Annotated in this window: 38 protein-coding genes (2 of these 38 only partly in view); 15 read left to right on the forward strand and 23 right to left on the reverse strand. The window is 56.4% G+C overall.

The annotated features are described in order from the left end of the window. The 7 genes from SD425_RS11250 to gntA form a co-directional block, all read right to left on the reverse strand. A protein-coding gene (locus tag SD425_RS11250) for a PAS domain-containing protein (protein ID WP_324678527.1) crosses the window boundary here: on the reverse strand, positions 1 to 2,160 show its 5' portion. 492 nt of this gene lie to the left of the window's left edge; the window shows 2,160 of its 2,652 coding nt (coding positions 1–2,160); its start codon is at positions 2,158 to 2,160; its stop codon lies off the left edge, out of view. Positions 2,161 to 2,367: 207 nt separating this feature from the next. Continuing rightward, on the reverse strand, positions 2,368 to 2,556 hold the full coding sequence (locus SD425_RS11255) for a hypothetical protein (protein WP_324678530.1): 189 nt from the start codon (positions 2,554 to 2,556) through the stop codon (positions 2,368 to 2,370). Positions 2,557 to 2,891: 335 nt separating this feature from the next. Further along, the gene (locus SD425_RS11260; RefSeq protein ID WP_324678532.1) at positions 2,892 to 3,491 is read right to left on the reverse strand and encodes a helix-turn-helix domain-containing protein; all 600 of its coding nucleotides are present in this window, start codon (positions 3,489 to 3,491) and stop codon (positions 2,892 to 2,894) included. Between the two features lie 143 nt (positions 3,492 to 3,634). After that, complete coding sequence (locus SD425_RS11265) at positions 3,635 to 4,561, reverse strand: NADP-dependent oxidoreductase (protein ID WP_324678534.1); 927 nt, start codon at positions 4,559 to 4,561, stop codon at positions 3,635 to 3,637. Between the two features lie 45 nt (positions 4,562 to 4,606). Further along, the gene (locus SD425_RS11270) at positions 4,607 to 5,602 is read right to left on the reverse strand and encodes an aldo/keto reductase (protein ID WP_324678537.1); all 996 of its coding nucleotides are present in this window, start codon (positions 5,600 to 5,602) and stop codon (positions 4,607 to 4,609) included. Between the two features lie 980 nt (positions 5,603 to 6,582). Beyond that, positions 6,583 to 7,173: an urea carboxylase-associated family protein gene (locus tag SD425_RS11275; protein ID WP_324678539.1), complete on the reverse strand. Its 591-nt coding sequence runs from the start codon at positions 7,171 to 7,173 to the stop codon at positions 6,583 to 6,585. Then, positions 7,142 to 7,834 carry a guanitoxin biosynthesis heme-dependent pre-guanitoxin N-hydroxylase GntA gene (gene gntA / locus SD425_RS11280; protein ID WP_324678541.1) on the reverse strand — a complete coding sequence of 231 codons (693 nt, stop codon included), beginning with the start codon at positions 7,832 to 7,834 and terminating at the stop codon, positions 7,142 to 7,144. Before gntA ends, SD425_RS11275 begins: the two co-directional genes overlap by 32 nt. 1,025 nt (positions 7,835 to 8,859) lie before the next feature. On the opposite strand from gntA, the gene SD425_RS11285 reads away from it, so the two are divergent. Beyond that, positions 8,860 to 13,404 carry an FG-GAP-like repeat-containing protein gene (locus tag SD425_RS11285; RefSeq protein ID WP_324678543.1) on the forward strand — a complete coding sequence of 1,515 codons (4,545 nt, stop codon included), beginning with the start codon at positions 8,860 to 8,862 and terminating at the stop codon, positions 13,402 to 13,404. A 106-nt stretch (positions 13,405 to 13,510) separates the two neighbouring features. Then, positions 13,511 to 14,152, forward strand: a complete 642-nt coding sequence (locus SD425_RS11290; protein WP_324678546.1) for an Ig-like domain-containing protein — start codon at positions 13,511 to 13,513, stop codon at positions 14,150 to 14,152. Here SD425_RS11290 and SD425_RS11295 read toward each other — a convergent pair. After that, the gene (locus tag SD425_RS11295) at positions 14,060 to 19,573 is read right to left on the reverse strand and encodes an FG-GAP-like repeat-containing protein (RefSeq protein WP_324679525.1); all 5,514 of its coding nucleotides are present in this window, start codon (positions 19,571 to 19,573) and stop codon (positions 14,060 to 14,062) included. The two genes, SD425_RS11290 and SD425_RS11295, sit on opposite strands and share 93 nt — an antisense overlap. A 526-nt stretch (positions 19,574 to 20,099) precedes the next feature. Beyond that, the gene (locus SD425_RS11300; protein ID WP_324678548.1) at positions 20,100 to 22,517 is read right to left on the reverse strand and encodes a TonB-dependent receptor; all 2,418 of its coding nucleotides are present in this window, start codon (positions 22,515 to 22,517) and stop codon (positions 20,100 to 20,102) included. 242 nt (positions 22,518 to 22,759) lie between these two features. Between SD425_RS11300 and SD425_RS11305 the strand changes: the two genes are divergently transcribed. Both SD425_RS11305 and SD425_RS11310 read left to right on the forward strand, forming a co-directional pair. Continuing rightward, positions 22,760 to 23,770 carry a sensor histidine kinase gene (locus SD425_RS11305; protein ID WP_324678550.1) on the forward strand — a complete coding sequence of 337 codons (1,011 nt, stop codon included), beginning with the start codon at positions 22,760 to 22,762 and terminating at the stop codon, positions 23,768 to 23,770. A 117-nt stretch (positions 23,771 to 23,887) separates the two neighbouring features. Continuing rightward, a complete protein-coding gene (locus SD425_RS11310) occupies positions 23,888 to 24,625 on the forward strand; it encodes a LytTR family DNA-binding domain-containing protein (RefSeq protein ID WP_324678552.1) in 738 nt (245 codons plus the stop codon). Between the two features lie 387 nt (positions 24,626 to 25,012). Here the strand turns inward: SD425_RS11310 and SD425_RS11315 are convergent, their stop codons facing one another. Next, complete coding sequence (locus SD425_RS11315) at positions 25,013 to 25,594, reverse strand: MBL fold metallo-hydrolase (RefSeq protein ID WP_324679527.1); 582 nt, start codon at positions 25,592 to 25,594, stop codon at positions 25,013 to 25,015. 817 nt (positions 25,595 to 26,411) lie between these two features. Next, positions 26,412 to 26,951, reverse strand: a complete 540-nt coding sequence (locus tag SD425_RS11320) for a cupin domain-containing protein (RefSeq protein ID WP_324678554.1) — start codon at positions 26,949 to 26,951, stop codon at positions 26,412 to 26,414. A gap of 237 nt (positions 26,952 to 27,188) precedes the next feature. Here SD425_RS11320 and SD425_RS11325 point away from each other — a divergent pair, with 237 nt between their 5' ends. Next, complete coding sequence (locus SD425_RS11325; RefSeq protein ID WP_324678556.1) at positions 27,189 to 28,133, forward strand: helix-turn-helix domain-containing protein; 945 nt, start codon at positions 27,189 to 27,191, stop codon at positions 28,131 to 28,133. A gap of 226 nt (positions 28,134 to 28,359) precedes the next feature. On the opposite strand, the gene SD425_RS11330 is transcribed toward SD425_RS11325, so the two are convergent. The 6 genes from SD425_RS11330 to SD425_RS11355 all read right to left on the reverse strand — a co-directional run bounded on the left by SD425_RS11330 (position 28,360) and on the right by SD425_RS11355 (position 37,428). Further along, complete coding sequence (locus SD425_RS11330; protein WP_324678558.1) at positions 28,360 to 29,220, reverse strand: helix-turn-helix domain-containing protein; 861 nt, start codon at positions 29,218 to 29,220, stop codon at positions 28,360 to 28,362. 92 nt (positions 29,221 to 29,312) lie between these two features. After that, positions 29,313 to 30,218: an alpha/beta hydrolase gene (locus tag SD425_RS11335; protein WP_324678561.1), complete on the reverse strand. Its 906-nt coding sequence runs from the start codon at positions 30,216 to 30,218 to the stop codon at positions 29,313 to 29,315. A 149-nt stretch (positions 30,219 to 30,367) separates the two neighbouring features. Beyond that, positions 30,368 to 31,228 carry a hypothetical protein gene (locus SD425_RS11340; protein WP_324678563.1) on the reverse strand — a complete coding sequence of 287 codons (861 nt, stop codon included), beginning with the start codon at positions 31,226 to 31,228 and terminating at the stop codon, positions 30,368 to 30,370. Between the two features lie 302 nt (positions 31,229 to 31,530). Continuing rightward, the gene (locus SD425_RS11345) at positions 31,531 to 32,781 is read right to left on the reverse strand and encodes a condensation domain-containing protein (RefSeq protein WP_324678565.1); all 1,251 of its coding nucleotides are present in this window, start codon (positions 32,779 to 32,781) and stop codon (positions 31,531 to 31,533) included. 1,103 nt (positions 32,782 to 33,884) lie between these two features. Then, a complete protein-coding gene (locus tag SD425_RS11350) occupies positions 33,885 to 34,319 on the reverse strand; it encodes a nucleoside deaminase (protein ID WP_086596082.1) in 435 nt (144 codons plus the stop codon). A 97-nt stretch (positions 34,320 to 34,416) separates the two neighbouring features. Then, positions 34,417 to 37,428, reverse strand: coding sequence for a PD-(D/E)XK nuclease family protein (locus SD425_RS11355; protein ID WP_324678570.1), 3,012 nt, complete (start codon positions 37,426 to 37,428; stop codon positions 34,417 to 34,419). Positions 37,429 to 37,758: 330 nt separating this feature from the next. On the opposite strand from SD425_RS11355, the gene SD425_RS11360 reads away from it, so the two are divergent. From SD425_RS11360 to SD425_RS11375, 4 genes are all read left to right on the forward strand, one after another. Further along, entirely contained in the window at positions 37,759 to 38,370 is a 612-nt protein-coding gene (locus SD425_RS11360; RefSeq protein ID WP_324678572.1) for a TetR/AcrR family transcriptional regulator, read from the forward strand. 138 nt (positions 38,371 to 38,508) lie between these two features. After that, positions 38,509 to 39,825, forward strand: a complete 1,317-nt coding sequence (locus SD425_RS11365; protein ID WP_324678574.1) for a TolC family protein — start codon at positions 38,509 to 38,511, stop codon at positions 39,823 to 39,825. Positions 39,826 to 39,837: 12 nt separating this feature from the next. Beyond that, on the forward strand, positions 39,838 to 41,001 hold the full coding sequence (locus SD425_RS11370) for an efflux RND transporter periplasmic adaptor subunit (RefSeq protein ID WP_324678576.1): 1,164 nt from the start codon (positions 39,838 to 39,840) through the stop codon (positions 40,999 to 41,001). A 23-nt stretch (positions 41,002 to 41,024) separates the two neighbouring features. After that, positions 41,025 to 44,318, forward strand: coding sequence for a multidrug efflux RND transporter permease subunit (locus SD425_RS11375; protein ID WP_324678578.1), 3,294 nt, complete (start codon positions 41,025 to 41,027; stop codon positions 44,316 to 44,318). A gap of 124 nt (positions 44,319 to 44,442) precedes the next feature. Here SD425_RS11375 and SD425_RS11380 read toward each other — a convergent pair whose 3' ends face one another. Further along, positions 44,443 to 45,459 carry a zinc dependent phospholipase C family protein gene (locus SD425_RS11380; protein WP_324678581.1) on the reverse strand — a complete coding sequence of 339 codons (1,017 nt, stop codon included), beginning with the start codon at positions 45,457 to 45,459 and terminating at the stop codon, positions 44,443 to 44,445. Between the two features lie 123 nt (positions 45,460 to 45,582). Here SD425_RS11380 and SD425_RS11385 point away from each other — a divergent pair, with 123 nt between their 5' ends. Beyond that, positions 45,583 to 46,506 (forward strand): alpha/beta hydrolase, encoded by a 924-nt coding sequence (locus SD425_RS11385; RefSeq protein WP_324678583.1) that lies wholly within the window; start codon positions 45,583 to 45,585, stop codon positions 46,504 to 46,506. Here SD425_RS11385 and SD425_RS11390 read toward each other — a convergent pair. Then, positions 46,495 to 46,824, reverse strand: coding sequence for a hypothetical protein (locus SD425_RS11390; RefSeq protein ID WP_324678585.1), 330 nt, complete (start codon positions 46,822 to 46,824; stop codon positions 46,495 to 46,497). The genes SD425_RS11385 and SD425_RS11390 overlap by 12 nt on opposite strands. A gap of 15 nt (positions 46,825 to 46,839) precedes the next feature. After that, positions 46,840 to 47,367 (reverse strand): FUSC family protein, encoded by a 528-nt coding sequence (locus tag SD425_RS11395; RefSeq protein ID WP_324678587.1) that lies wholly within the window; start codon positions 47,365 to 47,367, stop codon positions 46,840 to 46,842. 438 nt (positions 47,368 to 47,805) lie between these two features. Between SD425_RS11395 and SD425_RS11400 the strand changes: the two genes are divergently transcribed. The 4 genes from SD425_RS11400 (at position 47,806) to SD425_RS11415 (ending at position 53,002) form a co-directional block, all read left to right on the forward strand. Continuing rightward, on the forward strand, positions 47,806 to 49,044 hold the full coding sequence (locus SD425_RS11400; RefSeq protein ID WP_324678590.1) for a PmoA family protein: 1,239 nt from the start codon (positions 47,806 to 47,808) through the stop codon (positions 49,042 to 49,044). 34 nt (positions 49,045 to 49,078) lie between these two features. Next, positions 49,079 to 50,473, forward strand: coding sequence for a Gfo/Idh/MocA family oxidoreductase (locus SD425_RS11405; RefSeq protein ID WP_324678592.1), 1,395 nt, complete (start codon positions 49,079 to 49,081; stop codon positions 50,471 to 50,473). A gap of 126 nt (positions 50,474 to 50,599) precedes the next feature. Beyond that, the gene (locus SD425_RS11410; protein WP_324678594.1) at positions 50,600 to 51,979 is read left to right on the forward strand and encodes a putative oxidoreductase C-terminal domain-containing protein; all 1,380 of its coding nucleotides are present in this window, start codon (positions 50,600 to 50,602) and stop codon (positions 51,977 to 51,979) included. Positions 51,980 to 52,198: 219 nt separating this feature from the next. After that, positions 52,199 to 53,002, forward strand: a complete 804-nt coding sequence (locus SD425_RS11415; RefSeq protein WP_324678596.1) for a cupin domain-containing protein — start codon at positions 52,199 to 52,201, stop codon at positions 53,000 to 53,002. Between the two features lie 54 nt (positions 53,003 to 53,056). On the opposite strand, the gene SD425_RS11420 is transcribed toward SD425_RS11415, so the two are convergent. Continuing rightward, on the reverse strand, positions 53,057 to 55,303 hold the full coding sequence (locus tag SD425_RS11420) for a xanthine dehydrogenase family protein molybdopterin-binding subunit (RefSeq protein ID WP_324678599.1): 2,247 nt from the start codon (positions 55,301 to 55,303) through the stop codon (positions 53,057 to 53,059). 67 nt (positions 55,304 to 55,370) lie between these two features. Beyond that, the gene (locus tag SD425_RS11425) at positions 55,371 to 55,841 is read right to left on the reverse strand and encodes a (2Fe-2S)-binding protein (protein ID WP_324678601.1); all 471 of its coding nucleotides are present in this window, start codon (positions 55,839 to 55,841) and stop codon (positions 55,371 to 55,373) included. 134 nt (positions 55,842 to 55,975) lie between these two features. Here SD425_RS11425 and SD425_RS11430 point away from each other — a divergent pair, with 134 nt between their 5' ends. Next, positions 55,976 to 56,488 (forward strand): vitamin K epoxide reductase family protein, encoded by a 513-nt coding sequence (locus SD425_RS11430; RefSeq protein WP_324678603.1) that lies wholly within the window; start codon positions 55,976 to 55,978, stop codon positions 56,486 to 56,488. A gap of 101 nt (positions 56,489 to 56,589) precedes the next feature. Here SD425_RS11430 and SD425_RS11435 read toward each other — a convergent pair whose 3' ends face one another. Continuing rightward, positions 56,590 to 57,671 carry the 3' portion of a TCR/Tet family MFS transporter gene (locus tag SD425_RS11435; RefSeq protein ID WP_324678606.1) on the reverse strand. The gene runs 172 nt beyond the window's last position, so 1,082 of the gene's 1,254 nt are visible here — the last part of the coding sequence; the start codon falls outside the window, past its right edge — the gene reads right to left on this strand; it ends in the stop codon at positions 56,590 to 56,592.

The following is a 57,671-nucleotide window of genomic DNA, read 5'->3' on the forward strand; positions in this document are numbered from 1 at the left end:
CGTGATCGTGCGCCGGAAGCGCTCGATAGACTCCTGCATGCGCGCCAGCAACGGAGCTACGTGCGCGTCGGTGAGCACGGCCGTGGGCAGCAACTCCGGCAAGAGCGTGAGTAGGCCCTCGATGTTGCTGATGGGCGACTTCAGGTCGTGCGAGGCCGTGTAGACGAAGTTGTCCAGGTCGGCATTGGTGCGCACCAAGCGGGTGTTGCTTTCGTGCAGCTCCTCGTTGGTGGCCGTCAGCTCCTCGTTGATGGCGGCCAGCTCTTCGTTGAGGTCCGCCAGTTGCTCGTTGAGGCCCTGCACCTGCTGGCGGGCGCGCACCTGGTCGGTGACTTCGACCCCCACGCCCGCCAGCCGCTCCACCTGGCCTTGGGCATCGCGTAAGGGTCGGATCGTTAAGCTGAAGTAGCACAGCTCTTCCCGGTGGGCGAACTGCACGGGTAAGTCTTGTACAAACACGTCCTCACCCTGCCAGGCTCTATTCAGTAGGGCGGGGGCACCCTGATCAACGAGTTCGGCCATGACCTCAAAATAGGGCCGGCCCAGCAGCTCGGCCGGCGAGCGGCCCAGCATCTGCGCCATCAGCGGGTTGACTAGTTCCACCACGTACGCCGGCCCCCGCGCCACCCAAATCGCCGTGGCCCCCTGCGCAAACACGGTTTCGACCAGGCGCTGCTGCTCCTCCCGCTGTTGGCGGGCCACGACCTGCTGCGTCACGTCGTAGCCGAAGCCCGATACGCCCACGATCCGGCCCTGTTCGCGGTAGGCCTGGTAGCTGAAGCTAAAGTAGATGGTGCGGGGCGGCTGGTCAGCGTCCTGCACGGTAAAGGGTAATTCATTGCCTATAAACGTTTCCCCCGTCTGATACACTCCGTCGAGCAAGGCCAGAAAGCCCTGCTCCTGCGCTTCGGGCAGGCACTCGCGCAAGGGGCGGCCGCGCAGCAGGCGGGTGCCCATGAGGTGCTCGCTGGTCGGGTTGGCGTACTCGACGCGGTGGTCCGGCTCGCGTAGCAGCAGCACCACGGCTGCGGTTTGCTCAAAGACCTGGTAGAGGTCTTCGCGCTGCTGCACTTGGCGCTGGGCGGCGGCCAGCAGCTCGGCTTGCAGCGCCGCGGCGGCCTGGTGACTGGCTTCCAACTCCTGCGTGCGCTGCTGCACCCGCGATTCTAGCGCCTCGTTGAGCTGGCGCAATTGCTGCTGGGCTTCGCTCAAGGCGGTGTTGGCGGTCTGGTATTGCTCGTTGCTGGCCCGTAGTTCTTTATTCATCGTGGCCAGTTCCTGGTTGAGCAGCTGCACCTGCTGGCGGGCGCGCACCTGGTCGGTGACTTCGACCCCTACGCACGCCAGCCGCTCCACCTGGCCCTGGGCATCGCGCAGGGGCTGGATGACGAAGCTGAAGTAGCTCAGTTCCCCTTCTGCTTGGTGGGTGAAGTGGGCGGGTAAGTCCTGGATAGAAACGACCTCGCCCTGCCACGCCCGGGCGTGTAGGGCAGGGCCGCCCTGGCTGACGAGTTCGGGCAGAGCTTCAAAATGGGGCCGGCCCAGCAGCTCGGCCGGCGAGTGGCCCAGAATCCGCGCCATCAGCGGGTTGACCAATTCAAATACGTACTCCGGCCCCTTCGCCACCCAAATAGCCGTGGGCGCCTCGGCAAACACCGTTTCGACCAGGCGCTGCTGCTCGTCGCGCTGCTGCTGGGCCTGCACGCGCTCGGTAACGTTGACGATGCTGTGCACGAGGCCAGTGACGGCGCCTTGCGCGTCGCGGATGGCCGTGTTGGTGGGGTCCCAGTAGCGCCCCATGAACTGGCCGGGGGCGGCCGGGTTAGGCACGTTGTAATGCTGCACGGCCATGTGGTGGGGCTCGCCCGTGGCCAGCACCTGCTGCAAGGAAGCCCGCAGGCTGGTGATAGTATCGCCCTCCGGCGTGCCGGGCGAGCCGGGAAACACCTCGAACAGGGTGCGCCCCAGCAGTTGCGTCCGCGTCAGGCCGAAAACCGCCAGGTAGGCGTCGCTGGCGGCGGCCACGTGCAGCGTGGGCGTGAGCAGCACGCACGCGACCGGCAGGCTGGCTACGACTCCGGGCAGGCTCCAGGCGCTGGGGAAGGCCAGCGGCGGCTGGGCGGAAGGGTCGGTGCTCGGGTCCGGTAGTGGGGAAGTCATAGCGGTACTGATAGCAATACAAGACGTAGAATCACTGCCGAAGATAGGCGCTTTTGGGGCAGGTTGCCAAGCTGGTCGCCGGGCTTGGCAGTGGCGTATGCCGGCTCCCAGCGTTGGGATAGGTAGGGCTAGGGGCGCGGGTCCGTTACTCCGCTGCCAGGAAAATTCTTCGTTTGCGGTCAGGTGCCAGACTTAGCGCAGCGGTGATCATTCGGCCGTCTTGCCACACTCGACTTCCCCGAGCTCCCCGAGCACGGCTTCTTCTGGCACGAAGGAGCGCGCCACCGGTTGCTGCGCGGCTAGACCGAAGCTACTACGGCCTTGCGGCTGGGTACGGACGCGCTCGTAGGCCTCGTACGGCACAAGAGGGGCCGTTGGGAAGAAGATCGTAGGCAAAGACACGTGGCTTGGACATCTTCTGATTCTCTCTTTACAAAATGTCCAAGCAGCCTCGCTAAGCCGGATCTCAGAAGCCTCTATTCAATACAAGATTAGTTCTCGGAATGTCCTCGAAGCGGAAGCTGCTGCCGTCTAACTAGCCTGTTTTGAGTCGGCTCCAAAACGATTCGGCGTGGGCGTTATCGTAGCAGTTGTCCGCCGATTCCTGCTCTGTACCGCCTCATGATACGCCACCAAGGCCTGAAAGGAAGTCACAGAGCATTAGCTACCTGGATCAGTTGCGGTCAGGCAGGTAGGGGCGCAGGAGATGCGCTAAGTAGCTAGTCCGCTAGCTAAGCCCTAAACTGGTGGTAGAGCGCGTCGAAGCTAGCTTTGATTTCCTGCTGCAACTCACCAGTCTGGTGCTGCAGCATATGGTTGATGGCGATGCCGTCGCCGAGAAAGATGAATAGCTTGGCCACCTGCGTATCCGGCAGTGAGGTTTGTATCTCGCCCGTCGCCCGTGCCTGCCGCACGACCGCCGACCACTCGGCCAGTTCCAATTCTTGCCGCCGCTCGTGCAGCGCCTGAAACGCGGGTAGGCGTTTGAGCGCGTCGAGTAATAGCAGGAAATGGCTGGCCCGTAATGTTCCTTCTTCCGCGGCCTCCACTAGGTGCTGGTTGAGGCGTTCGACGATACGCTGCAAGTGGTCGCCATAAAAGGCGTGCAGCGACTCGTGAGAATAGCGGCTGTAGTCCACCTGCATCTGCCCACTGTAGAAGCGCTCGATAACGGCCTCAAACAGTTGCTCTTTACTGCCGAAGTAATGGTAAAAAGCGCCCTTAGATAAGCCGCTCGCCTTCACCAGCCCGCTCATCGTGACTTCCCGATAGCTGTTCTGGGAGAACAGCTGAAGGGCCGTTTCTAAAATGTGTTCGCGGGCATCCTGCATAAAACCTTTGGTATGACAAAGGTAAGGAAACGCGCGAAAAGGATTGTCTAAGCTAAAATATTGAAAACTAAGACAGTACATCCTTCCCAATGAAGAGCTGTGCTGGCTTAGTGTTTCCTAGTTGTTTAACAACACCCAAACTTCTATGGACGAAGAACGATTTTGCCACGGGTGTGTCGCTGCTCAAGCGCGCGAAAGGCATCCCGAACCTGGTCTAGTGGGTAGGTAGCGGCAATGGGGATTTCTAGCTCCCCGGCCGCAATGAGCTGTACCAATTCCGCCATCACACTGGCCCTGGCGGCATGAAGGTTACCGTGAGCCTTAACGGGGAAAGCCGTAAGGGCGGCGAGGTCAATCGTCGTGTTCACCCGCGCTGGCTGCACACCTAGGTCATGTATCGCCAGCTGTACGTACCCAGTGCCGAAGAAATCGAGAAAGGCGTCAATACGCCCGCCAGGCGCCGCGGCTTTCAGCCGGTCAGCGAGGGTTGGCCCGTAATTGACTGGAATGGCCCCGTGGCCGGTTAGCCAGTCATTACCCGACGGTCCCGCAATGCCGAGAACAGTGGCGCCGGCCCGTTTTGCCAGCTGCACCGCAATGGTGCCGACCCCACCCGTCGCAGCGGAGATGGCGACCACATCCCTCGGTGCGAGCCCCACGGCCCGAACAGCGGCGTAGGCCGTGGCGCCGGCGGTAAACAGCGCGCCTGCCACATCCCAGGAAACAGTTGACGGCTTAGCGGTTAGATTGTCGGCTGGCGCGATGGCGAACTCCGCCTGACTCGCCCGGGCATTAAGTGCGCAGAAGCCCAGTACCTCGTCGCCAACCTGGAAGGACTCGACGCCCGCGCCCACTTCGGTTACTACGCCTGCCAAGTCGACCCCTTGCCCTGAGGGCAGCTTGCCGGGCATGCCCCCTCGGCGAACGACCGTTTCCCCCGGGTTAATACCGGCCGCCTTAACTTGGAGGAGGACTTCCCCGGCTTTGGGGGAAGGGCGGGGCACCGAACGCACTTGCAGCACATCGACGTCGCCGTAGTCATCAAACTGAACGGCCTTTATAGTAGGCATAGTATCTCCTGATGTTTTAAGTAAAACGATGGGTCGCAGTTGGGTTTAATTTGGAACGAGATGCTTGAATTGCGGCGGTTGACGGTCGCCTATAATCGCGCCGTCCGCAAACGTCTCTTCCAGTAGTCCTAGGTCTTCTTTACTTAGGCGCAGTTCCAGCGCCGCAAGGTTCTCGGGCAGCCGCGAGGGTCGACTCATACCGACGAGGGGCACGATATCCTCTCCACGCATGAGCACCCACGCGATGGCAAGCTGAGCGGGGGTGCAGTTCCGCGCAGCAGCTAGCTCCTTGAGCACCGACACGCGCTTCAGGTTGTGTACCAGATTAGCGCCTTGAAAGCGGGGAAATAGCTTTGCGCGCCGGTCATCGGGCGGCAGCGGCGCTGTCATGTCTCCCAGCAAGAGGCCTTGCGCCGCCACTCCATAGCCAACAATGCCAACCCCCAGCTCGCGGGCGGTCGGCAAGATGTCGCGCTCTATCATTCGCGTCGCCAGCGAATACTCTATTTCCAGTGCCGTGACTGGGTGTGTGGCATGCGCCCGCCGCAGCTGCTCGGCATTAGCTTCAGACAAACCTAGGAAGCGAACTTTGCCTTCCTGAATAAGGTCAGCGATAGCGCCGACCGTGTCTTCAATCGGGACATCAGGTGCGATGCGTGCCGGCTGGTAGATGTCGATTACCTCAACGCCCAACCGCTGTAACGAGTAAGCCGCGAAGTTTTTGATGGAGGCAGGGCGGCTATCGAAACCTAGAAATGCGCCGCTTGGCGACTTCTGCGCGCCAAATTTGACGCTGATAATGGCCTGGTCGCGCCGGCCCTTGAGGGCACGACCAACGAGCATTTCATTGTGTCCCATCCCATAAAAGTCGCCGGTATTAAGCAAGTTAATGCCGACATCAAGCGCTGCCTGTATGGTGGCGATGCCGTCCTGGTCACGGTCTGGTCCCAGGTGGGGCCCTACCGCGCCTGACATCTGCATGCAACCCAACCCGATAGCCGAAACGAGTGGCCCATTTATTCCGAGTCTGTGCCTTTTCATAGAGCTTTTATTAGAAAACTAAATTCAGATAATGACCTGCTTAGCAAGTAGAGTTTATCTGATTAAGGAATGACTGGTTACTTGATAATACTGCGGTTGAAGTACTGGTAGAAAGCGCCCTTAGATAAGCTGTCCGCCTCTACCAGTCCACTCATTATTACCTCTTTACAGCTATTCGGGAAGAACAGCCTGAGGACCATTTTTAAAATGCATGCGCGAGCATCCTGTACAATACCGACCGTTTGGTATGTCAAAGATAATTAAGAACTAGGTAGTAATTCAATACGCCCAGAGATTATTTAGCAAGCCACTGCTTAACCCAAGACCCACTATTATTGGCAAATTAGAAATAACAGGAGGCGGGAGACCGTATTTGCCTTGTATAAGCAGGTGCGCTACTTAAGGGAATATCATCAATCAATCCGCCGTCTACCAGAAGCTCCGTGCCGGTGACAAAGCTGGCCTCCTCTGGATCTTGGTACGCCGCTCGGTAGTGCTTGACCTAGCCGCTGTCGGCCTTGGTGTTGTACTTGCGGAAGGGCAGCGGCTTGTCGGCTGGAGAGCGATAATCGTCTGCGGCTACGTGGTATGTGAAACCGGTGGCTGGTGGTTTGTATGAACCAAAAACGGGAATCCAGGAGGTAAGGACCTAGTGTTCTAATAACGCATAGTTGAAGCCATCCGAGTAGCCCGTGTCGGTCACCAGATCGCGCAGTTGCAGCTAATTTGCCTGCATGCGTTGCTGTAGATATTCTACTAGACTGGGAGGCTGTCCCGCAAGTTGGTCAAGTCCGCTTGTATAGAGGCAATCTTGGAAAGGAGACAAAGTTGGTTCATACAACCACACGACTAAGCAAAAGGTCGGGTACTGCTCCTACAACTGTGTGTGCCCACAGAAATAGGTCCGCAACGGAGCTGTATCCGGCGCTGCCAAGCCGCTCGTGAGGGCAAGGATTGTATGCTGATGGTGTGCTGTAGAGCTACTCTAGAATCTGATAGCCAATGGGCTTGAAGGCATAGTTGTTGGACATCTCCGCCGAGCACGCCGTCATGCCGATCAGCAAGTCCGTTTTCGCTTCCAGTATTACGTAGTCGCCTGCTTTACTTTTTGGGGGCAGCACGGCTACTTTCCCGGTTTCCCCATCCACGGTCACGTGCATGAAGATATTGAAGCAGATCGGGATAGCATCGGGGCTGATACCGTATTCATGCAGAGCCTCGCATAGATTCCCGAAGCACCCCCGGTGCGGATGGGTATGGCCATAGATGATCCGGAACGTATCGGCACTGCAGGGCGTGAGCAGAAAATCGTGCCGGCCAACGGTGTCTTCCACCAGTTCAAACAGAATATTGCTGCGGTTGGAATAGAAGGGGTGCCCTTTGGTCAAGAAGATCGTCTCGGCGTAGTCAATAGTTCGTCCTGAGGAAAGGTACTCCGCTTTGTCAGCCAGATTGTAGCAGACAAAATCGGAGACCTGCTCGCCCTCGACGTCCACTACTTTTAGTTTTTGACCTTTGCGTAATACAAAGGCGGTGCCGCTACGCGGCGGAATGATGGTTAATTGCTCCATGTTCACTTAAAAAAGGACATTTCCAGGATTCGTCGTAGGCCTTGCCACTATACTGGTACGCTTCCGATGCGTTGCCGTAATCCTGTAACATTGGGTTGATGGAACCCGAATACGCCACGTCGCGGGTCCGAATCGTGTTACGGATATTATCGTAGCGACCGTTGGTGCGGATCTGTTCGAACTGGGCGTGAGGATTGAACACCAAGGTAGGGTAGGTAAACTGCCGAGCTAGTCGCGAACTACCAGGATGAAGGCCAATAACGAAAAAAGCTTCCTCTTTCAGACTAAAGCTGAAGTCGGGTGAGGCGGGGTCCGCAACTACCCGCTGGTCGTAGCCATAGCGCTGGGCATCTAAGTTGGAAAGCGCTTGCATACGCTGCCAGAAGAACTCTTCGAAAAGGGCCTCGTTGGGAGCCTCCGGGCCTTTAAAGATAATAGCCGCGCTATGATACAGCTTATCAGACTGCCGGTAGGAGTCTACAAAGCCATAGAGAAAGTCTAAAATGGCCGCATCATCCTTGGGGCAGGCGAGGTGATCTACAACCAGGCAGTGTAGCTGCTGAAAGGTGAGAGCGGTTTTGGCCGCAACACAGGGAAACTCCTTCTTATTTATAAAAGAAAGATACTCCTCAGTATATATATTGTTTTGAATGTCAGGCATGTGGGAATTATAGCGAGAACGGAGAGCCAGGAATAAGTAAATTATCTTGTTCAAGGAATACGCAAGAATTCGCTGATGTGTTGACGCGGTTGATTTGGCTCGTGTGGCGCTTTAGCGTGGAGCTTGTAGCTCAACGTGAGTCGGCAGCGAGTGGAAGCACTTACGCGTAAGTGCTTAGCTGAACAACATTTACTCGTCTGTTGCATAGAACGAGCCGCACTCAGTTGTTAGGGCAGCACTGTTCAGCTAGTATTAATTTTCAAGCAGCATTTGCACAAAATCATGCACACTAAAATGTATCCCAACAGCTCTTTGATGAGAGAAGGGGAAGAATGCATTCATGACAGAAGCTGAGGCTGTTATTCGGGCTGCATCCAGGCAGTAGCGTATGGAGTAGCCGATTAACACTTCGCCATATAGGTCAGGAACCCCTGTGTTCTGCTAGCAACATCTCTCTCTAGAGTTAGCCGCTATCTGAAGTGATCTAGCTAAGCCGGACAGAGTTGAGATGTCGTTTGAAGGTAGGTCTCGAAGTGGTTAGGGTAAGATAACTGCGCGAGGGATGCCGCCGTTCGGCGTTGTACTAGGCAATGTAGTAGCTGAGTGCTACGTGTGCTCCGATCAAGCTGGCCCAACTCCCATTATTGAGTAGTACGGCAAGGCGCCTAAGGGAAGAAGTATATATTAACTTATCAAGAATAAATAGACTTATGCAGAAACAAAAGTACATTGGCCCCGTCCTATTCTGCTGACTATCTGTATTAACTATGCTTCCTTGTGCCTGAATGATGACGTCTACTACTTGCTTTCTTGAATTCCCTCTCTTTGAACGCTGGGTTTCACCTATCCTTCGTAGTACTGCCTCTCGGTATCGCTTGCCAAGAAGGTAAGTAGTCCTTTCACTTCCCTTACCAGCGGGAGGATGCGTTATTGACCCCGATACCTATCACTACACAATAAGCCTCCCTGATTGCGCGCCTACGCCGAGCGAAGCTAGGCTCCACTGTGCTTACTTAACCCAGGTAATGTACTGCAGCCAACAAGTGGTGCGGCAGTTTGACATTCTGTTTTCTTCTATGCAAATGATTACTCTAGCTCGTGCTAGCTTAGTGCTAGCGAAAACGAACGCAACGATTGGTTGCAGATTGGCAGTCATCGGCGTTTTACTAGCCTATGCACCGGCTGTTGCCCAAACGCCCACCCCGACGCCGAGTAGTGGCTTCTTCAGTGGCGGCGGAGAAGTGAGCACTGGCAGATCGTCGCAGAGTATTGCCTTAGGCGATGTCGACAAGGATGGCGACCTAGACCTAGCTACTGCCGACTACGGCGGCAATACGGTGAGCATTCGGCTTAATGCGGGTGGTGGCAACTTCTTGGCGGGGCCTACGCTAAGCGGCGCAGATATGCCAACGGGCATTATCTTAGCCGACTTAGATGGCGACGGGGATCTTGATTTTGCGACGTCGAATAATACGCCGGTCGGGATAACAGTGGGACTAAACCAAGGGAACACCACCTTCACGACGCGCGTCAACCCGGTGAACAACGCACATACCTACAGTATTGCGGCGGGCGACCTAGATAAAGACGGCGACATCGATTTGGTGGTAGGCGGCGTCGAGAGTTTAACGGCGTACGTACTACGCAACAACGGACAGGGCAGCTTCACGAGAAGCGCGACCGTTGCGCTAAATACGCCTAGCTCCAACGGGAACGAAGTAGTAAGCCTAGGGGATGTTGACGGCGACGGCGACCTGGATCTTTTAGCCGTTAGCAGCGGCTCTACGGTAAGCATCAGCTTCAACATCGGGGCAGGTACTTTTGTCACAAGCGCGCAAGGCGTTCCGCTGACCGGTAGTCTTAGCAGTGTGACGCTCGGTGACGTAGATGGGGATGGTGACCAGGATTTGCTGGCGGCTAATGGCAACTCCACCAGCGGCAACTTGGTCAGTGTGCGGCTCAACAATGGCGCGGGTCGCTTCAGTGATGGACAGGATGTGGTAGTAGGCAGTATGCCGACGCGAGTAGCAGTAGGCGACGTAGACGGCGATGGCGACCTTGACTTTGTGTCGGCGAACAGCAGCAGCAATACAGCCACCGTGTGCCTGAACAATGGCAGTGGCGGCTTTTTCTATGCCAATAAACAGCAAGTAAGCGTTGGCAGCGTACCGTTGGACGTAGCCCTCGGTGACCTAGATGGCGACGGCGACCTAGATTTGGCAACAGCCAACGATGGCACTGCGAGCGTGCGCCTGAACCAGAACCAAGCCCTACCTAGACCCACCATCACGAGCCTATCGGCCACGACCAGTGCCGTGGGCAGCAGCCTGACTATCACTGGCATTGACTTCCTCAATGTTAAAGAGGTTTCCTTCAACGGGGTGGTCGTGCCTGCTGCCGAGCTAGTGCCTAATTCCTTGACGCAACTAACGGTAGCAGTACCTGTGGGTGCTACTACGGGGGCGGTTGTAGTAACGACCGCTGCTGGGGCGAGCAATGGAGTGCTCCTGACCATTAGCCCCTCTACGCAAGTGACGGCCGTGCTACCCACCCGCAATGCCCCGGCCGCCGTGCGCAACACGCCCGTGGCCATCACGTTTGATCAGCCCCTAAGTACGGCCGGCACGACCCTAGGCTCGTTGAAGGTGTTTAGCGAGCAAGAGGGAAAGAAAGCCGGCAACACAACCGTCAACGGCAACACGTTAACTTTCACACCTGCTACACCCTTTCAGCCGGGTATATTGGTTCAGGCCACCGTTAGTAACAGTGCACAGAGCACAACGGGCAGTGTGGTTCGCCCTCATGTCTTTCAGTTTACGACAGCCACTAGCCCCGCCTCCGGGGTGTTTGGCGGGGGCACAGACGTGAGCGTTACAGGTTCCGTTCAAGATATCTTGGCGGGGGATGTGGATGGCGATGGCGACATCGATATGGTTGCGGCCAATAATACGACTCCGGCCACCATGAGCGTGCGCCTCAACAACGGAACCGGTGGCTTTACGGCGGGGCAGGAGGTAAGTGTAGCATCTGCTTATAGAGGAACACTTGGCGACGTGGATGGCGACGGCGACCTAGATCTGCTCAGCGGAAGTATTCGGGGCACGGTGAGCGTGCGCCTCAACAATGGCAATGGCACCTTCAGCAACACAGGCCAGGCGGTTGCCATCAATGGTTATGGCTCCATTGTCGCGCTCGGCGACGTAGACGCAGATGGTGACCTAGACCTCCTAAGTGATGACGGGGTGCACTTCAACGATGGGACCGGCACGTTTAGTGGCCTAAGTAACAGCACCGGGAACCTCGGAGATGTCACGCTCGGTGACGTGGATAATGATGGTGACTTAGATATCGTTAGCACCAAAGGCGCCCAGGTTAGCACGGTGACCGTGCAGCTAAATAATGGCGTCGGTGGCTTTACGACAAGCCAAGTACTCGACCCCGGAATGAGTGGTGCCTTTCAGTCTGTTTTGGGCGACGTAGATAAAGATGGCGACCTGGATATAATAACCGCCGCTAGCTACAGCAATACGTTGAAATTGCGCCTCAACAATGGAAACGGCACGTTTGGCAATAGTCAGGAAGTGGCCGTGGGTAATAACCCAGTAGAGATAAAGCTCAGCGACCTAGACGGTGACGGCGACCTAGACCTGCTGGTGGCGAATAGCAACCGCGCGGTGAGCGTGCGTATAAATAATGGCGCTGGTGGCTTCAGCACCGGCCAGGACGTGTCCTTTACGGCGCCCTTATCGAGCCTAGCTGTTGGGGATGTGAACGGCGACGGTGCCCCCGATTTGCTCGCGGGTAATACTACTGCTTTTCTACAAGCCGGCAGGGTCAGTGTTCGACTAAATCAACCTACGACACTGCCGCTCACCGTGACCGCACTAACTCCCGTGCGCAACGGCGTCGCCGTGCCGCTCACCGGCCCCCTCAGCCTGAGCTTCAGCCAGTTGCTCAGCAACAGTGCTTCCACTCAAAACGCGCTGAAGGTATTCAGTGCCCAACGAGGAGGGAAGAAAGCTAGCACCGCCACGGTAACTGGTAATACGCTCAGCATAACTCCCTCAGCTCCATTCAAACCGGGTGAAACGGTTTTTGCCACGCTCACTACCGGCGTGCAAAACAGCAGCGGCCAGAACCTAGCGGCCGGGCAAGTATATCAGTTTACGGCCGCCACGAGCCAGGCTCCGGGCTATTTCTACGGTACCACGGATGTGGCGGCGGGCGCCAGCACGGCAGGCGTGGTCGTGGCCGGCGTGGTCCCCGGTGATGTCGATGGCGACGGGGACCTAGACCTAGTATCAACTACCGGCGTGCAGCTCAACAACGGAGCGGGTCGCTTTGTAGCGGGCGCCACGCTCAGTATCGCGGGCACGGCGCGGGCCCTAACCTTGGGCGACGTAGATGCCGACGGAGACCTAGACGTAGTGGTCGCCACCAACACGGGGGTAGGTATCGTGGAAGTTCGCCTGAACAATGGGCAAGGCAACTTTAGCGGCACCCAGCGGGTGAGCGTAGGCTCCGACCCCTCGGCCATAGCCCTAGCCGACGTGGACGCCGATGGTGACCTAGACCTGCTCACGGCTAACTACAGCAGCAACACGGTAAGTGTGCGTCTGAACAACGGTACGGGCCTCTTCAGTGGCAACTCGGAAGTGACGGTAGGCGCGCAGCCCGTGAGCCTAGCCCTTGGCGACGTCGATAATGACGGCGACCTAGACTTACTCACCCCAAGCTTCAGCGGCACCACCGTGAGCGTACGCCTGAACAGCGGCACGGGCACGTTCAGCGGCAATCAGGAGGTAGCGGTCGGTTTCAACCCTCACAGCGTGAGCATAGCCGACCTCGACGGCGACGGCGACTTAGACTTGGTGACGGCGAATTACAACAACTATGGCCCTACCATGACCAGCGCCTACAGCAGCTCCGTGGGTGTGCGACTGAACGATGGAGCAGGTTCCTTCTCGGGTACGCGCAACCTGCCAGTCCGCCGTGGGGCGGTGAGCGTGGTGCTGGCTGATGTAGAAGGGGAAGGCTACGCCGACATCATTGTGGCGAGTGAGAACGACTATGACACGGACAGTGGCACCGTGTCTGTAGTTCTCAACATCAGCCGGACGAACAGCTTCTACACGCGCCAAGAACTTGTGGTCGGCCGCGGCGTGGGCAGCGTCGCAGCAGGCGACCTCGACGGCGACGGTGACTTGGACATCATCAGTGGCAACGGAGCCGATGGTACGGCCAGTGTGCGGATCAACCGGCTGCCCTCGGAGGGAGGCGCGGCCGTACTCCGGACCGCTACAAGTGCTAGCCCTAGTGCACTGAGCCTCTATCCGAATCCTAGTACGGGGCGCTTTACCTTGAGCTATATGGCCACCCAGACGCAAGCCGCGACGCTCACACTTACTGACCGCCTTGGCCGCGTAGTGCAGCAGCAGCGCCTCACCTTGCAAGTAGGAGAGAATACGGTGCTCCTGGAGGCACCCGCCTCCGCTGCCGGGTTCTACCAGCTCACGCTGCGCACGACTGATGGCCGCGCACACCAACAGAAACTTGCCATCCAACCCTAGGCCTCTTTCGCTTGCTTCTGGGACAAAACTCCCAGCCCCTGTAAGGCTGTAGGCTTGTTCAAGAAGCGAGCGAAACGGCTGTCATCACTACCATACCCCGCTGTCTATGACGCTACTCGCTACGCTGCTCGATTCTCCTGCCCCAATTCCTATCCGTTTTCGGCACGCTATGGGTGCATTCCTGCTGCTGACAACGACCATCGGGCAGGCGCAGACGCCCACCGTCACAATCCTATCGTCCCCACGCAACGCCCGCTCGGCCCCGCGCACCAACGACGTGGGCGTGGGTTTCAGTCAGACCCTGAGTAACACAATTGCCACGCAACAAATCTTAAACGTCTTCAACCAACAGGCCGGCAGCAAGAAGGCGGGAAGAGCGACGGTGAGCGGCAACACGCTCAGCTTCAACCCAACAACGGACTTCAAGCCCGGTGAAACTGTGTCCGCTACGGTGACTTCGGCGGCGCAGAGCACAAGTGGCACGACGACGACCCAGCATGTTTTTCAGTTTACCACGGCAGTTAGCCCTAGTAGCTACTCTTTTGCCAAAAGAACTCCCAGAACCCCTCCGTCGCCGAGGCCTTTGGCAAACAACAAAAACGGTGGCCGAACTCGGCCACCGTTTTGCATTGGTAGGGTACGTAGAAGCGAAGGCTTAGCGGATAACCGTGAGGCGCAGGTTTTCTACTTTGCCGTTGCTAATCAAGCGGCAGATGTACACGCCGCTGGCGAGCTTCTCGGTCGATAGCGGCAGGTAGTATTCCGCTCCACTCACTACTTCCGCATTGTAGACGGTGGCAATGAGGTGACCTAGCTCGTCGTACAAGTACACCTGTGCTTTGCCGCCTTGCCGGGTGCGGAAGTGCACCGTGCCCCCTTCTGTCAGCGGGTTGGGGTATACTTCCAGCGTATTCCGCCCGGTCCGCTCGGAAACCGAACCTGGCGACGTAGCACTGGCGGTGGTTGCTACGACTGACTTAGCCGCTCCCGTCACGCGGCGTAGCGCCTCGGCCGGAATGACTTGCTTGGCCAGGCCAGGGCCTTGGTAGCTCGCCGAGAACACCTGCCCGCCGCCGTTCTGGAAGTAGGTCACCGTGAAAGCGTGCGTACCGGCTTGCAAGCCAATGGTACCGGACCGTTCCTGCGTATCGTGGGAGCCGTCGTTGTCGACGACGAGCGTTGAGCCGATGTAGAGCGTGGAGCCATCATCGGAACTGGTGTAGAAGGTATACTGCCCATCGGTGGGCACGGTCACGTAGCCCGTGTACTGGAAGGCGTAGCCGTAGTCGCGCTGACGGGCCTCTAGGTTGATCACCGGGCTGGAGCCGCTCTGCAGCGGGGTCAGGCCGGCGAAGTTGGGCAACACGTCCCAGAAGCCTTCATAGTACTGGTAGTCCAGGCCGGCAACCGTACCCGTGGGGTTCTCGGGTACGCGCAGATTGTTCGCCGTATTCACCGTCACCGTGACTTGGGTCTGGGCACTCGTGGCGCCTTGGTTGTCGGTGGCAACCAGGCCGAACACGTAGCTGCCGGCCACCAGATTGCTCATGGTAGGTTGCACCACGGTCGTATTGCTGAAGCTCGCCGTGCTGGGGCCGCTCACCTGGCTCCAGAGGTAGGCGGCAATGGTGCCGTCTGCATCGGTCGCGCTACCGCTGAGAACCACCGAGTTGGTGGGCAGCGTAAGGCTTCTGTTGGTCCCCGCGTTGGCCACCGGCGCTTGGTTGGCGGTACCCGCCACGCGCTTGTAGGCGGTGGCTGGGATAAGCTGTTTGCCTAGGCTAGGGCCGGCATAGCTCACCTGTAGGTTCTGGCCCCCATCGTTCTCGAAGAAGGCAATAGTCAGCGCGTGCGTACCGGCTTGTAAGCCGATCGTGCCCGACTGCTCCACGTCGCCGTGCAAGCCATCGTTGTCCACCACCAGCTGGGAGCCGATGGAGAGCTTGGAGCCGTCGTCAGACGTAGTGTAGAACGTGTACTGCCCGTCCGTAGGTACGGTCACGTAGCCCGTGTACTGGAAGGCGTAGCCATCGTCGCGCAAGGCGGGCGTGAGCACCGGGCTGGCGACGGTTCCAGTTTTCGCCGGCGTGAGCGCGCTGAAGGTAGGCAGCGTGTTCCAGTAGCCTTCGTAGTACTGGTAATCTAAGCCCGCTACGGCGTTGGCCGGGTTCTCGGGTACGCGCAGATTGCTAGCGGTTCCCGCCACACGCTTCAGCGCCGAAGCCGGAAGGAGCTGCTTGGCCAAGCTAGGTCCGGCGTAACTCACTTGCAGGTTCTGCCCGCCATAGCCTTGTAGGTACGAAACCGTGAAGGCGTGGGTACCAGCTTTCAGGCCGATGGTGCCGCTGAGCTCTCGGTCCCCGTGTGAGCCGTCGTTGTTGACCACCAGCGTGTTGCCGATGTACAGGAGCGAGCCGTCGTCGGAGTTGGAGTAGAACGTGTACTGCCCGTCAGCCGGCACGGTCACGTAGCCGGTGAACTGGAAGGAGAAGGCGTAGTCCCGCTGCTGCGCCGTCAGCTCGAAGGCGGTGGTGGTACCCGTTTTCAGCGGCGTGAGCGTGCTGTAGTCCGGCACCGCATCCCAGAAGCCTTCGTAGTATTTATAGTCCAGACCCGCGACCGTGTTGGCCGGGTTTTCGGGCGTGCGTAGGTCGCTGTTGTTGGCGGCATTGACCGTTACGGTCGTTTGCGCGGCAGCACTTGGTGCACCTAGGTTGTCGGTCACTACTAGGCTGAACACATAGGTGCCCGCGACCAGATTGCTCACGGTGGGTTGAGCCACGGTGGTGTTGCTGAACGTGGCCGTGTTGGGGCCGCTCACCTGCGTCCACGCATAGGTGGCAATGCTGCCATCGGCATCGGTGCCGCTGCCGTTCAGCGTCACGGCGTTGGTGGGTAGGGTGAGGCTCTGGTTGGCCCCTGCGTTAGCCACTGGTGCCTGGTTGGCCGTCGTCGACACCCGCTTATAGGCGGTGGCTGGGATGAGCTGCTTGCCTAGACTAGGGCCGGCGTAGCTCACGTTGAGCGTCTGCCCACCGTCGTTCTCGAAGAAGGCGATGGTAACAGCGTGCGTGCCAGCCTGTAAACCGATGGTGCCCGATTGCTCCACCTCGCCGTGCAGGCCATCGTTGTCCACCACCAGCTGAGAGCCGATAAAGAGCTTGGAACCGTCGTCGGAGCTGGTGTAGAACGTGTACTGCCCGTCGGTCGGCACCGTCACGTAGCCCGTGTACTGGAAGGCGTAGCCATCCTCTCGCTGCGCTTCGGACAGTGTCGGCGTGGCCACCATGCCCGTGCGGGCTGGGGTGAGAGTGCTATAGTCCGGTACGGCACTCCAAAAGCCTTCGTAGTACTGGTAGTTTAGACCCGCTACCGCATTGGCCGGGTTCTCGGGCGTACGCAGGGTGGAAGCGGCATTCTGGTTCAGGCGGATGCCGAACGTATTGGAGCCCGCTGGTCCATCGGGACCGAGCAAGTCGAGGTCCCCATCGCCATCTATATCACTCAGGATGGCACTGCGAACTGCGGCTACCGTTTGCGTGGTGCTGAACGAAGCAGCGCCGTTGTTCACCCATACAAGCGTTCCTGTCTCCGTGCTCGTTACAAAGTCCAGGTCCCCGTCGCCATCCACATCCCCGAGTGAAACGCTACCCAACTGCATGTTGGCCGCAAATTGCCGGGTGGTGAAGGTACCATTCCCGTTGTTCAGCCCTACCGCTACCTGGGTGCTGCCACCATTCGTACTAACGAAGTCAAGGTCGCCATCTTTATCCAGGTCTCCGAGTGCGACGTCTGTTGCGCCACCACCACTCCCCAGTGAAATAAGCTGGCCATTATCGAAGGTGCCGCTGCCGTTGTTGCTGTAAATCGTTACGGCATTGAGCGGAACGCTACCAGGGTTAGCGGAGGCATTGCCCATCACAAAATCCAAGTCGCCGTCGCCATCCACATCACCCACCGCCACGTTGTAGGTTCTATCAACGTTGGAGTTGATGTCTTGGCCACCACGAAAGTTGCCCGTGCCGTCGTTCAGCCGCACGCTCGCGTTGCCGGGGCGGAAACCATACGCTGTCGTAATCAGATCCAGGTCGCCATCTGCATCTACGTCGCCCACCGCAATATCGGTAACACCCGCAAGCACCGTGGCCGTTTGGTAGAGGCTGAACGAGCCGCTGCCATTGTTTAAGTAGACAAGCACGCTCGTACCCACCGTGGCATTGGGGGCAAGTAGATCGAGGTCGCTATCACCGTCCACGTCGGCCAGTATGACAGAGCTACCACCATTAATCTCTTGTCCGCCGGTGAAGGTGCCATTCCCGTTGTTTAGGCGGATACTGATGCTGCCTGAAGAAGAGTTCTGGACAGCTAGGTCGAGGTCACCGTCGCCGTCGAGGTCGCCCGTCGTTGAGCCAGTAGGATTGGTGCCGACCGTTACTTCCGAACCACCCGAAAAGGTGCCGGTGCTCGGTGCCGTAATTGTCGTGAACTGGAATACCTGCCCTTTGGCCAGGCTCTGCCCGTTGCTGCTTTGGAAAGCCGTCAGGATAGAGGCAAATATGGTTTCGCCCGCTTTGAAATCGGCCGTGGGGTTGAACGTGAGCGTCGAGCCAGTCACATTGGCGATGCCCATCTTCAGGCCACCGGCTTGCTGGCTGTACACCTTCAGCGTGCCTTGCGTAGTCGCGGTGTTGCTCAGGGCTTGGTTGAAGGTCACGGCCACATCGGCGCTACGCGGAGCCGCTACCGTGTTGCGCGCCGGCGTGAAGCTGGTAACCGCCAGGGGCGGGGTGAGCAAATTTTGGTTCAGGCGTACGCTGAGCTGCGTTCCTTCGTTGCCCGTTAGTACATCCAGATCGCCATCATTATCGACATCGCTGAGGTAGCTAATCGTGAGCGCACTCGTGTCACCAATCGGCAGCGGAGTGGGAGCACCAAAGGTACCTTGGCCGTTGTTCAAGCGTGTGCCGCTGGCCGCCACAAAATCCAGGTCTTGGTCCCCATCAATATCCCCGAGGCTGATGTCAAAGGAATTCACCCCAAACTGTTGCCCCAAGGTGAAGGTGCCGCCGTTGTTAAGCCCAACCGCTGCAATGGCACTGGTCGCTTGGGACCCCACGCCAATACCCGCCACGAAGTCCAAGTCGCCATCCTGATCAATGTCGCCCAGGTCCAGGCTGGAACTGTACTGGAAGGGGCTGCTGGCAATGGCAATCTGCTGCCCGGTCGTGAACGAGCCCGTGCCGGAATTGCGGAAGACGGTGACGCTCCCCAGGTTGGAGGTGACCATATCCAGGTCGCCATCCTGATCAATGTCACCGAGCTTGATGTCGAAAGGACGATTGGCGATGTAAACGAGTGCATCGCCTCCAGCGGGCGCAAAGGTGCCATCGCCATTGTTGAGGCGGACACTCACCGTGCCCGGCCGCGAGGGGGAGTTGGCCGTCAGCACGTCCAAATAGCCGTCGCCGTTCACGTCGCCAACCGCTAGGTTTTGGGCGCCGTCTCCAACGCTTACATCGGGAACGGCCGTAAAGCTACCCTGACCGTTGTTGAGGCGGACGCTTAAGAAACCTTTCTCACTGCTATTCGAGCCCACCGTGAGCAGGTCTAGGTCGCCGTCGTTGTCGAGGTCGGCCAGCGCGACTCGTCTAGCCGACAGGTCGGGGTTTAGCGCTACTTCGGTACTGCCGCTAAACGAGCCCGTTCCATTATTAAAGCGCACGCTCACCGACCGACTAGTGCTGACGGAGGCTAGGTCCACATCGCCGTCGCCATCTAGGTCGCCAGTTACTACATTCTGGCTCAGGTTTCTGTTTGCCACCGTTGCTTCCGAGCCGCCGCCAAAGGTGCCGGTGCTCGGGCTGGTGGCGGTAATGAATTGCAAGACCCGCGGGATGACGAGATTCTCGCCCGTCTCGCGTTGAATGTCTTTGGTGAAGGTCGCCGATACCCGTTCGCCGGCTTTGAAGTCGGCGTCTGGGTTGAAGGTGAGGATGTTGCTGTTGATGGTCGTTATGCCAGACCGCTTACCGCCCACCTGTTGGCTGAATACTTTAGTGGCGGCTTGCACCGTGGCATTGTTCCCCAACGTGTAAGAGAAGGCAGCCGCTACGTTCGTGTTGCGGGCTACTCCTACCTGATGGGCGGCGGGTGTGGTACTATAGATCAGTCATTGCGCCTGGGCGCTAAAAATGCCGGCTGGCCCAAGCAATAATAGAAATCCAGCACCTAGGGTGCGGGACAGGCGCGGTACCGACGGCCAGGCACGCAGCCGGTAGAAACGCGTAGCGAATACAACCATGAAATAGGAGAGAAGAAGTGGAGAATAGAGTAAAAAGAGTATGTGAAAACTAGCTGTTTAAGGCGCGCTCAAACGTAAGCGTATACGGGTAGAAGGTAAAATTATCTGTGTTTTTTTATATAAGACTTATTTCTATCTTGCCGTCTTACTTCTTGCTTTTACCCGATGAAAGCAAGCTTACATACTACCAACGCCTACTAGAGGTGTATGAATGCTTGTCAGGGCTAAAGTGACTAGCTGAGCCTCCCGGTTTTAGGTGGAGCAAGCCTGCTACCTAGCTACAGTCTTAGATTATCTTTATGTTGCTTTGGGCCCCGTTTCCGCGAGGGTTGCACTCCGCTTCAGATGTCCTGTTTTACTTTGACAACCGTTCTGGTTGTCACCAGAAGGGATCTTAATTGCCCACCCGGTTTTCCTCATCGGAACTGGCAGCAGCGCGGCGGGCTTGAGTTTTGCCGCTACCGATTTTGCAGGTGAAGACCAGGGTCACGCGGCGGCTTTCCCACTGGTTGTTCCAAGTCTGGTTTACGTTGTTGTAGCGCAGCGTGCTGCGGAAGCGGTTGGTGTTGAACACATCGGCTACGCGCAAGCTTAGGGTAGCTTTCTCGGCCCAGAGCTGCTTTTTCAGACCTAGGTTGACGGCGCCGCTGGCTTTGGTGTGGTAAAGGCCCTGAACGCCTGGTGAATCGTAGCTGCCGCCCACCAGTAGCTTGTAGCTGCGGGGTAGAGTGAAGGTGTGGTCCGAACTGACCGACCAACTGTAGCTGGCCAGGCGCACGGATTGGTCCTGCAAGGTGGTGCGCACCTGGGTGTAGCTACCACTCAATTGGTTATCTGTGCCCCAGAACTTAGTCAGGTCGGTGTGGCCGCCTGAGCTCAGGGTAAGGGAGCTGGTTTCGGCTAGGTTCTGCGGGGTGCTGGTCGAAACCTTGGTATCGTCATTCTGCATTACCACGTTGTTCACCGAGTTGGTTTCGTGCAGGTAGCTCAGGCTCAATACCTGAAAATCTTTGTGCAAGTAGTTCAGTACCAAAGATTGGGAGAGCGACGGGGCGAGGAACGGGTTGCCCTGCTGGGCGGTGTAGAAATCAGTGTAGTTAAGGAAGGGGTTCAGGTTCTGGTAGGCGGGACGGGTGATGCGGCGGCTTACCGAGGCACTCACCTGGTTATTTTCATCCACCTGGTAGCTGGCGAAAGCACTGGGAAACAGCTGAAAGTAGTGGCGGTCGATACGCGAACCAACAGCCGGCGTACCCGTCGTTTGGGTCAGCTCGCCCCGTAAGCCAGCTTTTAGCTCCAAGTGGTGAAGGGTGGTGTTCATGCTCACGTAGCCGGCGCTGATGTGCTCGTGGTAGGTAAACTGATTGGTGCGCAGCCCATCGAGCTGCCAGCCGCTATCCAGCAGCTGATCAAATTGGATAGCGCTGCGCGAGGTTACCCAGCTGGTTTTGACGCCGGTTTCGGCCCGCCACTTGGTGCCGGCGAAGGGGTGCACATAGTCTAGTTTGGCGGCCCGGATGGTGGTTTCCGAGGAGGCGTTGCTGCGCAGCTGCTCGGCGGGCCGGCCCTGCTCGGCGCCGGGCGCAAACGTCATATTGTGGAAGCTCTGGTCTTTGGCGCTGGTGTAGCGCACGTAGTCGGCGGCGGCGCTCAGCTCGCGGCCGGTGCTGTCGAAGGCGTAGCGGTAGTAGAAGTTCAGGGCCTGATTGGTGCCGTGGCTAGCTTGGGGGTTGGTCATCTGACGACGTCCGCCGGGAGTGCCGGCCTGATCAGTGGTCACGGAGTTGCTGGTACTCACGGCGTTGGTACGATCGAAGCCGCCGCGCAGCTGGATTCCTAAACTCTGCTTGGGGGTGAGGGCCACGTCGGCGCCGGTGCTGTAAGTACCGGTGTAGGTGAGCGGGCGCCACAGGTTTTCCTGGTTGAAGATGCTGTCGCGGATGTGGCGAATCATCGTCAGGCGGTTAAAGGAGTTGTAGCGGCCCGCGTCGAGGCGGGCGAACAGGCGCACTTTGCCCACGTTGTAGGCCAGGTTGGTGCCGGCCCAGCTTTTCTCGTAGCGGCCTCGGCCGAGGCCTAGGGTGTAAGTGCCGCTTAATCCGGGAAGCTGACTGCGGCGCAGCTTGATGTTGAGTACCCCAGCCGTGCCGGCGGCGTCCATCGAGGCGGGCGGGTTGGGCATCAGCTCAATTTGGCTGATGGCCGAGGCCGGCAGGGATTTCAGATAGCCGCTCAGCGCGGCGCCGCTCATGTAGGTGAGTTTGCCGTCAATCAGCACGTTTACGCCGGCGCTGCCGCGGTACACCACGTTGTCGTCCTTATCGAGGGTCACGCCAGGAGCTTTTTTGAGGATGTCGAGGGCCGTTTCGCCGGCCGTGTTCAGGCGCGCTACGTTCACCACGGTGCGGTCGGCGTGCTGCTCGAGTAGGGGAGGGGTGCCCACGACGGTCACTTCTTTCAGGGCCGTGGCGGTAGCAGCTAGGTGCAGGGCTGGCACCGCAATGGCTTCTTGGGCCACCCCGAAGGCCACGCTCCGAGCGCTGGTGTAGCTCATTAGCAAGGCCTTCACGCAGTAGCGGCCGGGCTTCACACTGCCGAAGGTGTAGGCACCTAGCTCAGTGGTGGTTTGGGAGCCTGCGACGGTGGAGTCGGGGAGAGCTAGCAGCACAACCGTGGCGAAGGGCAGCGGCTGGCCAGCCTGGTCCAGCACGAGGCCGGTGGCAGTTGTCTGAGCAGCGGCCCGCTGTGGGAGGGCCGACAGGGCCAGGAGCAGCAGGACGAAAAGACAGCGGAAGTGGCTAAAGCGGTGCATTGGAAAGGGCGTTGGCGGATTGATGGCTCAAAGGTGGGCCGGCCCCTTTCTCAGGTAAAAAACATTATTCCAATGCCCTAAAACCCGTTGCTACTGCCCGAAAAAGTTCCTTTGGTATTTCACATCCCAAAACTGGTCTTTCGCATAAAAAAGGTGCGGGCGCTGACCAAGGACAGTAGTTTTGGCATATCGGGGCAACGTGGGGCTGGCCCGCGTCCGTCTTTATCCCTCCTAGCTTCCCCATGAAAAATAAGTCTCTTTACTGGCATATCCTGGGCTGGCTGCTGTATAGCGGCTACGAGTTCCTGGGCGTGTTGCTGCATAGTCAGCACCTGCGCCTAGCCCTGTGGCTCACGGCATCCATCCTGTTCATTCGTTTTCTGGAGTTTTACCTGTGCTACCTGGTGGTGTATCCGCGCCTGCTGCGCTCGGGCCGGGGGCCGCAGCTGGTGGCAGCCCTAGCCGGCGTGCTGGCGCTTTACATCGGCCTGCGCGCCCTAATTGAAGAGGTCATCTACCCGGCCGTGTTAGGATTCCACAACTACACGCCCGACACGACGGTGACGTATTACATCTTCGATAATGTCTTCTTCGGTAGTCCGATGGTGGTGCTGAGTGCGGCTGTTTGGAGTGCACAGGCAGCCCTACGCCGCGAGCGTGAAAACCGCCAACTGCGCGAGGAAAAGCGTGCCGCCGAGGTGGCCTTTCTCAAAACTCAAATCAACCCGCACTTTCTCTATAACACCCTGAACATGCTCTTTAGCATGGCTTACCCCGTAGCAAAGCCGGTCGCCAACGCCATCCTGAAGCTCTCGGAGTTGATGCGCTATATGCTGCACGAAAGCCCCGACGGCCAGGTAGACCTGGAAAAAGAAATCGAGTACCTGCACAACTACCTAGCCCTCTACCGCCTGCGCTTCCCCGACAGCTTCTTCGTCGACTTTACCGTGACCGGCGAGCCCGCCGGCCGCCGCGTGGCGCCGCTGGTGCTCATTCCCTTCGTGGAAAATGCCCTCAAACACGGCGTACTCGATGACCCCGACCATCCCGTCCGCATCCACCTCAACGTGGAGGGCGAGCAACTGCACTTCGACGTTATAAACCAGCGCAGCGACGACCACAAAGACGCCACCACAGGCATCGGCTTGCCTAACCTGCGCCGCCGCCTGGCGCTGTTGTACCCGGAACGTCACGCGCTCCGGGTAGATTCGGATAAGGAGCAGTTTACGACATCGCTACGGCTGGTGGGATGAGCTCGCACCGCGTAAAGGTGCATCTTTACGTCTCGTCGTTGACTCCTAAGCGACCTCAACGCACTTCTAACCATCCACCGACGAGCTGCTATAGGGCGGCTCTATATTCCCGCGTCTATGATTCGCTGCCTTGTGGTCGATGACGAAGCTCCGGCCCTGCTCATCCTCGCCGATTACATTAGTCAAGTTCCTTTTCTCACGCTGGTTGGCACCACCACCAACCCCATTGAGGCGCTGACGATGGTGCAGCAGGGCCAGGCTGATTTGGTGTTTCTGGATATCCAAATGCCGAAGCTCACCGGCCTACAATTCCTCAAGTTAGCGGGCAGCAAGTGCAAGGTGATCCTCACGACCGCCTACCCCGAGTATGCCCTCGAAGGCTACGAAAACGATGTGGTAGATTACTTACTCAAGCCCATTGCCTTCGAGCGCTTCTTTAAAGCCGCGCAAAAAGCCTTAGCGTTATTGCCTGCCACCATCTCGGCTGCGCCGGCGGTATCGACAGCACCAGCAATTGCGCCGCCCGCACCACCGGCTACTAGCCACATGTTCGTGAAGGGCGAGAGCAAGAACAAGTTTCTGCGCGTCAACCACACTGACATTCTCTATATCGAGGGCTTAAGCAATTACGTTTCCATTCAGCTGCCCACCCAGCGCGTAGTCACCTATCAAACGCTGAAGGACCTAGCTGAAACACTACCGCAGCCGCCGTTTTTGCGAGTACACAAGTCCTTTATCGTGTCGTTGGACAAGATTCGCATGATCGATGGGAACACGATTTATATTCTGGACAAAGAAATTCCGGTGAGCGAAACCTACCGCGAGCAGCTGTACCGCCTAATTCGCGAAGCTTAGGGATGTTTACGAACCGTGGTCAGACTTTCAGGTGAGGTAAGTTGGATAAAGCGGGCCCGTTTCGAACCTAAACTGGGATGTCGTGTCCTATAATATCCTCTAGGTGAACAATTAGCCTCGTGTCAAGAGTATCATAAACTTACGTTCGAGTGTAATAAGAGCTGATTACCACTTAAGGTGTTCAGTAAAATCACCCCCATTTTTGAGCGTGACTCCCTCTACTAAATGGTTGCTGACAACGGCTCGAAAAACCTATAAAATCAGCAGATGCTCCCACAGATACGCACGTAGCAGCAAGCCGATCCCAGTTGCGCGCGCGCTTGGCCGCAGAGCAGAAAGTGATTTATGGGCGCCTTAACAGGTCGGCGGCCGCGCCTTCAAGATCATCTACCAGCGAACCGGCTCGGGCACAAACCGGAACCCTTCTCCCTGGCTCGCCAGGTGTCCCAACCCCGGCCAGGGAAAATGATACCCCAGCACGCGTGTTCGCTGCTCAGCCAAGGTAGACAAAATTCGGGTTCGCGTTTTCGCTGCCGTGGCCGGATCCAGATCGGCCGCAAAATTCAGGAGCGGGTTTTCCAGCGACAGTACGGCATGATGCGCTACGTCACCTAGCAAGAATAAAGAGTCATTGCCCGCGCTAAGTTCGAAGCAGATATGTTCGGCTGTGTGTCCTGGCGTGAAGTGCGCCTGCACGCCGGGCAGCAATTCCTCCCCCTCCCGGATGAAAACCAGGCGTTCCCGCAGGGGCAAGAGATTGGCGCGCGCGACGCGAATGGCGACAGCAGCCCAACTGTCTAGCAGTGCCTCGTCTGTCCAATAGGCAAAGTCGTTTTCAGCAAGGTAGATCGAAGCATTGGGGAAGGTCGGTTGGCCGTCCGCCTGGCACAATCCTCCCACGTGGTCGGGATGAGGATGCGAGCAGAGAATAGCATCGATATGCGCTGGCTCAATGCCGGCGGCGAGCAGGTTGTGGAGTAACTGACCGGCGCCATCGCCAAATCCGCGGAAGGAGCCTACCCCCGTTTCACCAAAACGTTTGTGTTACCCAGCGAGAAAAAAAGGACATTCTGGTCAACAACGGTTTGTTCTGTTGGCAAAAAGTTTCTGGTAAGTGCCTGCTCCACGTGCTGTGTTGTTTCGCCAAGGAAGACCTTCTCGGGCGATCCTAGGTTAAGCGTGCCGTCCGAGATGATACAGCAGCTAACCTCTCCCACGGAAAAGGGATAGACTGGCGCCTTCCTGTGCTGACTTAAATCTATCATGGTGCTGTTGCAGGCGTGTGCGATTTGATGGTATGTCACTATGTAGGAGCGTGCTCCTAAGTCAGGGCCAGCGATTGATTTTCGCCCGTAAAGTCCATCTATTCAGGTAGAGCTTGTTGGTAAGCTGCCCACCTAGCTCCAGGCTTTTTGGGGTGAACAATAAATCTCTTGTCCTGCCCTAGGTACACCCTAAGCGCTTCAATACTGGCTACGAAGTTCGCGAGCTTGTACTGCGTCGCATCGTCTGGGCTAGTCGGTCGACCGTTGGCTGTGTCCCGCATCAAAATACACTGCCGTACGATGCTGCTACAAGGCAGGCAAGGTCATGGTAAAGTTGATGGATAGCCCTCATTGAGCGGGGGGAATTCACATCACAGGGCCCCGGCCGCTGACATCATAATGGATGGTTATCGCTTGTACGACGAGGTAATTGCGCTCAACTCAAGAGCCCCCATCCGCTGCTGGAGGGGGCTCCTGGCATTTTATGATCAAAAGATAAACTTCATGAACAGTTCAGGAAGCTACTTTTCTTTTGGGGCCGTCTCTTCCGGGCTAGGTGGCGGGGCGAAGAACATGTTGTACTTGGGCGCCAGACCTAGGGCGCGCTGCAACTCACCCATATCGGGCGGGCTAGCGGGCAGCGGGTCGGTGGCCACGGCCGGGCGCGAGGCCTCGTCGAAGAAGGCCTGGTGCAGCAGGTTGGCCGTGCTTAGCAGCCGGGCCGGCTGCTCCGTCCGGTTAGCAAACCCGTGAAAGGCATTGGGTGGCACGATCAGGGTTTCGCCTCGCTCGCAACTCACCCATTCCTGCTGCCCATCCGTGAGGCGCATGAAGTCGACCCGCCCGTCGAGAATGTAGAAGACTTCGGCATAGGGATGGGCGTGCAATGGTACGCCCTTGCCTGGGTCGAGAGGCAGCTCATAGATGGCGAAAGCATAGCCTGTATCGGCGGCTTTGGCCTTCCAGGTGAAACGTGAATCGGCGATGTCGAAATGCTCGCCCTCGCCTTTGCCTACTTTGCGAACACCTTCGGTGGGCGGAATTTGCAAGGGATTATTCATAGAATATGGTAAATGAGAAAGGTGAAAAATGGAAGACTGCCACCCAATTAGCGTACCCTAGAGCAACGTTCATTGCTAGGTGCCGCTGACTGTAAGCTGGCTTAGTAGTAAGGCAAAGGTCTCAGCTACCAGTGGCAGAAATTGCCTCGGATCAAACCAAAACCTATACAATTCGAACCTACACCAGCCTTTTCACCGGCCGTTCGCTCACTGATTTTTAGACCCCATCCTGCTGGTATGCCCCTACCTGATTCAATCGAAACGCTACAGGATTTTCACCATCATGTTCTGACAACCCGCCCCAGCTCGACCGCCGCTATTGTGGCCGCTCCCGGTGCAGGGCAGTGTTTTGTCTATAGCAGTTGCCAGTCAGTGCCGCCGCTGAGCCCGCACCAGCGGCGCGACTTCTACAAGATCTACTTACTCAAGGCCGGAACGGGACGGTTGCACTACGCCAGCCGCAGCCTGGAAGTCGCGCCGCCCGCCCTGATCTTCTCTAACCCCTTGGTGCCCTACTCCGTCGAGCGGGATGCCGGGACCCATGAGGCCATCTATTGTTCCTTTAACGCCGAGTTCTGGCAGAGCAACGGGCGGCCCGGCCAGCCCTCGTTGGCCGAGTCACCGTTGTTTCGGCCCGGGGGCAGTCCGGTCCTGCTGCTCAATGAACTACAGTTGGCCGTTTTGGAGCCGCTGTTTCAGCAGTTGGTGGCCCAGGCCGCAACCGACTATGTGCATCGCTACGAAGTGATTCACAACTATGTAGAGCTGATCTTACACGAAGCCTTGAAAATAGATCCGCCCACGGCCCACTTTAGTAGTCACAACGCGGCCGGGCGCGTGGCTTCCCTATTTCTGGAGCTTTTGACGCGACAATTTCCCCTACTAACGCCCACGCACCAGCTCCGCCTGCGCACTCCCCATGACTATGCCGCTGCGCTAGCGATTCACGTCAACTACCTCAATCGGGCTGTGCAAGCAGCCACTGGCAAAACCACCACCGCCCACTTGGCCGAACGCCTCGTGCAGGAAGCCACCGTGTTGCTCCAATCTAGCTATTGGTCCGTTGCCGAAATATCCGACAGCCTAGGCTTTGCCTACCCCACCTATTTCAACCGCTTTTTTAAGAAACATACCGGCCTGACGCCTCTGCAGATGCGGCAAGCCGAGCTGCTACCAGCATGAGGCGCAGCTCGTTTTTAGTTGCACCTCATGCTGGTAGCAGCTCGGCCTAGTTTTGCTTAACTAGGGGTTTGTGTGGGCGCTGGCGCCGAAAGAGTTGTACTGAGACAACTTACTAGGAGGTAGGAAGTAGCACGGAGAATAGCGCTGGTCATCTCACCGCTCCATGGCTCCTGGTCAGTTGCACGGCTCTCCGTAACGCGGGGTATGTGGCCTTCGGCGAGTCGTTTCACAAGGGCTGTACCTCGGAAAAGTTTGCCCTGAAGCTAGACGGTGATTCGCCGGTTTTAGTCATAAATAGTCGGCTAAAATAGGCCGGGTCGTCGTACCCAAGCGTGTAGGCAATTTCTTTTGCGGTTAGGGAAGTATGCGCCAGCAGCCGCTTAGCTTCTAATATAATTCGATTCTTAATCACCTCATTAGGCTGCGGCAACCGCAGGCGGTTGAACTTATGGGTGATGGTCTTCGGTGCCATACACAGTAAATCGGCGTAATCGGCGACAGCGTGTTTGGACTTATAGTGCTCTTCGACGAGCCGGGTAAACTTGCGAAAAAACTCCAGGTCGCTTTGTTGATCCGCTAGTTCAGTGGTCAAATGTTGTCTTTTCCATGAGCGCGTCGCGCGGATGAGTAATTGTTTGAGATAAGTGCGGACCATCTCTTCCAAGGAGCTGTCATTTAGGTTGAATTCCTGAAGCATTTCCTGGAACACCCCGCTCAGAAATGCGTCTTCAACATCCAAAAGCTCCACTTTGGGCATATTACGGATGTTGTTGAATAGTAACCCATCACAAGCAACTTCCTGGTCATGGATTTGAATGCAATAAAAATCGCGGTTATAGAAAATGAAGTACCCGCGTTCCTGGCCGGCTGCTTCCAGCTCCAGATATTGATTCGGGCTGATAAAAAATAAGGTTGATTGCTGCGTGTCGTAACAGGCAAAATCCACTTTAAGTCTGTAGCCAGCCGGCAGATACAGGATCTTGATGTACTCCTTGTAGTCTGGGCCGTTGATAGCGTGCGTTTGCTCCTCACTAACCTGCAGCAATCCCAACGTCTTTAAATTATTATTGAAAACGGTTGTGCTCATAGCTCTATACGCTTGCGAATAGTAGGGATTTTGTGTTTCAAAACGATTACCCCGGTGAAGCGCTGGTTCACTTCACCGGGGTAATCGTTTAATTAACTTCTGGCGAATTTTTCAAGCTCCGCGTTGAATTTATCCATCTCTTCCAGGAAGAACCCGTGCCCGCCTTTTTCAAATTTGATGATGTAAGATCCTTTGATGGCTTTGTTGAGCTGTTGGGCCTGGGCGAAGTCGCATAATTTGTCGTTTACCCCGTGGAATATCGCGACAGGCATTTTGATTTTGGATAACTCAGGACGCAGGTCTAGGTCACGCAAGGCCGTAATAGCCTGAGTCGTGGCATAAGGGGAAGCATTCAGGTTGATGCTTTCCAGCCATTTGATAGATTCAGGAGAAAGGCCGCCTTCCTGACCTTCAAAGGCTTTTCCAAAACCGGCCACCAGCTGTTCCCGGTTCGTTTTCGTCTGCTTGATCAGATCAGCGGCGCCTTGGTCGGTGATGCCGTAAGGATAGCCTTCGCGCTGCTTCCAGGAGGGGCCGGTTGCGCCGAACAAAGCTAATTTCTTGATATGTGCCCCTTTATATTTGGTCACGAAGTGGAGGGTTACCGCGCTGCCCATGGAAAATCCACCAAGCGTGGCCTGCTCAATCTTAAGCTTTTCCAGCACCACCTTAATGTCGTCGGAGAACGTATCGAAATCGTATTTCCCGTAGGGCTTGTCTGATTTGCCGAAACCACGCAGGGAGATGCCAATGACCCGGAAGCCTTTTTCAACCAGATACTGGTATTGATATTCGTACATCTCATTGTTGAGCGGCCAGCCGTGGATAAGTACGATAGGCTGGCCTTCTCCTAGGTCGATAACGTGGAGTTTTACATTTTTTTCTACCTCAATGTATTCCTCTCTACCCAAGGATGCCGGCTTGCGGGTTTGGGCGAATAGAAGTTGGCTTTGGATAAAAGTGAACAGGAAGGCGATGGTCAGGGCAATTGTTTTCATCTGGGTAGTAGTGTTGGTTTGTTTGAGTTAACCTGCTAACTGTTAGCAAATTGTCGTTGCGTTTCGACATTACAAAGGTGGCAGGTTCAACTCCCCAGAAGAATGGATAAAAGGCCATGTGCCATGTACATTTTTCCCGCAAGGTGAAATTACGGCTCGTAAAAAGTCGTCAGCTGGGGCAAGCGCTGCTGTACCAACTTCTGTTTCATCGGCTCAAAGCGGGCTAGCTCCACCTTGTTCTTGGTCACGACGATATAAAATGGCTGCTTCATTTTTGCGGTGAGGTGATAAATGGTCACGAGCTCAGCAATATCCTCCGACCAGGCCGCCATGGCATACAAAGAGGGAAACGGGGTCTTCGCCAACCGTGCATACACTTCCGGCGCCCGCCCGATTGGCAGCGGCTTTCCACTCCGAAAGCGGGTTTGTTCCAGTAAAGAATCACTGTATGGCTCGGCAGGCTTATTCATCATGCGCCAGACATCTTGGGTAAATGGTGTCGGCGGCACTACGGTACTTGCCTGGGCAGGATGCGGGGTAAGGTTACGCACCACATCCACAATGTGAGTCGCCTCATGCATCAGCACATAGATGATGGCATCCATCGTGCCCCCTTCCACGCGCACGCTATATCCGGAGTCAGCTTCTTGCCTGAAGCAAGTATTCTCTTTCCAAGTTGCCCATTGAGAAATGTTCTCGTTCAGTAAGCTGGCGCGAAACGTAATGTTGAACATTTTCGTTGCGCCGCCTGCATCCACCGGAGAAGTTAAGGCCGTGTTCGGCATGTTATCCAGGAAGCTGATGCTGTGCAAATGCTGTTGCAGAATGCGCCGATGCAACGGCGTCAAATGGGAAAAGGCTTTGGCTACCTTTTCTTTTTCGGCGGGTGTTAGTGTATGGTTAACCGGTTTCATGCCCGCCTCGCGGAAGCTTTGGAGCACAGTTTCTGGTGCAATCTGAATCCTTTGCGAAGGATCATTTTGCAGGGAAGAATTCAGCTTTTGCGCCACTATAGAAGCTGGAAGACCCAGCGTTGCTACCGCCAACATTGTGACTGTAAACCACCGTTTCCTGATCATAAATATTTTCAATCTGAGTTATAAAAGGCTTCGCCGGAGAGCTTTATGAACACAATATTCAAAGCAATCCGGCGAAGTTGAGTATTACACCATTAGTCTGCCCTCTTTAGCTACCTGATGGAAGCACCCTCTAGAAGTGGCATAGTATCTCACCTAGGTTAGAAAATTACTCTCTCCCGTTATCGGGGCCATCGGGCAGTGGGGCGACCAGCAGGATCAGCGTTTAGGGGCGCTTAGCGAACAGAACATTCCGTCTTAGCAACCACCGTATCCTGACAGGCTCCGGTCAGGATCTGCTCCATTTCCATTAGCAAGCCTGGAATAGGCGTATCGCTCGTGTTGGTCAGGCAAAGTGAACCGTTGGTCGTCAAGGCACCAATCGTCTGTTCCATTCCTTTCCCCGAACGGACCATTGGGCCGTACAACGCTTCCAGTTTTAAGGGGCCAAACTCAGTGTTATATTTCACTCTGACCAAGTTGGTAACCATGATATGATGGTTAAATGCCTGTTTTAGGGCGTCCAGCATTTGCTGTATATCGTTGTGACCGAAGACAATACTGCGAAAAAACAACAAATAACTAGTCGTATAGTCAACGGAACTAGTTCCGCCTAGCTCAGCCTTGGCAAGTCTGGCCAAATCCCAGAAAGACAAGTGCGGCTGGTTGTCAAAGAACACGGATTGGGTGGTGATATTCAGACCAACGTTATCGTCCAGGTTGAGGGCTCCTCTAGTGCAAATAGGCGAAACCAATTCCATCCTGGTCTGGTCCCATTCTGGCCGCATTTTCCTCGATGCCAGTAACACAGCCGCGCAAATAGCGCCGTGGACGCTGGTATTTTCTTGTCGGGCGCGTTCGAGAAGGTGGCGGGTGGTGATGGCAGAAAAGCGGTGCGACGAAACCAAGGGGTTGACTACATCCGTCTTCATTTTCAGTTCGAGCACTTGCTCGACCGTCTGCGTCGGCAAATCTTCCGGCAGACCTAGGGTTTGGTCGTTGGATAGTTGCGGTTCCATTGCTTCCAGCTCTTTTCCGGTAACGGCGAGCAGAAGGTCCCGCGTCAAATAGCTCAAGGACGTTCCATCAGCCACCGTGTGATTTGCGGCCAGGATCAGGACAGTGCTGTCTGGTTTTTGCAGCAAAACAACTCGTAAAAGCGGACCTTCTGCCGTGTCAAACCGTACGGAAAGCTCTTTCTCAACTTCCTGTTCCCACCGGTAATTTTGCGCCACGTGCACCACGCGGAGTGGAATGGGTAGGTTTTCTACATGCTGTAAAGTAGGGCGCCCTAGCGCATCGAGTACAACCCTGACCGAGAGATTCGGATGGCGTTGTTGTACCAGGTCAATGGCCATCCTCCATTTTTCAACGGGCTGGGTTCCCGAGATGTCCGCGGCCAGGCAAAAATCCTTGGAATCAATTTGATCCAGCAGCCAAAACGCTTTTTCGAATGCCCCCAAGGGTCGGTTCTGTTGTCTTTTCATTTTGCATTTAATTAGATGAGGGATAGTGATAGGGAAGTTCCTGCGCTAACCTGAATGCAAAATTGGCCGACCGAGAAGGGGTAGAGAATGGACAAAAGTCGAAGGGTCATGCACATTTGGCCATCCGTGTGATCCCCTTTAAGATCAAGCTAAATGACTACTTGTGGCGATTGGCTTTTCTTGATGTTTCACCGTACTGGTGGTCAATCCTGCTCTTTGCGCACAGCCACTAGCGTAGGCGTTACCAGCATGTCGGGCTGAACGCCAATGGCGAAGCGCGGCGGGCACATAGGCCCTTGCAAGGAGGCCAGCGCCATAGTCAATCAAAACAAACTGTACGAGAGTGGCTGACTCAGATTTTGACCAGCGGCAAGCGGCTAGCAAGTAAGCGTCCGCCTTTGTTGGTGGACAAGCGAGGCAGCCGTTAGGGTGCAATGCACTCCCAGCGTATCTACTGTACACTCCTGCCCAGCTACGTGGTAGCCTGAGGGGCGTGTTCCAATTAGAGTTCTTCTTTGAATACCTAGAGTACTCGCCTAAACGGCCCCGAAAACGCAGATTTTCTGTTAGGTAATCTGAACAGTGTAATAAGGATGTCTGCTGTTATTGACGCAACGTGGTTGTAAAAGTGTTGTAGTGAACACTAGTTAGTAGAGGCCACATACCTCTTTTACCTCTTTGCCTCCCTTAGAAGACTCCTTGACGGGTATTCTACTTACGCCCTAAAAGCAGCAACCTAAAGCACGGAGGACGCACAATACGCTTACTGTACAATAGCGGTTGAAGCGTGAAGGCTTATTCAGTGCTGAGTGATTTACGTATTTCTGCCTGTAGCTAGGCGAGCAACTTCTTGATCGTTTCCTGGAAGCTCGTACGCTCGGCTACCGTACAGTAAGCTACCAGCATGCAAACCAGCCAGCGAAGGTCTTGCACCTTATAAGCTACCTCTCGAAGGAAGCGCCAGGGCTCGTAACGTTTCTTAAAAGAAACGTTACGAGCCCTGGCGTTGCGCTTACAACCCGCTACAAATGCTTTCTGCCGTACGATATAAGTCCAACGTAAAACGGTTCAGACCACCTGCAAAAAACGAAAGCTGTTCGTGGTTACAACTCCATAATGTCCTCGTTCCAAAGGGTTGGCTCGGCCTCGATGAACTCCTGCATCATCTGCACGCACTCGTCCAGGTTCAGGTCGACTACTTCCACGCCGTGGCTTTCTAGGAAAGCGCGCGACTCCCCAAATGTGCGCGACTCGCCCACCATTACCTTCGGGATCTTAAACTGCACAATGGTGCCGGCGCACATGTAGCAGGGCATCAACGTGGTGTACAGCACTGTGTCGCGGTAGCTGCGCTGACGGCCGGCGTTGAAGAGGCAGTCCATCTCGCCGTGCTTAATGGGGTTGTCTTCCTGTACGCGCTTGTTACGGCCGCGCGCTACGAGCTTGCCATCACGCACTAGCACCGAGCCAATTGGGATGCCGCCTTCCTGGCGACCTTGGCGCGCCTCATCAATGGCGGCTTGCATGAATTCGTCCATGAACTAAATAGGTAATAGTGTTAAGTTGTTGATTGTTAAATTGCTGAGCTAGGTGGTTGATCAAATCAGCCATTTATCCATCCAGCAATTTAGCCATTTACCGCGCGCAAATGCCTTTGTAGGGGCAGAACTGGCACCGGTCCAAGTCATCCGTCTTGCGAATGGGCTCGGCGGGGTCGAGAATACGGTGCACCAGCTCCGTCAGCATAGCCTCGCCTTTAACCACAAACGACTGACCGTCTTCCGTCAGGAAACTCATGTCGGCTGTCATGGGACCAGCACCTAGGTTGCGCAGGGAAATGATAGCCGCATCAGCCGCTGGCTGGCCTTCGCGCTCTAGCATGAAGCGGTAGAGCCAAAGCTGCCGCACTTTATCGGCCGAGGACGTGGCATCGGTGAGCAAGCGGCCGGTTGCAGCCACGGCGTCCTCGCCGCGCTTTTGCAGCTTGAGGTCGTAGGGCTGCACGAGGCCTGTCTTGTAGTCTACCACGCGCAGCCGGCCGTCGGGTAGCTCGTCGAGGCGGTCGGTAAAGCCGAACAGGCGCAGCAGAAGCGGCTCCCCGCTAGCTAGCTGGATTGGAACCTTCGTTTCCAGAATCTGCTCCAGCGCCTCAATCTTCAACGGCAGCGCACCTGGTTGTGCCAGTAGACTCTCCAGGTAGCGTCGTACTAGCTGCACTGCTACCTGACCGAGCACAAAATTCAACCCCTCATCGGTGCGCGCGTGTCGGTCACTCTCTTCCTTGCGCAAGGCTTGCTCTACTTCCTGCGGCGCTTGCTTGAGTAAACTCGGAATATCGCCAGCAGTAATGGGCAGCCCCGCTTTCAGGAAGGGCCGAAACATATTCTCTAGCGCCTCGTGCACCACCGTCCCGAAGCCATCGGCACCTAGCTTTTCCTCCACTTCCTCGGCTTCTTGGAAGCGAGCTAGGCGGTTGAAGTAAAACCGCAGCGAGCAGTTCAGAAACTCGTTCAGCGCCGACGGGGAAAGGCCGTGCTCCAACACGCCCTGCAAGGCGTGCAACATTTTCTCGTCCTTTTCCAGCACTAAGTCACCAACTGGAGTTTGGGTGATAACCTCACCGGTGAGCTCCTCCTGCCTTCGCGGATTTCGTGTATCAAGCGAACTAGGGCTAGGGTGAGACGTTACCGTCGCCGTTAAGTCGCGCAAGATCATGTGCGGGTTCTGCGGCAACAAGTCATTCTCAATCTGTAGTAAAAAGCGGCTTCGCTCGCCGGTGCGCGTGCCTTCCGCGCCGGGTAGCACGTGCAGCAAATCCACGCGGCGGGCGCGCTGCAAGAGGCGCCAGAACTGGTGGGCGGTGGCCGCTTCATGATCGGCGTAGGTAGGTAGCTTGAATTGGGTAAGTACGTCGTAAGGGAAAAGCGAAGCGTGGCGCTTAGGCGCCGGCAGCACGTTCTCGTTGCAGCTCAGAATAATGATGTGGTCAAAGTCGAGGGCGCGAGTTTCCAGCAGACCCATCACCTGCACATCGGCAATGGGCTCTCCGGAGAAGGGGAGGCGGGTGCGCGCCATCTGCTCGTACAAGAACCGCCGAAACGAACGTACCGATAGCCGCTGCTCCCGGCAGTCGAACACCGAATCGAGCCGCTTGACCAGCGTGAAGAACAGGTACAAGTACTCTGCCTCAATGGCTGAATGTTGATCTTGGTACGCCTGCTTCAGCAAATCAATCAGCGTGTAGCAGGCCGCAATAATGTCGTCGCAGGTGTCCCAGGTGCGGAACAGCGCCTCAATGAGCGGGTGCTGATGACCTAGCTCTAGCAGCTCGCTAGCGGGCAGCAGCACAGCGTTGCGCTTTACAATCTGGGTGCAGATGTTTTCCAGCAAACCGTGGTTCTGAGGCTGCTCCTGCTTATCGAGCCACTGCTGGTAGCGTCGCAAAAACGGGTGCATCAGCAGCTTCGTGACGGCTAGGTGGTGGTAGCGCGGCACGCCGTAGCCTGTTTCGGCGCTGCCCTCCCGGATGCCGGTCAGGTGCACTTCAAACAGCAAATCGACGAGGTTGAACAGGGGCGTGCTCTGGAAGCTCAAACCCATGGTTACGTTGTATTCGGGCACGGCCTCGGGCGGCAGGCCATGCAGCACGGGCAACAGCAAAGTTTCGTCGGGCAGCACCACGGCTACCTTGGCGGTGGGGTCTTGCAGGCGCGACTCGGCGAGCAATTGGCCAGCTACCTTGCCCTGCATACTGGCATTGGCCACGCCCACAAACTGCACCTCACGCGGCAAGCCGCGCAACAAGTCGGCCGGACCGCCGAAGTTCTCGTTGGGCAGCTCCCAGTCGCGGCGGTAGCGGCGCAGGTGTTGGCCGGCGCGGTTGGGTGAGTCGCCCTCCATATAGAAGGAGTCGCCGTCGAAATGCACCTCAGCTTTTCCTTCGCGCAGCAGTAACCGGATCAGTCGTTCTTCTGAGCGCGACAACGAACCTAGCCCCAGAAAGAAGTGGCGAGCTATCGTGTTGTCGATGTTCTCCAACCGATTCTGCATCCGGTTGACGGCCAAGCGGTAAGCTAGGCCTGGGTAGGCTAGGTGGTCGTGCTCCATGCGCTTGCGCAGGCGCCAGTACACTTTCTCTAAGTCGTCCCAGAAGCGGAAGTACTGCGCCGTGGTGCTCGCCGGCGCCGGCGTATCGGTCAGCTCCCAGCGCTCCAGCGCCTTCGCCTGGCTCAGGTACTCGAACATCTTCGCTGGCGAAGCTAGGTTCTGGTCGAGGTTGGAAAAATCCTGTAACAGCAAGCCCGACCACCCCACAAACTGATCGAAGTCGAGCTTCTTGTCAATGTCGCGCAGGATATCGAACAGCATGAGCTGCAAGGCAATAGGTTCTTCGACCTGCACACCCGCCAGCTCCACCATGTAGTCTTCCATGGCCGTAACCCGCGGCGACCACAACGCCTGACCTGCCTCAGCGGCGAGGGATAGCTCATTCTTAAGGTATACCACCGCCCGGCGTGTGGGTACGACCACTATTAAATCGGAGAGTTCGGAGCCGGGGAAGCGCGTCACTAAATCGCGGGCCGCTTGGGTGAGAAACGGCGTGGCAGTGGTAGCGGGCGTAGTAGGGGCGGAGGGAACGGCAAACATAAAAAGCGGGCAAATACTCCTTAAAGATACAGCACGTACGTAGGCTTTTCGTAGCTGTGCTATAACCACTTGATACCTAGTATCGTTGAGAGCTATGTCGTCATAACAGCGGTCCTATGTTCTTGGGAAGCCGGCACCGGAAAACACACCTGAACAATGCCAGGCAATAGATGCCTGACTTCTGAGAAACGGAGACTTATTCAACGCACAGAGGTGGACCAGCTAATCGGGCGAGCATCCTGAGAGGAAATAAAAAATTAATCAACTGTTTAAAACATTGTCATAAACGCTCTGTTTAAAAACCAATTTACCCATCTGATTACCTAGGTCGTGTCCGAAGAAACTGCACCCCAAAACACCGAAAAGCGCATCAAAGAGGCTGCGCGTAAGGTCTTTATGGAAAAAGGCTTCGACGGCACCACCACCCGCGATATTGCCGAAGCCGCTGGCATCAACGTAGCGCTGACCAACTATTATTTCCGCAGCAAGGAGAAGTTGTTTCGGATGATTTTTGAGGATGCGCACCGCGATTTTTTCCATGAAAGTCACGAGTTGCTGCAAAAACCAATCAGCCTACGTGAAAAAATCCCGCAGCTGATTGCTTCCGACTTTCGTCTGTTCGCCAAAAACCCGAACCTGTCGCTGTTTCTCATCACCGAGCGACACCGCCACCCCGAGCTGCTAGCTAGCGCGAAAGAGGCGCCGCCCGCCGTCCTCTTTTTTCTGGACCAAGTGCAGGAGGCCGTCACGCAGGGCGAAATCCGGCCGGTAGCGCCCGCGCACGTGTTGCAGTTGATAATGGCCAACGTGCAGTTCGTGTACCTGTCCAAGCCCATCATGTTTCAGTGTGCAAACATCGCCTCGGCAGCCTACGGAGAATTCATAGCCAATCACCAGCAGCTTGTCACTCAAATGATTATGACCTATTTATTTGACTTTTAACCCCGTTTTCTCTGACCGCTTTGGCTTCGTTGCCCGCGCCGGGCATACCCTCCTAGCCTAGTCTACTCCACAATGAACACAACATTATCTTGCTTGCGTGCTCGAAGTAGCACGCTGTTATTGGGCCTTTTGCTGCTTATGCCGTGGCTGAGCTGGGCGCAAAAATCGACTCAGCCCATTGGCACGTTGCCCCCGCAGGCCACCTTACAACAGTGCATCGAGTTTGCCCTCAATAACCAGCCCGCCGTGCGCCAAGCTAGGCTGAATGAACAGATCGGGGAGCGCAACATTCGTATCGGGCTTTCCTACTGGTTGCCCCAGATCAACGGTACGGGCATTTATACACGCAATATTCAGCTGCCTACCAGCGTATTACCCAACTTCACCGATCCATCGGCCGGGCAGCAGATCATCCGAATTGGCTTGAAAAACACCTCGACCGTTGGGGTAGGAGCCACGCAGCTACTCTTCAATAACGACGTGTTGCTGGCTGCCCGCTCGGTGCGGGCCACGCGCTTGAACTACGCCCAGACCACGGCGCTCAACAAGATCGACGTGGTGACCAACGTGAGCAAAGCGTTCTACGACATTCTGCTCACGCAGGAACAGCTGCGGATTCTGCTAGAAGACATTCAACGCCAGGAGCGCCAGGTGAAAGATGCCCGCGCGCAGTATGAGCAAGGCATCGTCGATAAGACGGACTTTCTGCGGGCAGAAATTTCGGTGAAAAACGCCTATGCCCAGCGCCGCACGGTATCAACCTCGATGAGCGGCAAATACGCGACGCTGAAGCAGCTGATGGGCCTAGCCCCCGAAAACCCGCTGAACCTCACCTACGATACCCTGCAAATGGTGAAGGAAACAGCCCTGGATACGACTCAGCGGCTTGCCTACGAGAAACGCGTTGAGATTCAGCAGCTTCAGACGCAGAAGCAGTTGCAGCGCTTCCAAATCGACTATTACCGATTTGGCTTCCTGCCGTCGCTATCTGGATTTTACAACTACAACCGCGTTTACCAAAACAACAACTTCTCCGACCTCTACAGCCGCGCCTTCCCCAACCAGAACGCCGGTTTGCAGCTCGCGCTGCCCATTTTTACCGGCACGCGGCGCCTGCAAAACCTGAAGATTGCGGAGCTCCAGGACGACCAGCTCGACCTCAGCCTGTTCGACACGCGTAACCAGATCAACACCGAGTTCGAGCAGACGATGGGTACTTACAAAGGGGCGCTCAATGAGCTAGCGGTGGTGCAGCAAAATGTGGCCGACGCCAAGGAGGTATACCGTATTCTGAACCTCCAATACCGGGAAGGCATCCGCACGTTCCTCGACGTGATTATCGCCGAAACCGACCTGCGGACGGCGCAGCTGAATTATTACAATGCCTTGTTCAGCGTGCTCTCTAGCAAGCTAGATGTGGAGCGTGCTCTGGGCAATATCACCTTTAATCAGTAAACAAGCGAATCCATGAACTGGTATTCAGGACGGGTATTGCCCGTAGTTATTAGCTCTGCGTTGCTCGCCTCTTGCGGCTCGAAAGAGCAACAAGGACAACAGCAAGGACCACCGCCCGCCATTCCGGTAGCGGTGTACAAAGTGACCGAGGAGCCGGTAGTGGGCGCCGATACGTATCCCGGCACCGTGGTGCCGCTGAACGAGGTGCAACTGCTGGCGCAGGTAACGGGCTATCTGACCGATATTTATGTGCAAGATGGCCAGCGGGTTACCAAAGGCCAGCGCCTTTACAATATTGACCGCACCCGCTACCAGGCCGCCTACAACCAGGCAACGGCTCAGTTGCAAGTAGCGCGCACTAACTACGCCCGCGCCGCGCAGGATGCAGAGCGCTACGTGCGTCTCGGTGAGCAAGACGCTATTGCCAAGCAGCAGATCGATATTGCTAAGGCTACCCAGGCCAACGCACAATCGCAGATTGCGGCGGCCCAAGCAGGCGTTAGCGCCGCGGCCTTGGACGTGCGCAACTCCGTTATTATTGCGCCGCTCACGGGTACCATCGGCATTGCGCAAGTGAAGCTAGGTGGCCTCGTCTCGCAGGGTCAAACCCTCATCAACACGGTGTCGGCCGAAGAGCCCATTGCCGTTGACGTCAACATTGCCGAGCAGGACATTGCCCGTTTCTTAAAGCTGCAACAAAACAAGGCCGCCGTGAAGGACTCGGTGTTCACCTTGGTACTACCCGGTCTGAAGCCCTACAACGTGCCGGGCCGCGTGGCTACCGTCGACCGGGCCGTGGATCCGCAAACTGGCACGTTGCGCGTGCGTGTGCAGTTTCCGAACCCAAAGCGCATGCTGAAGGCTGGGATGAACGTGACTATGCGCGTGCTCAACCAAGACACCGGCAACCAGCTCGTGATTCCGGCTCGCGCCGTGACCGAGCAAATGGGCGAGTTCTACGTGTACGTGGTGGGCGACAGCAACAAAGTAGCCCAGCGCAAGGTGATGACCGGCACGCGGGTGAAAGACATGGTGGTGGTACGCAACGGCCTGAAGGAAAACGAGACCATCGTGAGCGATGGTTTGCAGAACCTGCGCGAAGGCGCGGTAATCCAGGTCGGCGACCCCACGAAACCAGCGGCAGCGCAAGGCGGCAAGCCTACGGCTGCTAAATAGTTTTAATTGCTTTTCTACTAAGCATGATATCAGACGTTTTTATACGACGACCGGTCACGGCTATTGTCGTATCCATTGTTATTGTTCTGGTCGGGGTGCTTGCCATCCTGAGCCTGCCCATCAGCCAATACCCGGACATTTCGCCACCCGTAGTGCAGATTTCGGGTAGCTTCACGGGAGCCGATGCGCAGACGGTGGAGCAAACCGTAATGACCCCCATCGAGACGCAGGTAAACGGTACGCCGGGCATGGCCTACCTGTCGTCGAACGCCACCAGCGATGGCCGTATCTCGTCGAACGTGACCTTCGAGATTGGTACCAACATCGACATTGCAACCCTCGACGTGCAGAACCGGGTGAGCGTAGCCCAGCCGCAGCTTCCCGACGAAGTGAAGCGCCTAGGCCTGACGGTAAAAAAGCGTAACCCCACCATCCTGATGGTAGTGGCGCTGTACTCGCCGCAGAAGACGCACAACATTCAGTTCCTCGACAACTACACCAATATCTACGTGCGCGACGCCTTGTTGCGCGTGAAAGGTGTGGGTGACGTGACCAGCATTGGCCAAGACTTCTCGATGCGCGTGTGGCTCAAGCCCGACCGCATGGCACAGCTAGGCCTAAGCGCGGCCGAAGTGACGGGCGCTTTGCAAGAGCAAAACGTGCAAGTAGCTGCCGGTTCTATCGGTTCGGCGCCACAGTACGGCTCGCAGCCTTTCGAATACACGCTGTTCGTAAACGGCCGCTTGAGCAAGCAAGAGGAGTTCGAAAACATCATCGTGCGGACCAACCCCACGGATGGCTCCATTGTGTACCTCAAGGACGTGGCGCGGATACAGCTCGGTAGCTTCGACTACTCGCGGGCTTCTACCGTGAACGGCAACCCGGCTACGCTGCTGCTCGTGAACCAAGTGCCAGGCGGTAATGCGCTCGAAACGGCCGAAGGAGTGTACGCGGCCTTGGATCAGCTGAAAACCAAGTTTCCGCCGGACGTAACCTACAAGGTGCCGTTCGAGTCGATTACGGTGGTGAAAGTGTCCATTGAGGAAGTAATTCACACGCTGGTTGAGGCACTGGTGCTGGTGACGATTGTGGTATTCGTGTTCCTGCAAAGCTGGCGCGCTACCCTCATCCCGATCCTAGCCGTGCCGGTAGCTATTGTGGGTACGTTCATCATGTTCATTCCCCTAGGCTTCACCATCAACACGCTGACCCTCTTTGGTTTCGTGCTTGCTATTGGTATTGTGGTCGACGACGCCATTGTGGTGGTGGAAGCCGTGCAGCACTACATTGACACGGAGCGCATTTCGGCGCGGGAGGCTACCGAGAAGGCCATGAAAGACATCACGGCGCCGGTAATTGCCATTGCCTTGATCCTGGCCGCGGTGTTTATCCCGGTAGGCTTCATTCCCGGTATCGTAGGGCGCTTGTACCAACAGTTTGCCATCACTATCGCCATATCGGTGGTGCTGTCGGCCTTCATCGCCTTGTCGCTCACGCCGGCGCTTTGCTCGCTGCTGATGCGCCCCACCGAGCAGAATGCTGACTCGAAAGGCCTAAATAAGCTGTTCTACAAGTTCAACCAGTGGTTTGGCCGCGTTACCGATTCGTATTCGAACGGCGTAACCCGGACGCTAAAAGCCACGCCGCTGGTGCTCATCTTGCTCGTGTGTATCTACGCCGGCACGTTTGGACTGTTCCGCACCAAGCCTTCGGGCTTTATCCCGACCGAAGACGAAGGACGTTTGTATGTGTCGGTGGAATTGCCGCAGGGCGCTTCTAGTGCTCGTACCAAGGCCGTTATGAATCAGATGTCGGATATCATTCGTAAGAAGATTCCCGCCATCAACAACTACTCCGGTATTGCCGGTCTGAACGCATTGAACTTTGCCTTCAAATCGAGCAGCGGTACCTTCTTCGTGCAGCTCAAGCCCTGGGACGAGCGCAAAGACGAGTCGCAGCAGCTCTACGGTGTGATCGGGCAGCTACAGAAGGAGTTCTCGGTGATTAGAGGTGCCAACATTGTGGTGGTGCCGCCGCCCGCTATTCCAGGCCTAGGTAACACGGGTGGTTTCAGCTTCCAGCTGGAGCAGCGCGAAGCCTCGACCGATATCAAAGCCTTCGAAGCGACGGTAAACAAATTTGTGGCGGCCGTGAACCAGCGACCGGAAATTGCGCGCGCGTACACCTTCTTTACGGCTAAAACGCCTGGTTATCAAATCACAGTTGACCGGAACAAAGCCAAAAAGCTAGGGGTGCCGCTGACGAACATCTTCCAAACGATGTCGACGTACCTAGGTAGTACATATATCAACGACTTCACGAAGTACGGTCGCAACTTCCGCGTGGTGGCCCAGGCCGATACCTTCTACCGCAAGGATATCACGGAGCTAAACACGTTCTACGTGCTGAATCAGCAAGGCCAGCAGGTGCCGATGAGCTCCCTGGTGACCTACAAGCTGGTGGAAAACGCCCCGTTGATTTCGCACTATAACCTGTTCCGCTCGGCCGAAATCAACGGCGACGCCAAGCCAGGCTACAGCTCCGGTCAAGCCATTGCGGCCTTGCAGGAAGTAGCCGCTAAGACGTTGCCCGCCGATTACGGCTTCGACTTCTCCGGCCTAAGCCGTGAGGAAATCAACGCGGGTAATAGCACCATTATCATCTTCGGTCTGTCGATTCTGTTCGTGTTCTTGCTGCTAGCGGCGCTGTACGAAAGCTGGTCGGTGCCGTTCTCGGTACTGCTGGCGGTGCCCCTAGGTGCCTTCGGCGCTATCGTGGCCCTGACCTTGCTGCCCAAGCTCACCAACAACGTGTACGCCCAGATTGGTCTGATCACGCTGATTGGTTTGGCCGCCAAAAACGCCATCCTGATCGTGGAGTTTGCTAAGGAACGCGTCGATTGGGGTATGAACCTGGTGGACGCCACCATGGAAGCCGTGCGGCTACGTCTGCGCCCGATCATCATGACCTCGCTGGCGTTCATCCTCGGCGTGCTGCCGCTGGCCTTCGCCTCGGGGGCCGGTGCCGTGTCACGCCAAACGATTGGCTGGACGGTGACGGGTGGTATGATTGCGGCTACCTTCCTGGCCATCTTCGCCGTGCCGGTGCTATTTGTAGGCATCACGCGGCTAGCTTATGGCAAGAAGAAGCTAGCCGAAATGGAAGCTAACTACGACCCTGAAGCGCACGGCCACGTGCAGCACGGCTCCAAAGATTCGAACACGCCGCCAGAAGGCCCTTCTGAGTCGAACAACAACGACAAAGGCACCGAGGAAAAGCGGCGGAACGACCAAACGCCGCCGGAGCTAGGAACCTAGGTTTCGACCTGTTGCCTATTGCTAAGGCAAAAGATGCACAAAGCAAAAGCCCGCGACCTAGGTCGCGGGCTTTTTTTGTTGAGACAAGCTAGGTCTGATCGTGGGTATGGAAGCGGGAGCTGAGTTAAAACTCCGGATTCGTATAAAAATCTATCAACTTGCCTTTCTTGAGAAGCTTCAGCTCCTGCTTGAGTCCGCGTTGGTTGTTGCGGGTGGTTAGCTTTGAATCAAGCGTACCTAGGTCAGGTTTGCCGGCATTAACCCAAGCTGTGTACCAATAATCGGCAGTGGCGACAATGGCGGCGCGTAGCTGGCGTTCAACCATGTGATTAAGCTTTGCGTGGTAGCTCTTTGCGTATTCTGGCGAGTAGTACGTGTCACCGAATTGGTTTTTGCGGACGGCGCCCTGCGCATCGAGTTGGTACACGTTGGAAGCGGTGAGGTTGCCGTGCACCTCCTTTTCGAGGCGCAGCAGCGTATCGGCCGTGGCAAAGCTGCGCTGCATAATAGCCCACGTTTCGGTCACCGGATCGGCGATGTAGCGGGCCTCCCGGACGCGGAAGTTGTAGTCCTTCCCAAACATTTCGGGCAGCTGGCCCTCAAAAAAGGAGTGAATGCCCTTCTGATTGGTGAGTTGGCCGTCGTGGTTGAGGGTGGTGTGCAGGGGCATGTGGGCGTCGCCGAGGTAGTGACCTAGGTCGGCGGCCAGGAACAGGGCTTCGTCCTTGCGGCCGTTCTTGAAGGCGCGAGTCAGCTTGACCATCATCTGCTCGACGTACCAGGGCAGAGTACCGTTTTTCTCCAGCGTAGCGGCGTCAAAGCGAGTCTGCGCTTCGGCCCAGGTGCGCGGAAACTGCGTGAGCGGACCTAGGTTGTAGGCCTCGGGGTTGATGAAGTGGCGTGCAAACTCGGCTTTGTCACCGATGACGTATTTGCGGGCGTCAGGCAGCACAGCTTCTTCGGTGAGGAAGTCGGCGTGGTTGTAGAAGAAGGTGCGCATGGCCGGCGGCAAGGCCAAGATGGCAGCGCGATTGATGCGCTGATGACTCCAGGCACCCCAGGCAAATAGGAGGGAAGGCGCACTCAGCAGCAGAGCGACGAGCAACAGGACCCGGGCGCGACGACGGGAATAGGTGAACATGAGCAGAAGAGCTAGGTAATCGGGAAACACTACAAAACTACAAGGCTCTTTGCAGGAACGTGCCACGGCGTGCTCCTACGGCGTCCTGTTTTTAGCTAGATTAGCCGCCAAACTCCTGCCCTTATGAAAAAAATATTCTTGGCTGCTTTTCTCCTCAGCGCCTCCTCTTCCATGCTTTTTGCCCAAAACCAAGTCGTTCCCCTGTACGCTGGCACCGTCCCCGATTCCAAACCGAGTGACGTGAAGGAAAACATCATCAAAGTAGCCGACGGCACCGAGCGCGTTAGCAACGTGGTACAGCCTACGTTGTCTATCTACTTGCCACCCAAAGAGAAGGCGAACGGCACGGCCGTTATTATTTGCCCTGGTGGAGGCTACGCCCGTTTGTCAATTGACGGCGAAGGTCGTGAAGTAGCTAAGCGCCTGAACGAGATGGGCGTGGCGGCTTTCGTGCTCAAATACCGTCTGCCGAACGACCAGAGCCAGCCTGACAAGTCTATCGCGCCGCTGATGGATGCCCAGCAAAGCCTCCGGATGGTGCGCGAGCAGGCCGCCAAATACAACGTCAACCCGAACCGCATTGGCATTATGGGCTTCTCGGCGGGCGGACACCTAGCTTCCACCGCCGGCACGCACTTCACGAAGCCCGTGGGGCAAAACGTGAGTGCCACCTCCGTGCGCCCCGATTTTGAGGTACTGATCTATCCTGTTATCAGCTTCTCCGAGGAGCTGAAACACGGCGGCTCCCGCGACAATTTGATCGGCAAAACTCCTTCGGAAGATCAGATTAAGCTGTATTCTAATGAACTACAGGTGACGGCCCAAACGCCGCCTACCTTCCTGGTGCACGCCCAAGACGACAAAACGGTGCCGGTGCGCAACAGCATCGTGTTCTACGAAGCTTGCACGAAGCAAGGTGTGCTCGCCGAAATGCACCTCTATCCCAAAGGCGGCCACGGCTTCGGCATGCACAACAAAACCACGAAAGACGAGTGGATCGAAAGCCTGCAAAACTGGTTCGACGCCAACGGCTGGCTAACGAAGTAGCGCAAACGGGTCGTCTACGTCACCGACCCAGGTAATTTCAGTTCCTACCGGCACGTCGTCAATCAGTTCCGATTCAAGCAGTAACACGTAAATGTCGCGGTAGGTGGGGCCCGTTTCGGCTTCCACTTGCCGCGACATTTCTTCTACGCTAGCTGGCATGGTTTCCTGCTGCCCATCGGGGAAGGTGAGCGTGACCAAGAGCTTGGTGTGCAGGACAAATTGTCGTAACACCGATTGCTCGTTGCGCGGCACGGCCAGCAAGCCTAGCCCCGTGAGGCGGACGCTAGCATCGACGGTCATGAGCAATTGCGCAGGCATAAAGAAGCTAGGGGGTTAGTCGTTGCCCTGCTCCGACAACGACGACGGGTTGCGCAGGCGACGGATGTAAGAGAAAAATACGCCCAGCAGCAGTGCCACCGCGCAGCCTAGCAACACTTCGCCGGTGCGCGTAAGCGCAATCGTCACAGCTTCGCGCCAGGGAGCGTTGGCAAGAATCGCCGGCACCATAACGATGGAAACGGTGGCTGGCGCTAGCTTCCAACTCGAAGGATACTTTTTGAAGGAGGTGCTGATAAACACAGCAATCGTGACGGCCAGCAAAAACGACCAAACCGTGACGCCGGCCAGCAAGATGCAGATGATGCCTACCGCACAGCCCATTACGGTGTTAATCACCCGCGAGGTAATAGCGTTGCGCAGGTTGCCAAAGTCCGGCTCTGATACCACAATCACTGAAATCAGTGCCCATTCCATCTTTTCGAGTTGGAGCCACTTGAATAAAAGCCAGACGATAATGCACCCGAGCACCGTCCGGAAGGCATAGAGCAGAGAGGTAACTGTGAAGGAAACGTGTTGCTTCATTCGAAAGAATGATAGAGACAGGAGGCTAGGTTGACGGAAAGTGTTTACTACGAAGCCCGGTAACTAGTTTTTCAACCTGCAAACAGTTTTGCACGAAGATAGGCCCTAGTACTAGGCCTTAATTTTTCGATCAATGCCTGATCGGAGCAGGTGAGAGGAGTGAAGCTAGGCTCTGTCCACGTTGGTGGAGCAGCATGCGTTTTTAGGCAGCGCAAGGCACCAAATAGGGCCTCTATCCACAAAAATCTGTTTTAAGGCTAATAATAAACTATCACAAACGTTTGCGAACGTCACGCAAAGGATTGCACTTCCTAATGCCTTCCTTACTTTTAAGCCGACCGTTTTCCGCCGCCCAGCTAGGGTAATGTAAATCGGGTAGTTAGTGCTATTCATCGCAGCAGTTTGCCTGTAGACTGCCAGTAGCTTTCGATGCGTAAAATGAAATACCTGCTTGTTTTCTTTTTCTCGGTAATAAGCACCGCCGGATTTTCGCAAAAAATAGCGACGCTTGAAGTGGATCTTCCGCAGTCCACCAGCAATTTGGAAATTCCGGTTAAAGCTAGGTTGGACGAGGTAACTCTTTTGCCCGATTCGGTTTTGAGTTTGGTAGCTGTGGAGGGGAGCAAGCGCACACCGGTAGCCTGCCAAATTGAAAATGGAGAATCAAGATTTATTCACTGGATTATTGATCCGGCAAGCGCAAAAAAAGGTAAGCACACCTATGAATTAATAAAGAGCGCAAAAAATAATGCACCGGCTACAATTAAAATAAACGATCAACAAGGTGCTTTAACAGTGCGCGCGGGTGACAAAAACCTGGTGCGTTATAATTACAAAACCGTGTACCCACCGGCTGGCATTGATACGGCATATAAACGGAGCGGCTTTATTCACCCACTCTGGACGCCGCACGGGCAGGAATTAACCCGCATTCAGGCCCCCGACCATTACCACCACTACGGCATCTGGAACCCGTGGACGCACGTGCTCTTTGAAAAGGATACGGTGGACTTCTGGAATATCCGCGACCGGAAAGGCACCGTGCGCTTCGCCAATGTTGTGGCCACGACTGATGGGCCGGTGTACAGCGAGTATGAGGTGTTGCAGGAGCATATCGCTTTCAAACCCGGTGGGAAGGAAAAGGTAGCCTTGAATGAGCTGCAATCGGTGCGCGTGTACCAGCCTAAAGATCAGGATTATTACATCGCCGATGTTACGATTAATATGAGCTGCGCGAGCCCTAGCCCGGTGCTGCTGCTGGCTTATCGGTACGGCGGTTTTGGGTGGCGCACCACCGAAAAGTGGAACAAAGACAACAGCGAAGTATTGACCTCAGAAGGCAAAACCCGCAAGGAAGCCGACGGCTCTACGGCCCGCTGGTGCATCGTACAGGGCCAGCTCGATCAGGACTACGGCGGGCTGGTGATGATGTCGTACCCAACGAATTACAACTACCCCGAGCCGCTACGCATCTGGCCCGAAACGCAGAACGGTCGCGGGGATATGTTCGCTAATTTCTCGCCGACTAAGAATAAGAACTGGTTGCTCGAACCCGGTAAGACTTACACGCTGAAATACCGCTTGATCGTCTACAACGGTCATTTTACGAAAGAAAAAGCGGAAAGCGGCTGGCAAAATTTTGGTAATTCACCTAAGGTTACGGTAAAGCTTAAATAGTATCTTCTTCTGACGAGTTTAAAATAATAAGCAGATGAGCGAAGAAAAAACAGCGCAAGTTTCCAGGAGAGGTTTTCTGGAAACATCGGCTAAAGCGGCGGTAGCTACCCTAGCTTTTGGCGGTTTCCCAACCATTGTACCAGCCAGTGTTTTTGGAAAAAATGCGCCGAGTAATCGCATAAATATTGGTGCTATCGGCACGGGGCGTATTTCTCGAATTCACGATATGCCTGGCGTGTGGCAATACGATCAGGCGCAAATCATGGCCGTGTGCGACCTAGATACCCGACGCGCCGAAGAGGGTAAACTATTAGTTAATGAATATTACTCGAAGAAAAACGGCAAGCCCTACGATGGGGTAAAGGTGTACAACGATTATCAGGCGTTGCTCCAGAATAAGGATATTGACGGCGTGCTAATCAGCACGCCCGACCACTGGCACGCGCTGATCGGGATGGCAGCGGTGAAGGCGGGTAAAGATGTGTACTGCCAAAAACCTACGTCGCTGACCATTGCGGAAGGCCGGGCGCTGAGCGACGCGGTGAAAAGCACGGGCCGCATTTTCCAGATTGGCAGCCAGCAGCGGTCCTCCAGCCAGTTTCGGTACGCGGCGGAACTGGTGCGCAACGGCCGCATTGGCAAGCTGAAAACTGTGTACATCGGCTTGCCCGGCGACCCATCGGGTGAGGACGAGCCGCCGATGCCGGTGCCTAGCAACCTGAACTATGATATGTGGCTAGGCTCGACGCCGGAGGTGTACTACACCGAAAAGCGCGTGCACCCGCAGCAGGGCTACGACCGCCCCGGCTGGTTGCGGTGCGAGCAGTTTGGCGCGGGCATGATTACGGGTTGGGGCTCTCACCACGTCGATTGCGCCCACTGGGCCATGAACACCGAGCATACCGGCCCGATTGAGGTATGGGGCACGGCCGAATTTCCGAAGAAAGGCCTCTGGGATGTGCACGGTCCGTTCAAGACGGAAGGACTGTATGCCAACGGCGTGCACATGATCATCAGCGATAGTTTTCCAAACGGAATCAAGTTCGAGGGCACCGACGGCTGGATCTTCGTGTCGCGCGGCGATGCCAAGGCGACTTCCAGCGACCCAGTGAGTTTGCAAGCCGCTAAAGCTTTGGATGCCAGCGACCCGAAGCTTCTTCAGTCGGTGATTGGGCCCAATGAGATTCACCTGTATGAGAGCAAGGAGCACCACGGCAACTGGCTGGAGTGCATCAAGTCGCGCAAGCAGCCTATCGCGCCGGCGGAAGTGGGGCATCGGTCCTGCTCAACGTGCCTGATCCATCATATCGTGATGAAGCTGAAGCGCAAAGTGTACTGGGACCCGGCTAAGGAGCGGTTCAAAAACGACGACGAAGCCAACGCCCTACTTACGCGCCCTCAGCGCAAGCCTTACGCGCTACACGGTTAGGCTACTTAGCTGTTAGTGAAATTAATACATTTGAGGTGATACCTAGGTAATGGCAGAACATTGCGTACCTCCGCGTGTCCTCTGCGGTAAATGAATTCCGCTCCGTATGCCAAGCCCACTTGAGAAATGAGAAAACTCTTCCTTACCAGCCACTTCATTTTTCTAACTACCCTGGGTTGCTTGGCCCAAACTACCACTAAACCAAGCGCGTCGGTGCGCCTAGTGACGCTCGACCCTGGCCACTTTCACGCTGCGCTAGTGCAGAAGTCGATGTACTCCAGCGTTGACTCTAGGGTGCACGTGTACGCGCCGGCCGGCCCCGACGTGCAACTGCACCTCGACCGCATCACGGCTTATAACACCCGCACCGCGGACCCGACGCGCTGGCAGGAGCAAGTGTACACCGGCCCCGATTTCTTCCAGAAGATGCTAGCCGATAAGGCGGGCAACGTTGTCGTCATTGCGGGGAACAACCAAAAGAAAACCGAGTACATCGCCGGAGCGCTCAACGCTGGCTTCAACGTGCTGGCTGATAAGCCTATGGTGATAAATAGCAAGGAATTCAAAACGTTGGAAACGGCCTTCGCAACGGCCCAGCAGAAAAACCTGCTGCTGTATGATATCATGACCGAGCGATTTGAGATAACCACTGTGCTGCAAAAGGCGCTTTCTCAAGTGCCGCAAGTGTTCGGCACGCTCGAAAAAGGCACGCCCGACAACCCGGCCGTGACAAAAGAGAGCGTGCACTACTTCTATAAGTATGTGTCGGGAAGTGTGTTGACCCGGCCGCCGTGGTTTATGGATGTGCGGCAGGAAGGAGAAGGCATTGTGGATGTGACCACGCACTTGGTAGACTTGGTGCAGTGGGAATGCTTTCCGGAGAGAGTATTGGATTACAAGAAAGACATTCAGGTGCTGGCCGCCAAGCGCTGGACCACCGACATGAGCCTAGGTCAGTTCAAGGCCATCACCAAGTTGAACGGCTTTCCAGATTACCTGAAGAAAGACCTCGCGAACGATACGCTGCTAAAAGTGTACAGCAACGGCTCTATTACCTATAAGCTGCTCGGGGTGCATGCCAAGGTGGCGGTAACGTGGGCCTACAAAGCGCCCGAAGGTGCCGGCGACACGCACTACTCCATTCTACGCGGCACCAAAGCCAACCTAGTTATTCGTCAAGGCGCTGAGCAGCAGTATAAACCTGCGCTTTATGTGGAGCCTGCAGTAAATAATCTGGCTTACGAAAAAGCCTTGCAGGATGAGCTAAAGCGGCTGCAGGTGAAGTACCCCGGTGTGGAGCTGAAGAAGTCAGCTAAGGGCTGGGAGGTACTGATCCCGGACAGCTATCGAGAAGGGCACGAAGCGCATTTTGCCCGCGTAACGCAGCAGTTTTTAGAGTACCTGCAAAAGCGCAACATGCCCAAGTGGGAGGTGCCCAACATGCTGGCAAAATATTATACCACCACGAAGGCGCTGGAAGTAGCTTCGCAGAGTCCTAGTGAGTAGCTGCTACTAGTTAGAGCTAGCAAACTAGTTCCCCTCCTTTTTTAAGGAGGGGCTAGGGGTGGTCAAACTAGAACTAGAAAGCTAGAGCTAATACCATTCCCTAGCGAGGAACCACCCCTGGCCCCTCCTTAAAAAAGGAGGGGAACTAGCTTGCTAGCTCTAGTTAAAATAAATACGAGTAAATTCCCCTCACCCTAATTGGGTTCAACCTCTTCCCTTATGAAAACGCCTTTGCTTGCTGTCGGAGCCCTTGTTGTGTTTAGCTTCGGCTTTCAAACGGATACATCTTTACCCTCAGGCGTTTACAGCGGCACTGCCCAAGCGGTGAAAAAGGATGGCGGGCGAGAAAGCCAGCAACTCGCTAAAGGCAGCACCTTGGACCTAGCAGAGCTAGCCATTCATACGTCCACGCTCGGGCCGGGGCAAACAAACCACCCGCTGCAAGCCTACAACGATGCGGAAGAACTCGTGGTGGTGAAGGAGGGGAGCCTGACGGCCACGGTAAAAGACTCGACCAAGACCCTAGGTCCGGGTGGCCTGGCCTTGATTGTGGCTGGGGATAAGCAGAGCTTTAAAAACGCGACGAAAGCTCCTGTAACGTATTATGTGCTAAAGTTTAAAGCGAAAGACCCGGTAGATATCCAGCGCGGGCAAGCCGGCGGGGGCTCTTTCGTGAAAGACTGGAGCAAGTTCAAGATGTCCAAAACCGATAAGGGCGAAACCCGCCCCGTCTTCGACCAGCCCTCGTCGATGTTCAAGCGGTTTGATGTGCACGCGACGGTGCTTAACCCGGGCAAAGCCAGTCACCCGCCGCACACGCACCGCACCGAAGAAATTATCCTGATGACGAAAGGCAGCGGCGAGATGCTCATTGACAAAACACCACACAAAGCCACCGCCGGGGACGTGATTTTGCTGCGGTCGAACGTGCCGCATGCCTTTACCAACACGGGCACCACCCCGTGCGGGTACTTCGCTATTCAGTGGCATAGCAACGCTGAAACTAATGCGGCACAGCATTAATGCTGCTTAGAGGCAACAGCGTAACAAGCTATTAATCAGTGTATAACGACCAGGTTATCCGGGTTGTTGGCGTCGCGTCGTTTCATCTCCTAGCTTTTCAGGGCGTAGCGGCAACTCGCGCACGCGCTTGCCCGTGGCGCGGTACACGGCATTGGCTAGTGCGGCGGCCGTGGGGCCTTGGGCGGCTTCGCCGGCACCTAGAGGCGGCTCGTTGGGCCGGTCAATCACCGTAACGCCCATCACATAAGGCACTTCATCGAAGCGGTAGATGGGGTAAGTTTCCCACTGCCTACTCCGTATACCGTGCGCGTCGAAGGTCACTTCTTCGTTGGTCGTCCAACTGGCGGCCTGAATCATGCCGCCTTCCGTCTGGTTTTTGACGCCATCAAGGTTGATGACTTCGCCGGAGTCGATAACGGCCCAAAGCTGGGGGCGGTACACGGTACCTTCCTCGGCAATGCGGACTTTGGCTACCACGGCCACGTAGGCCGCTTTGTTTTTGTATTGGGCAAATGCGCCACCTAGTCCTTCACCTTCAGCTAGCTTTTGTTGGCTTGCAATTTCCTGAGCCTTGCGTACCACGGCTTTCGCGCGTTCGTCTTGCAAGTGCTGCAAGCGAAATTCCCACGGGTCTTGCTTGGCTTTCTCAGCCAGCTCGTCCATAAAGGACTCAATGGCAAACACATTGCCGTAGGCACCTAGGCTCCGCAGGGCCGACGCGCGCAGCGGGCCTTCGAAAAAGTAGGCGTCTACTTTAAGGTTTGGCATCACGTAGAGCGGCTCGGCGTTGCGGTAGCCGCCGGCGCTAAAGTCGTTGGCTCCGTCGTTTTTGGGTATCCGCGGCTGAGCTAGGTATTGGGTAGGTAAAAGCTTATCCGCTTGACCATTAGGTCGGGCGCTGTGCGTGTCGGTCCAAACTTGCTGCTGCCAGTGCGTGATACGGCCAGTGGGGTCAAGGCGGGCGCTGATGTCGATGAGCATGGCGCTGCCGTAGGGCTCCCAGGCGTGCTCGTCTTCGCGGGACCACTGCACGCGCACGTGGCGGCCGGGCGTGGCTACGGCGAGCAGGGCCGCGTCGGCGGCGGCATCGTCGGCGCCGTTGTGGCCATAGCAGCCGGAGCCGGGCACGCCTTTCACGTGAATATTTTCCTTGGGCAACTTCAGCAAATCGGCCAAGGAGTCGCGCATTGGGTACACGCCCTGGCTGTGCGTCCAGACGTGCAGCTTGCCTTGCTCGAACAACGCCACCGCGCAGCTCGGCCCAATGGAGCCGTGCATGAGGTAGGGCTTGAAGTAGCTGGCTTGCAGGGTAGTCTCGCCCGCCGCGGGTGGCGCGTCGAAACTTCCTTGGCTGGCTACTGGCTTGGGCGTGTTGGGCAGTTTGCGGATGTAATCGGGGAGGGGCTGGCCGGTGGGGAGGGTGCGGCCCGGTGTCCATTGGGCGTGCAGCTTGGCGTAGTCCTGGGCTAGCTTGGCGTCGTATTCCTGCTCGGCCAGCAAACCCACGAAGCTGCCATCGATGTGCACTTTCAATAGGCCCGGCACGAGGCGCTTGAGTTCGGTCTCATCAAGCTTGACCAGTTTTGATTCGTAGTTGGCCGGGCGTAGCACGCGGGCATGCAGCATGTTCGGAAACCGTAGATCCTGCACGTACCACTCTTCAGCGCGCACCATACGCTCAATTTCCTGGCGGTGTACGGCCTTGCCCACGTAGCGGTACTGGCTTTTGGGCTTGAGCTTCACCGGCAGGCGCACTTCATTGGTCAGCTGGGCACCGTTCAGCACTTGCGCAAAGGTGAGCTGACGCTTCTTGTCTTTGGTTTGAATGAGGCCATCGGCTAAGGTTAGCAGCGTTGCCTTAGTACCTAGCTTTTGCGCTGCCAGCGTCAGCAGCTTCTGCCGGGCGGCCGCCGCTGCGTAGCGCACCGACATGGCGCTTTGTTCGATGGAGGCGCTGCCCGCAGTGTAGCGTTCGTCGGGCGTGCGGTCGGTTTCGGCCAATACTACTTCCACCTTGTTCAGCGGCATATCGAGCTCCTCAGCCGCCACTTGCTGCACGGCGGTGCGAATGCCCTGACCTAGCTCGATTTTGCCGGTGAGCACCCGTACGCGGCCATTGCTCAGCACCTCCAGCCAAGCATTGATGCGCGGGTTATCCTGAAGACTTCCGGGCAGCTCATCGCCCCCGATCGGACTCCCAGTTACATCGGTGGTTAGCCCTAGGAAGGCAAAGCCAATGGTCAGGCAGCCAGCACTCTTAAGAAAATCGCGGCGGGAGGTAGGGGGCAAGTTGGAAGGCATTGGGGTGGATAATCTTGAGCGGTAAGAAGCGTCGCGGTCCGAGGGCACAGGTGTCCAACCAGTAGGATCAACTCATTTCGGAAGCTCGCTTAATCGCTTTGATGGCCCGGCTATGCACGCTGCACCGGCACAGCACCCGGTAGAGGCTGTTGCGAATTTCCTCTTCGTTGGGCTTAGGATCTTGCTGGAGTAGCGCCGCGGCCGACATCACCATTCCGTTCAAGCAGTAACCGCATTGGGGCACCTGCTCGTCGATAAAAGCCTGCTGCAATGGGTGCAAAGAGCCATCGGGGCGGGTGAGGCCCTCCAGCGTAGTGATGGTCATATGCAGAACTTCTGCTACGGGCAGCTGGCAGCTCGGCCAAGCTAGGTTGCCATTGAGCACCACCATGCAAGCTCCGCACTGCTGAAGGCCGCAGCCAAACTTGGGTCCATTGAGGGCTAGCTGGTTGCGCAGCACGTACAGGAGCGGCGTGGCCGGGTCGACGCGCAGTGCGTGCGGCTGGCCGTTGACGTGCAAAGTGAGGTCTGCTTCCATCGCTGAGGAGTTTAGAAGAGCATACTGCGGAAGCTGGTAAAAGGATGCTGTCTATTCCGGGTTAGCCTGGGCATTTCGTAACCTAATAAGCTGGCAGGCACGTACCACCATGCATTCACCCGCAACGAAGCACTATGAACCCGACCCAACTAAGCGAAGAACTCCGCTATAACCAAGACCCCCATATGAAGCGCCGCCGCTGGATCATTGGCCTGTCCCTACTTGGGGTAGCCCTCGGCCAGATCGTGACGCTGTATCAAACCGGCATCATTCACCACCTGCCTGATCCGCCCGTTGGCCCTTTCGACTCGGATAAAGTCGACGCTTCCGACTACGGCTATAAGCGTCTCGACACGCCCGACGCTGTCGGTATGATTTCCACCTACGGTATTACCACGGCCCTAGCTGCGGCTGGCGGCGTGAACCGCGCCACCGATAATCCCGCCCTACCCATTAGCTTGCTCGCCAAAGCGTTAGGCGACGTAGCTACCAACCTCACGCTGGCCCAAGAGGAATGGAAAGAAAATAAAGCGTTGTGCTTCTACTGCCAAACGGCTACGGTAGCCTCCGTAGCCACGGTGGCGCTAGCAGTACCAGAAGCCGTGGCAGCGATAAAGAACTTGCTAGGCAAGAAGAAAGCAGCCTAGCTTCGGTAGGAAGATTTTACTAAAAGCCCGTCATGCTTCGACTAGCTCAGCATGACGGGCTTTTTGCATTTACGGCTCTTGTTAGCCCTGCTCGGAAGCAGTTACTCCGCTAAAGCTGCATCAGCTGGCACGCTGGCCGCCGACTGCGTGTAGGATGCCAACGACCGCATGGCTAGCCCCACGCTAATCAGGATGAGAATGGCACCGGTTAGGAAAGCGGCGCCGGGAAAATGAATTGGCGCTTTAGGGCTGGTGAAGTAGGAGAAAATATTCGTCATAAGTGGCGGACCTACAATGGAGGTGAGGCTAACCAAGCTCGTGAGGGCACCCTGTAGCTCGCCCTGCGCATTCGCCGGCACCTGCCCCGACATGAGTCCCTGTAGTGCCGGCCCCGCAATACCGCCTAAGCAGTAAGGAATCAGAAAGACAAACATCATCCATCCTTCCGAGGCGAAGGCAAAGAGCAGAAAGCCAAGCCCATACAGCGCAAAACCGATGAGCACGGAGCGCTTGGCACCTAGCTTTGGGTTCAGGTAGCGGATCAAGACGCCTTGCACCAGGGCCGTGAGCAGGCCAACAACGCCCAGTGAGTAGCCCACATACGCCTCACTCCAACCAAAGCGGTACATCACGAAATAAGACCAGTTGCTTTGCACCGCGTGCGCTGCAATATACAGTAGCACCAGTGACCCAACCATCCCCAGAATAACAGGATAACGCTGTAGCTGCCGCAACGAACCCACAGGGTTAGCGCGTTTCCAGTTGAACTTGCGGCGGTTTTCCAAAGGCAATGACTCAGGCAGAATGAAGAAGCCGTAGAGCCAGTTGAGCAGCGTCAGGCCGGCGGCGGCAAAGAACGGTACGCGGGTCCCGTATTGCCCCAACAAGCCACCAATCACTGGCCCAATGATAAAACCTAGCCCAAACGCCGCTCCGATCATGCCGAAGTTCTGGGCCCGCTTCTCCGGCGTGCTGATGTCGGCAATGTAGGCCGAAGCCGTGGTGAAGCTAGCCCCCGTGATGCCCGCAATAATGCGCCCCACAAACAGCCACGCGACAGTAGGAGCAAAGGCAACAAACAGGTAGTCAAGCCCGAAGCCTAGCAACGCAAATAGCAACACTGGCCGTCGGCCGTACTGGTCGCTCAGGTTGCCGAGCACCGGCGAAAACATAAACTGCATGC

Source organism: Hymenobacter sp. GOD-10R, from assembly GCF_035609205.1.
Classification (GTDB): domain Bacteria; phylum Bacteroidota; class Bacteroidia; order Cytophagales; family Hymenobacteraceae; genus Hymenobacter.

What these genes read in the sequence shown, in the direction of transcription:
- SD425_RS11260 (WP_324678532.1), bottom strand. Translation starts at nt 3,491, where the DNA reads ATGCAGGATGCCCGCGAACACATTTTAGAAACGGCCCTTCAGCTGTTC.
- SD425_RS11265 (WP_324678534.1), bottom strand. Translation starts at nt 4,561, where the DNA reads ATGCCTACTATAAAGGCCGTTCAGTTTGATGACTACGGCGACGTCGAT.
- SD425_RS11270 (WP_324678537.1), bottom strand. Translation starts at nt 5,602, where the DNA reads ATGAAAAGGCACAGACTCGGAATAAATGGGCCACTCGTTTCGGCTATC.
- SD425_RS11275 (WP_324678539.1), bottom strand. Translation starts at nt 7,173, where the DNA reads ATGGAGCAATTAACCATCATTCCGCCGCGTAGCGGCACCGCCTTTGTA.
- gntA (WP_324678541.1), bottom strand. Translation starts at nt 7,834, where the DNA reads ATGCCTGACATTCAAAACAATATATATACTGAGGAGTATCTTTCTTTT.
- SD425_RS11285 (WP_324678543.1), top strand. Translation starts at nt 8,860, where the DNA reads ATGTACTGCAGCCAACAAGTGGTGCGGCAGTTTGACATTCTGTTTTCT.
- SD425_RS11290 (WP_324678546.1), top strand. Translation starts at nt 13,511, where the DNA reads ATGACGCTACTCGCTACGCTGCTCGATTCTCCTGCCCCAATTCCTATC.
- SD425_RS11300 (WP_324678548.1), bottom strand. Translation starts at nt 22,517, where the DNA reads ATGCACCGCTTTAGCCACTTCCGCTGTCTTTTCGTCCTGCTGCTCCTG.
- SD425_RS11305 (WP_324678550.1), top strand. Translation starts at nt 22,760, where the DNA reads ATGAAAAATAAGTCTCTTTACTGGCATATCCTGGGCTGGCTGCTGTAT.
- SD425_RS11310 (WP_324678552.1), top strand. Translation starts at nt 23,888, where the DNA reads ATGATTCGCTGCCTTGTGGTCGATGACGAAGCTCCGGCCCTGCTCATC.
- SD425_RS11320 (WP_324678554.1), bottom strand. Translation starts at nt 26,951, where the DNA reads ATGAATAATCCCTTGCAAATTCCGCCCACCGAAGGTGTTCGCAAAGTA.
- SD425_RS11325 (WP_324678556.1), top strand. Translation starts at nt 27,189, where the DNA reads ATGCCCCTACCTGATTCAATCGAAACGCTACAGGATTTTCACCATCAT.
- SD425_RS11330 (WP_324678558.1), bottom strand. Translation starts at nt 29,220, where the DNA reads ATGAGCACAACCGTTTTCAATAATAATTTAAAGACGTTGGGATTGCTG.
- SD425_RS11335 (WP_324678561.1), bottom strand. Translation starts at nt 30,218, where the DNA reads ATGAAAACAATTGCCCTGACCATCGCCTTCCTGTTCACTTTTATCCAA.
- SD425_RS11345 (WP_324678565.1), bottom strand. Translation starts at nt 32,781, where the DNA reads ATGAAAAGACAACAGAACCGACCCTTGGGGGCATTCGAAAAAGCGTTT.
- SD425_RS11350 (WP_086596082.1), bottom strand. Translation starts at nt 34,319, where the DNA reads ATGGACGAATTCATGCAAGCCGCCATTGATGAGGCGCGCCAAGGTCGC.
- SD425_RS11355 (WP_324678570.1), bottom strand. Translation starts at nt 37,428, where the DNA reads ATGTTTGCCGTTCCCTCCGCCCCTACTACGCCCGCTACCACTGCCACG.
- SD425_RS11365 (WP_324678574.1), top strand. Translation starts at nt 38,509, where the DNA reads ATGCCGTGGCTGAGCTGGGCGCAAAAATCGACTCAGCCCATTGGCACG.
- SD425_RS11370 (WP_324678576.1), top strand. Translation starts at nt 39,838, where the DNA reads ATGAACTGGTATTCAGGACGGGTATTGCCCGTAGTTATTAGCTCTGCG.
- SD425_RS11375 (WP_324678578.1), top strand. Translation starts at nt 41,025, where the DNA reads ATGATATCAGACGTTTTTATACGACGACCGGTCACGGCTATTGTCGTA.
- SD425_RS11380 (WP_324678581.1), bottom strand. Translation starts at nt 45,459, where the DNA reads ATGTTCACCTATTCCCGTCGTCGCGCCCGGGTCCTGTTGCTCGTCGCT.
- SD425_RS11385 (WP_324678583.1), top strand. Translation starts at nt 45,583, where the DNA reads ATGAAAAAAATATTCTTGGCTGCTTTTCTCCTCAGCGCCTCCTCTTCC.
- SD425_RS11390 (WP_324678585.1), bottom strand. Translation starts at nt 46,824, where the DNA reads ATGCCTGCGCAATTGCTCATGACCGTCGATGCTAGCGTCCGCCTCACG.
- SD425_RS11395 (WP_324678587.1), bottom strand. Translation starts at nt 47,367, where the DNA reads ATGAAGCAACACGTTTCCTTCACAGTTACCTCTCTGCTCTATGCCTTC.
- SD425_RS11400 (WP_324678590.1), top strand. Translation starts at nt 47,806, where the DNA reads ATGAAATACCTGCTTGTTTTCTTTTTCTCGGTAATAAGCACCGCCGGA.
- SD425_RS11405 (WP_324678592.1), top strand. Translation starts at nt 49,079, where the DNA reads ATGAGCGAAGAAAAAACAGCGCAAGTTTCCAGGAGAGGTTTTCTGGAA.
- SD425_RS11410 (WP_324678594.1), top strand. Translation starts at nt 50,600, where the DNA reads ATGAGAAAACTCTTCCTTACCAGCCACTTCATTTTTCTAACTACCCTG.
- SD425_RS11415 (WP_324678596.1), top strand. Translation starts at nt 52,199, where the DNA reads ATGAAAACGCCTTTGCTTGCTGTCGGAGCCCTTGTTGTGTTTAGCTTC.
- SD425_RS11420 (WP_324678599.1), bottom strand. Translation starts at nt 55,303, where the DNA reads ATGCCTTCCAACTTGCCCCCTACCTCCCGCCGCGATTTTCTTAAGAGT.
- SD425_RS11425 (WP_324678601.1), bottom strand. Translation starts at nt 55,841, where the DNA reads ATGGAAGCAGACCTCACTTTGCACGTCAACGGCCAGCCGCACGCACTG.
- SD425_RS11430 (WP_324678603.1), top strand. Translation starts at nt 55,976, where the DNA reads ATGAACCCGACCCAACTAAGCGAAGAACTCCGCTATAACCAAGACCCC.